The 55,056-nt window shown below is 67.3% G+C and carries 52 protein-coding genes and 2 pseudogenes (1 of these 54 only partly in view); 32 read left to right on the plus strand and 22 right to left on the minus strand.

Going from position 1 to position 55,056, the window contains the following annotated elements; genetic code table 11:
• Positions 1-372 precede the first annotated feature (372 nt).
• From eutC to eat, 3 genes are all read right to left on the minus strand, one after another.
• On the minus strand, positions 373-1,128 hold the full coding sequence (gene eutC, locus DMX10_RS12650) for an ethanolamine ammonia-lyase subunit EutC (protein ID WP_111261386.1): 756 nt from the start codon (positions 1,126-1,128) through the stop codon (positions 373-375).
• Positions 1,128-2,519 carry an ethanolamine ammonia-lyase subunit EutB gene (locus DMX10_RS12655; RefSeq protein WP_111261387.1) on the minus strand — a complete coding sequence of 464 codons (1,392 nt, stop codon included), beginning with the start codon at positions 2,517-2,519 and terminating at the stop codon, positions 1,128-1,130. The genes eutC and DMX10_RS12655 overlap by 1 nt, the downstream gene beginning before the upstream one ends.
• 81 nt (positions 2,520-2,600) lie before the next feature.
• The gene (eat, locus tag DMX10_RS12660) at positions 2,601-3,971 is read right to left on the minus strand and encodes an ethanolamine permease (protein WP_111261388.1); all 1,371 of its coding nucleotides are present in this window, start codon (positions 3,969-3,971) and stop codon (positions 2,601-2,603) included.
• A 1,027-nt stretch (positions 3,972-4,998) separates the two neighbouring features.
• On the opposite strand from eat, the gene DMX10_RS12665 reads away from it, so the two are divergent.
• The 7 genes from DMX10_RS12665 (at position 4,999) to glsB (ending at position 14,230) form a co-directional block, all read left to right on the plus strand.
• Positions 4,999-5,088, plus strand: coding sequence for a K(+)-transporting ATPase subunit F (locus DMX10_RS12665; protein WP_021220384.1), 90 nt, complete (start codon positions 4,999-5,001; stop codon positions 5,086-5,088).
• Positions 5,089-5,096: 8 nt separating this feature from the next.
• A complete protein-coding gene (kdpA, locus tag DMX10_RS12670) occupies positions 5,097-6,794 on the plus strand; it encodes a potassium-transporting ATPase subunit KdpA (protein WP_111261389.1) in 1,698 nt (565 codons plus the stop codon).
• 11 nt (positions 6,795-6,805) lie between these two features.
• Positions 6,806-8,863: a potassium-transporting ATPase subunit KdpB gene (gene kdpB, locus DMX10_RS12675; protein WP_021220382.1), complete on the plus strand. Its 2,058-nt coding sequence runs from the start codon at positions 6,806-6,808 to the stop codon at positions 8,861-8,863.
• 48 nt (positions 8,864-8,911) lie between these two features.
• On the plus strand, positions 8,912-9,463 hold the full coding sequence (gene kdpC / locus DMX10_RS12680; RefSeq protein ID WP_021220381.1) for a potassium-transporting ATPase subunit KdpC: 552 nt from the start codon (positions 8,912-8,914) through the stop codon (positions 9,461-9,463).
• Positions 9,460-12,126 (plus strand): sensor histidine kinase KdpD, encoded by a 2,667-nt coding sequence (locus tag DMX10_RS12685; protein ID WP_111261390.1) that lies wholly within the window; start codon positions 9,460-9,462, stop codon positions 12,124-12,126. The genes kdpC and DMX10_RS12685 overlap by 4 nt, the downstream gene beginning before the upstream one ends.
• Before the next feature lie 123 nt (positions 12,127-12,249).
• Positions 12,250-12,942 (plus strand): response regulator, encoded by a 693-nt coding sequence (locus tag DMX10_RS12690; protein ID WP_111261457.1) that lies wholly within the window; start codon positions 12,250-12,252, stop codon positions 12,940-12,942.
• Positions 12,943-13,321: 379 nt separating this feature from the next.
• Positions 13,322-14,230, plus strand: a complete 909-nt coding sequence (gene glsB / locus DMX10_RS12695) for a glutaminase B (protein ID WP_111261391.1) — start codon at positions 13,322-13,324, stop codon at positions 14,228-14,230.
• A gap of 1 nt (position 14,231) precedes the next feature.
• Here the strand turns inward: glsB and DMX10_RS12700 are convergent, their stop codons facing one another.
• The gene (locus tag DMX10_RS12700; protein ID WP_111261392.1) at positions 14,232-15,254 is read right to left on the minus strand and encodes a patatin-like phospholipase family protein; all 1,023 of its coding nucleotides are present in this window, start codon (positions 15,252-15,254) and stop codon (positions 14,232-14,234) included.
• 202 nt (positions 15,255-15,456) lie between these two features.
• On the opposite strand from DMX10_RS12700, the gene DMX10_RS12705 reads away from it, so the two are divergent.
• From DMX10_RS12705 to DMX10_RS12745, 10 genes and pseudogenes are all read left to right on the plus strand, one after another.
• Positions 15,457-15,735 carry a hypothetical protein gene (locus DMX10_RS12705; RefSeq protein ID WP_111261393.1) on the plus strand — a complete coding sequence of 93 codons (279 nt, stop codon included), beginning with the start codon at positions 15,457-15,459 and terminating at the stop codon, positions 15,733-15,735.
• Positions 15,736-15,956: 221 nt separating this feature from the next.
• Positions 15,957-17,390, plus strand: a complete 1,434-nt coding sequence (locus tag DMX10_RS12710; protein WP_111261394.1) for an MFS transporter — start codon at positions 15,957-15,959, stop codon at positions 17,388-17,390.
• A gap of 115 nt (positions 17,391-17,505) precedes the next feature.
• Positions 17,506-18,114 carry a flavin reductase family protein gene (locus DMX10_RS12715; protein WP_111261395.1) on the plus strand — a complete coding sequence of 203 codons (609 nt, stop codon included), beginning with the start codon at positions 17,506-17,508 and terminating at the stop codon, positions 18,112-18,114.
• Between the two features lie 1,090 nt (positions 18,115-19,204).
• Positions 19,205-19,435 (plus strand): annotated as a pseudogene (locus DMX10_RS33605) (HAMP domain-containing protein); the annotation flags it as partial.
• Positions 19,436-19,774: 339 nt separating this feature from the next.
• Positions 19,775-20,290, plus strand: a pseudogene (locus DMX10_RS33610) (methyl-accepting chemotaxis protein); the annotation flags it as partial.
• A gap of 374 nt (positions 20,291-20,664) precedes the next feature.
• Entirely contained in the window at positions 20,665-21,582 is a 918-nt protein-coding gene (locus tag DMX10_RS12725) for a MoxR family ATPase (RefSeq protein WP_111261397.1), read from the plus strand.
• Complete coding sequence (locus DMX10_RS12730; protein WP_178082947.1) at positions 21,552-22,541, plus strand: DUF58 domain-containing protein; 990 nt, start codon at positions 21,552-21,554, stop codon at positions 22,539-22,541. The genes DMX10_RS12725 and DMX10_RS12730 overlap by 31 nt, the downstream gene beginning before the upstream one ends.
• Positions 22,538-24,532 carry a DUF3488 and DUF4129 domain-containing transglutaminase family protein gene (locus DMX10_RS12735; protein WP_111261399.1) on the plus strand — a complete coding sequence of 665 codons (1,995 nt, stop codon included), beginning with the start codon at positions 22,538-22,540 and terminating at the stop codon, positions 24,530-24,532. Before DMX10_RS12730 ends, DMX10_RS12735 begins: the two co-directional genes overlap by 4 nt.
• A gap of 35 nt (positions 24,533-24,567) precedes the next feature.
• Positions 24,568-25,329, plus strand: a complete 762-nt coding sequence (locus tag DMX10_RS12740; protein ID WP_111261400.1) for a CHAD domain-containing protein — start codon at positions 24,568-24,570, stop codon at positions 25,327-25,329.
• A 298-nt stretch (positions 25,330-25,627) separates the two neighbouring features.
• Positions 25,628-26,425 (plus strand): acyl-CoA thioesterase II, encoded by a 798-nt coding sequence (locus DMX10_RS12745; RefSeq protein WP_111261401.1) that lies wholly within the window; start codon positions 25,628-25,630, stop codon positions 26,423-26,425.
• A gap of 4 nt (positions 26,426-26,429) precedes the next feature.
• Here the strand turns inward: DMX10_RS12745 and DMX10_RS12750 are convergent, their stop codons facing one another.
• The 5 genes from DMX10_RS12750 to DMX10_RS12770 form a co-directional block, all read right to left on the minus strand.
• On the minus strand, positions 26,430-28,004 hold the full coding sequence (locus DMX10_RS12750; RefSeq protein ID WP_111261402.1) for a GGDEF domain-containing protein: 1,575 nt from the start codon (positions 28,002-28,004) through the stop codon (positions 26,430-26,432).
• A gap of 5 nt (positions 28,005-28,009) precedes the next feature.
• Positions 28,010-28,510 (minus strand): oxidoreductase, encoded by a 501-nt coding sequence (locus tag DMX10_RS12755; RefSeq protein WP_111261403.1) that lies wholly within the window; start codon positions 28,508-28,510, stop codon positions 28,010-28,012.
• A 101-nt stretch (positions 28,511-28,611) separates the two neighbouring features.
• Positions 28,612-28,968, minus strand: a complete 357-nt coding sequence (locus DMX10_RS12760; protein ID WP_111261404.1) for an Mpo1-like protein — start codon at positions 28,966-28,968, stop codon at positions 28,612-28,614.
• A gap of 90 nt (positions 28,969-29,058) precedes the next feature.
• Entirely contained in the window at positions 29,059-30,540 is a 1,482-nt protein-coding gene (locus DMX10_RS12765) for a methyl-accepting chemotaxis protein (RefSeq protein ID WP_111261405.1), read from the minus strand.
• A gap of 104 nt (positions 30,541-30,644) precedes the next feature.
• Positions 30,645-31,451, minus strand: coding sequence for a TatD family hydrolase (locus DMX10_RS12770; RefSeq protein WP_111261406.1), 807 nt, complete (start codon positions 31,449-31,451; stop codon positions 30,645-30,647).
• Positions 31,452-31,681: 230 nt separating this feature from the next.
• On the opposite strand from DMX10_RS12770, the gene DMX10_RS12775 reads away from it, so the two are divergent.
• Positions 31,682-33,103: a transglycosylase SLT domain-containing protein gene (locus tag DMX10_RS12775; protein ID WP_111261407.1), complete on the plus strand. Its 1,422-nt coding sequence runs from the start codon at positions 31,682-31,684 to the stop codon at positions 33,101-33,103.
• 110 nt (positions 33,104-33,213) lie between these two features.
• A complete protein-coding gene (locus DMX10_RS12780) occupies positions 33,214-33,648 on the plus strand; it encodes a DoxX family protein (RefSeq protein ID WP_111261408.1) in 435 nt (144 codons plus the stop codon).
• Positions 33,649-33,695: 47 nt separating this feature from the next.
• Here DMX10_RS12780 and DMX10_RS12785 read toward each other — a convergent pair whose 3' ends face one another.
• The 3 genes from DMX10_RS12785 to thpR form a co-directional block, all read right to left on the minus strand.
• A complete protein-coding gene (locus tag DMX10_RS12785; protein WP_111261409.1) occupies positions 33,696-34,727 on the minus strand; it encodes a lipase secretion chaperone in 1,032 nt (343 codons plus the stop codon).
• A 48-nt stretch (positions 34,728-34,775) separates the two neighbouring features.
• Positions 34,776-35,708 carry a triacylglycerol lipase gene (locus tag DMX10_RS12790; RefSeq protein WP_111261410.1) on the minus strand — a complete coding sequence of 311 codons (933 nt, stop codon included), beginning with the start codon at positions 35,706-35,708 and terminating at the stop codon, positions 34,776-34,778.
• Between the two features lie 197 nt (positions 35,709-35,905).
• Entirely contained in the window at positions 35,906-36,451 is a 546-nt protein-coding gene (gene thpR / locus DMX10_RS12795) for an RNA 2',3'-cyclic phosphodiesterase (RefSeq protein WP_111261411.1), read from the minus strand.
• A gap of 203 nt (positions 36,452-36,654) precedes the next feature.
• On the opposite strand from thpR, the gene DMX10_RS12800 reads away from it, so the two are divergent.
• Positions 36,655-36,963, plus strand: a complete 309-nt coding sequence (locus DMX10_RS12800) for a class I SAM-dependent methyltransferase (RefSeq protein WP_111261412.1) — start codon at positions 36,655-36,657, stop codon at positions 36,961-36,963.
• Positions 36,964-36,969: 6 nt separating this feature from the next.
• On the opposite strand, the gene greB is transcribed toward DMX10_RS12800, so the two are convergent.
• The 3 genes from greB to DMX10_RS12815 form a co-directional block, all read right to left on the minus strand.
• Positions 36,970-37,467, minus strand: coding sequence for a transcription elongation factor GreB (gene greB / locus DMX10_RS12805; protein ID WP_111261413.1), 498 nt, complete (start codon positions 37,465-37,467; stop codon positions 36,970-36,972).
• Positions 37,468-37,551: 84 nt separating this feature from the next.
• The gene (locus DMX10_RS12810; RefSeq protein ID WP_111261414.1) at positions 37,552-40,056 is read right to left on the minus strand and encodes an ABC transporter permease; all 2,505 of its coding nucleotides are present in this window, start codon (positions 40,054-40,056) and stop codon (positions 37,552-37,554) included.
• Positions 40,053-40,736 carry an ABC transporter ATP-binding protein gene (locus DMX10_RS12815; RefSeq protein ID WP_111261415.1) on the minus strand — a complete coding sequence of 228 codons (684 nt, stop codon included), beginning with the start codon at positions 40,734-40,736 and terminating at the stop codon, positions 40,053-40,055. The genes DMX10_RS12810 and DMX10_RS12815 overlap by 4 nt, the downstream gene beginning before the upstream one ends.
• A 10-nt stretch (positions 40,737-40,746) precedes the next feature.
• Between DMX10_RS12815 and DMX10_RS12820 the strand changes: the two genes are divergently transcribed.
• The 3 genes from DMX10_RS12820 to DMX10_RS12830 all read left to right on the plus strand — a co-directional run bounded on the left by DMX10_RS12820 (position 40,747) and on the right by DMX10_RS12830 (position 42,739).
• Positions 40,747-41,352: an arylesterase gene (locus DMX10_RS12820; RefSeq protein WP_111261416.1), complete on the plus strand. Its 606-nt coding sequence runs from the start codon at positions 40,747-40,749 to the stop codon at positions 41,350-41,352.
• 68 nt (positions 41,353-41,420) lie between these two features.
• Complete coding sequence (locus DMX10_RS12825; RefSeq protein WP_111261417.1) at positions 41,421-41,702, plus strand: hypothetical protein; 282 nt, start codon at positions 41,421-41,423, stop codon at positions 41,700-41,702.
• Between the two features lie 74 nt (positions 41,703-41,776).
• Entirely contained in the window at positions 41,777-42,739 is a 963-nt protein-coding gene (locus DMX10_RS12830; RefSeq protein WP_111261418.1) for a L,D-transpeptidase family protein, read from the plus strand.
• Between the two features lie 149 nt (positions 42,740-42,888).
• Here the strand turns inward: DMX10_RS12830 and oprI are convergent, their stop codons facing one another.
• Positions 42,889-43,140, minus strand: coding sequence for an outer membrane lipoprotei OprI (oprI, locus tag DMX10_RS12835; RefSeq protein WP_003448337.1), 252 nt, complete (start codon positions 43,138-43,140; stop codon positions 42,889-42,891).
• Positions 43,141-43,351: 211 nt separating this feature from the next.
• Positions 43,352-43,696 (minus strand): hypothetical protein, encoded by a 345-nt coding sequence (locus DMX10_RS32950; RefSeq protein ID WP_178082946.1) that lies wholly within the window; start codon positions 43,694-43,696, stop codon positions 43,352-43,354.
• Here DMX10_RS32950 and DMX10_RS12840 point away from each other — a divergent pair.
• On the plus strand, positions 43,605-44,876 hold the full coding sequence (locus tag DMX10_RS12840; protein ID WP_111261419.1) for a hypothetical protein: 1,272 nt from the start codon (positions 43,605-43,607) through the stop codon (positions 44,874-44,876). The genes DMX10_RS32950 and DMX10_RS12840 overlap by 92 nt on opposite strands.
• Before the next feature lie 19 nt (positions 44,877-44,895).
• Positions 44,896-45,177, plus strand: coding sequence for a GNAT family N-acetyltransferase (locus tag DMX10_RS12845; RefSeq protein WP_021220347.1), 282 nt, complete (start codon positions 44,896-44,898; stop codon positions 45,175-45,177).
• Between the two features lie 58 nt (positions 45,178-45,235).
• Here the strand turns inward: DMX10_RS12845 and DMX10_RS12850 are convergent, their stop codons facing one another.
• The gene (locus DMX10_RS12850; protein ID WP_111261420.1) at positions 45,236-46,312 is read right to left on the minus strand and encodes a 3-deoxy-7-phosphoheptulonate synthase; all 1,077 of its coding nucleotides are present in this window, start codon (positions 46,310-46,312) and stop codon (positions 45,236-45,238) included.
• 161 nt (positions 46,313-46,473) lie between these two features.
• A complete protein-coding gene (locus tag DMX10_RS12855) occupies positions 46,474-46,893 on the minus strand; it encodes a PilZ domain-containing protein (protein WP_111261421.1) in 420 nt (139 codons plus the stop codon).
• 5 nt (positions 46,894-46,898) lie between these two features.
• Between DMX10_RS12855 and DMX10_RS12860 the strand changes: the two genes are divergently transcribed.
• From DMX10_RS12860 to cysB, 5 genes are all read left to right on the plus strand, one after another.
• Positions 46,899-47,279, plus strand: a complete 381-nt coding sequence (locus DMX10_RS12860) for a thioredoxin (protein WP_111261422.1) — start codon at positions 46,899-46,901, stop codon at positions 47,277-47,279.
• Positions 47,279-48,235, plus strand: coding sequence for a putative 2-dehydropantoate 2-reductase (locus tag DMX10_RS12865; protein ID WP_111261423.1), 957 nt, complete (start codon positions 47,279-47,281; stop codon positions 48,233-48,235). Before DMX10_RS12860 ends, DMX10_RS12865 begins: the two co-directional genes overlap by 1 nt.
• Positions 48,236-48,245: 10 nt before the next feature.
• Positions 48,246-49,157 carry a 5'-nucleotidase gene (locus DMX10_RS12870; protein WP_111261424.1) on the plus strand — a complete coding sequence of 304 codons (912 nt, stop codon included), beginning with the start codon at positions 48,246-48,248 and terminating at the stop codon, positions 49,155-49,157.
• Between the two features lie 39 nt (positions 49,158-49,196).
• Entirely contained in the window at positions 49,197-49,697 is a 501-nt protein-coding gene (locus tag DMX10_RS12875; RefSeq protein WP_111261425.1) for a universal stress protein, read from the plus strand.
• A gap of 121 nt (positions 49,698-49,818) precedes the next feature.
• Positions 49,819-50,793, plus strand: a complete 975-nt coding sequence (cysB, locus tag DMX10_RS12880; RefSeq protein WP_111261426.1) for an HTH-type transcriptional regulator CysB — start codon at positions 49,819-49,821, stop codon at positions 50,791-50,793.
• Positions 50,794-50,836: 43 nt separating this feature from the next.
• On the opposite strand, the gene DMX10_RS12885 is transcribed toward cysB, so the two are convergent.
• Complete coding sequence (locus DMX10_RS12885) at positions 50,837-51,112, minus strand: hypothetical protein (protein ID WP_111261427.1); 276 nt, start codon at positions 51,110-51,112, stop codon at positions 50,837-50,839.
• 4 nt (positions 51,113-51,116) lie between these two features.
• Positions 51,117-51,851 (minus strand): phosphoadenylyl-sulfate reductase, encoded by a 735-nt coding sequence (locus DMX10_RS12890; RefSeq protein ID WP_111261428.1) that lies wholly within the window; start codon positions 51,849-51,851, stop codon positions 51,117-51,119.
• Between the two features lie 189 nt (positions 51,852-52,040).
• On the opposite strand from DMX10_RS12890, the gene thrH reads away from it, so the two are divergent.
• Positions 52,041-52,658 carry a bifunctional phosphoserine phosphatase/homoserine phosphotransferase ThrH gene (gene thrH, locus DMX10_RS12895; RefSeq protein ID WP_111261429.1) on the plus strand — a complete coding sequence of 206 codons (618 nt, stop codon included), beginning with the start codon at positions 52,041-52,043 and terminating at the stop codon, positions 52,656-52,658.
• 75 nt (positions 52,659-52,733) lie between these two features.
• On the opposite strand, the gene pabB is transcribed toward thrH, so the two are convergent.
• Entirely contained in the window at positions 52,734-54,080 is a 1,347-nt protein-coding gene (gene pabB / locus DMX10_RS12900) for an aminodeoxychorismate synthase component I (RefSeq protein WP_111261430.1), read from the minus strand.
• A 163-nt stretch (positions 54,081-54,243) separates the two neighbouring features.
• On the opposite strand from pabB, the gene DMX10_RS12905 reads away from it, so the two are divergent.
• Positions 54,244-55,056: the start of a LuxR C-terminal-related transcriptional regulator gene (locus DMX10_RS12905; protein ID WP_256604797.1), read on the plus strand. Its footprint extends 1,902 nt past the window's final position; 813 of the gene's 2,715 nt are visible here — the first part of the coding sequence; its start codon is at positions 54,244-54,246; its stop codon lies off the right edge, out of view.

Consider the following 55,056-nt stretch of genomic DNA (forward strand, 5'->3'; position numbering starts at 1 on the left):
TTTTTCGTCCATAGGTTTCAGCTCTCGCCAAGGCATGGGGCACCCTCCGGAGGGAACCCCGCTAGGTTAAAAACTGTTACCCATGTGGTTGAACCGATTTGTCACCTATGTGGGTGAGTCATACCGGGGCGAGCGCTTTTGGTTCCTTTTAGGGCGATTGTTAAAAGGGACTCGCCCGGCAAGGCGAAACAGAAACCATCAGCAAGACTCCGCAATCAACCGGGCTCCAAATCCTCTAGCAACACTTAACGCAGACAGAGCCAATGAATTTGCCCCTACGGAAAGCCGCCAGGACTGCGCGCATATGGAAAGGTGATGCACACCCCGTTCTCCAGATCGAGCGACGTGGGCCGGGCAGGTGGGTGGCCCGCCTCAATCCAGCTGCACAACAGGCTGCAGGTTGCTGTCGTCCTTCAGGCTCACCCCGGACAGCTGCAGGCGCAGCGCCTCGCGGGCCAGGTAGTCGAGCTTGATCGCCGCCAGGGCATAGGGCAGCCCCTCGGGGCGCACGTTGGAGATGCAGTTGCGTTCGCTGTCCATGCGCCCGACGCGGGGCTGGTAGGTGAGGTACAGGCCCAGGCTGTCCGGCGAGGTGAGGCCCGGGCGCTCGCCGATCAGCACCGCCACCAGTTGCGCCCGCAGCGCTTCGCCGATGCCATCACCGATGGCCACCCGACCCTGTTCGGCCAGCACCACCGGGGTATTGGCCCAATCGGTGGAAAAGCGTTCGCGGAAGGCTTCCAGCAGGGGCAGGGCATGGCGCTGCACGGCGATGGAGGAAAGCCCGTCGGCGATCACCACCGCCAGCTCCGGTGCCGGAGCCTCGGCCTGCAGGCGGGCCTGGCAGTCGTCGTGCAGGCGGCGGCCGCGGTCCGGGCGCAGCAGGTAGGCCTGGCGGTCCTCGGCGTCGCTGCGCACCTGCAGGGTGCGGAAGCCGGCGGCCTTGAGCTGCGTGTCGAGGGCGGCGAAATCCAGCGGGTGGTGCACCGCGTCGCGGGCCTGGGCGTGGGCCAGGCCGAAGCGCAGCACCTCGGCGGTGGGCAGGCTGGAGCCGACGCGGCCGAGGGCGATGCGTGCGGAGGTGTGGGCACGGAGTTCGTCCCAGGGGTTGTGCTGCACCAGTTTCATCAGGCGGCTCCCAGTCGTGGCAGGTCCTTGAGCAGGGCGTGGCCCTTGCCGATCTCGCGCAGGCGCCCGGAGGGCTCGGTGATGGCCATGCGCAGCAGCCAGTCCTCGTACTCCGGCGCGCGCTTCAGGCCCAGCACGGAGCGCAGGTAGAGGGCGTCGTGGAAGGAGGTGCTCTGGTAGTTGAGCATGATGTCGTCGGCACCGGGGATGCCCATGATGAAGGTGATGCCCGCTGCGCCCAGCAGGGTCAGCAGGGTGTCCATGTCGTCCTGGTCGGCTTCGGCGTGGTTGGTGTAGCAGACATCGCAGCCCATGGGCACGCCGAGGAGCTTGGCGCAGAAATGGTCCTCCAGCCCGGCACGGATGATCTGCTTGCCGTCGTAGAGGTACTCCGGGCCGATGAAGCCGACCACGGTGTTGGTCAGCAGCGGACGGAACTCCCGGGCCACCGCATAGGCGCGCACTTCGCAGGTCTGCTGGTCGACGCCGTGGTGGCCGCCGGCGGAGAGGGCGCTGCCCTGGCCGGTCTCGAAGTACATGACGTTGTCGCCCAGGCTGCCGCGCCCCAGCGAAAGCGCCGCTTCGTGGGCTTCCTTGAGGATGGCCAGGGAGACGCCGAAGCTCGAATTGGTCTTCTCGGTGCCGGCGATGGACTGGAACACCAGGTCGATGGGCGCGCCGGCCTCGATGGCCTGGATCTGCGTGGTGACGTGGGTGAGCACGCAGCTCTGCATGGGAATGGCGAAGTGCTCGCGCACCTCGTCCATCATCTGCCACAGGCGCATCAGGGTCGGCAGCGAGTCGCTGGCCGGGTTGATGCCCACCACCGCGTCGCCCGAGCCGTAGAGCAGGCCGTCGAGCATGCTGGCGGCGATGCCGCGCACGTCGTCCGTGGGGTGGTTGGGCTGCAGGCGCACCGAGAGGTGGCCCGGCAGGCCGATGGTGTTGCGGAAGCGGGTGACCACGCGGCATTTCTTCGCCACCAGGATCAGGTCCTGGTTGCGCATCAGCTTGCTCACCGCGGCGACCATCTCCGGGGTCAGGCCCCAGCGCACGGCCTCCAGGGCGGCGGAATCGGTGCTGTCGAGCAGCAGCCAGTCGCGCAGGTCGCCCACGGTCAGGTGGCTGATGGGGGCGAAGGCGGCGGTGTCGTGGCGGTCGATGATCAGCCGGGTGACCTCGTCCTCCTCGTAGGGGATCAGCGCCTCGTCGAGAAAGCGCTTGAGCGGCACCTCGGCCAGGGCCAGCTTGGCGGCCATGCGTTCTTCATAGGTGGCGGCGGCGACCCCGGCTAGGTAGTCGCCCGAGCGGGCGGGGCTGGCCTTGGCCAGCAGGGTCTTGAGGTCGGCGAAGCGGTAGACCTGGGCGCCGACTGTGGTCTGGTAAGGCATCACGGCCTCCGGCGGTTGCAACGGGGCAGAAAAGACGAGGCCCGGCGGACCGGGCCTCGCGGGTTCAGCATAGAGGCTTTGTCAGGCGGCATCACCTGTCAGCAATGCATCGGCCGGCGCGTTGGCGCGGTGGTGGGCGGTGAACTGGAACCAGACGAAACCGACCGCCATGAAGCCGAGGAAGATCAGGCCGATGGTGGTGTTGAACCAGGCCATGGCGATCAGGCACACCACCGCCAGCACCAGGGCGATGCCCGGGACGATCGGGTAGCCCGGCGCGCGGAAGGTGCGCTCCAGGTTCGGCTCGCTCTTACGCAGCTTGAACAGGCTGAGCATGCTCATGATGTACATCACGATGGCGCCGAACACGCTCATGGTGATCATCGCGGCGGTCAGGCTCATGCCCTGCAGGTTGATCAGGCCGTCGCTGTAGATCGCGGCGATGCCCACCAGGCCACCGGCGATGATGGCGCGGTGCGGGGTCTGGAAGCGCGACAGCTTGGCCAGGCCACGGGGCAGGTAGCCGGCGCGGGCCAGGGCGAAGAACTGCCGCGAGTAGCCGAGGATGATGCCGTGGAAGCTGGCCACCAGGCCGAACAGGCCGATCCACACCAGCATGTGCAGCCAGCCGGAGTTCTCGCCCACCACGGCCTTCATGGCCTGGGGCAGCGGGTCGTTGATGTTCGACAGTTGGGTCCAGTCGCCCACGCCGCCGGCGAAGATCATCACGCCCATGGCCAGGCTCACCAGGGTGAGGATGCCGGCGATATAGGCCTTGGGAATCGTGCGTTTCGGGTCCTTGGCTTCCTCGGCGGCCATGGCCGCGCCCTCGATGGCGAGGAAGAACCAGATGGCGAAGGGGATGGCGGCGAAGATGCCGGAGATGGCCGCGCCGCCGAACTCGTTGCTGCCGGCCCAGCCATTGAGCACGAAGTTGCTGAAGCTGAAGCCCGGCGCCACCACGCCCATGAACACCAGCAGCTCCGCTACGGCGAGCACGGTGACCACCAGTTCGAAGGTGGCGGCGATGCTGACGCCGAGGATGTTCAGGGTCATGAACACGAAGTAGGCACCGACCGCCGCGTGCTTGGGATCGAGCCCGGGGAACTGCACGTTGAGGTAGGCGCCGATGGCCATGGCGATGGCCGGCGGGGCGAAGACGAACTCGATCAGGGTGGCGAGGCCGGCCACCAGCCCGCCTTTCTCGCCGAAGGCGCGACGGCTGTAGGCGAAGGGTCCGCCGGCGTGGGGGATGGCGGTGGTCAGCTCGGTGAAGCTGAAGATGAAGCAGGTGTACATGGCCGCGACGATCAGCGCGGTCACCAGGAACCCGAGGGTCCCCGCCACGCCCCAGCCGTAGCTCCAGCCGAAGTATTCGCCGGAAATCACCAGGCCGACGGCGATGCCCCAGAGGTGCAGGGTGCCGAGGGTCGGCTTGAGTTGCAGGGTCATAAAGCCTCCATGGATGGAATGAACGCAGACGAGGCTGTGTTTGCAGTGCCCATGCCAGGTCCCCGAACGGCGTCGCAAAGTCCCGTGAAACGTCGTTTGCGGGATGCTTCGCGACCTGATCGCCGCCGTTCGTGACTCGCAATGGTGCGCGCAAGGGATGTAACCAATCGTTTCGGTGCACTGGTCTAGGCCAGTGTGACGGTTGTGTGACTGCTACATGGCGGCTACCCGGTAACCCTGTAGGGACGAATTCATTGGCTCTGTCTGCGTTAGCTGTTGTGGTTTTAATGCAAGCGCTCAAGCACGGTGCTTTCCGGGCACCAAAGTATTTCTGCCACCGCCACCGCATGGGTTTCGCTTCGCTCTACGCCATCCTACGAAAGCCGCCGCTACGTGCACGTTGGGTTGGTGCGCACATCAATGTGTGGATTCGAGCGAAGAAAGTTGGAGCAGCCGCCAACGCCCCTCCAGGAGGCCGAACGCAGTCGTTGCGCCGGGGGACGAGCGGCATGGATGCCGCGAGAGGCGCGCCAGGCCATGGATGGCCCATCGCGCCGGCCCCCGATAGCGACGATGGAGTGAGGGAACCCCGGCGAAGCCGGGGCCGGATGATGGGGCAAGTTTTTTGGTTCCTTTTCACCGGGCTGGCGTTCCAGCGATTGGAAAAGGGACTCGCCCGGGAGGGCGAAACCAGAAACATCACCAGAGCTCGGCAATCAGCTGGACTCAAATCCTCTAGCAACATTCGCCCGAGGGTACGGAGCGATCCTCCGGCTGGGAGGTGTTTGCAGGGGCAGCATGGGTTTCGCTTCGCTCTACCCATCCTACGGACTCGCCATCATTCGTAGGATGGGTAGAGCTCCGCGAAACCCATCGATGCAGGCATGCCAGGTCCCCGGGAGACCAGGAAAATCGCGTTCTTTACGCTTTCTTTATGCCCCGTCCCGGGTCCCCGTCTCGTCCCTTTACGCCCCTGATGCCGAGAATTCCTCCAAAGCGGCGCAGTCCGCATACCGGAGCAACAGTCATGAGCATTCTCGACGGGTTGTCCCTGGCAATGGCCACGGGGCTTTTCATCTACTTGCTGGTCGCGCTGCTGCGCGCCGAACGCAGCTAGGGGGCGTCATGCAAGTACAGGACTATGGGCTGATTCTGGCCTTCTTCGTGCTGGTGCTGGTGCCAGCGCCTTTCATCGGCCGCTTCATCCACCGCGCGATGGAGGGGCAGCGCACCTTCCTCACGCCGCTCTTCGCTCCCGTCGAGCGTTTCTGCTACCGCATCGCCGGGGTCGATCCCCATAGCGAGCAGGACTGGAAGACCTACACCGTCGCGCTGCTGCTGTTCAACGCAGCCGGCCTGGCGCTGCTGTTCGCCATCCTCATGCTGCAGGGCATGCTGCCGCTCAACCCGCAGAAGCTGCCGGGCCTGGAATGGACCCTGGCGTTCAACACCGCCGTGAGCTTCGTCACCAACACCAACTGGCAGGCCTACAGCGGCGAGGCGAGCCTGAGCTATTTCAGCCAGATGGTCGGCCTGGGTGTGCAGAACTTCGTCAGCGCCGCCGTCGGCCTCTGCGTGCTGGTGGCCCTGGCGCGTGGCATCAGCCGTCGCAGCACCGACAAGCTCGGCAACTTCTGGGTCGACCTGACCCGCGGCACGCTCTACGCGCTGCTGCCGCTGTGCCTGCTGCTGGCGCTGTTCCTGGTCTGGCAGGGCGTGCCGCAGACCTTCCTCGACTACGTCAGCGTCCACACCCTGGCCGGCACCGACCAGGTGGTCCCGCTCGGCCCGGCGGCCAGCCAGATCGCCATCAAGCAACTGGGCACCAACGGGGGTGGTTTCTTCGGCGTCAACTCCGCGCACCCGTTCGAGAACCCCAGCGCCTGGAGCAACCTGCTGGAAATGGCGTCGATCATCCTGATCCCCGCCGCCCTGGTGTTCACCTTCGGCCACTACGTCAAGGATCTGCGCCAGAGCCGCGCGCTGCTGGCGACCATGCTGATCCTGTTCGTCATCGGCCTGGGCGTGACCCTGTACAGCGAGTTCCAGCCCAACCCGGCCCTGGCCGCTCTGCCCATCGAGCAGTCCGGTTCCCTGGAGGGCAAGGAGAGCCGCCTCGGCATCACCGCCTCGGCACTCTGGGCGGTGACCACCACGGCTGCGTCCAACGGCTCGGTGAACTCGATGCACGACAGCTTCAGCGCCATCGGCGGGATGATCCCGATGTTCAACATGATGCTCGGCGAGGTGATCTTCGGCGGCGTCGGCGCGGGCCTCTACGGCATGCTGCTGTTCGTGCTGATCGCCGTGTTCCTCGCCGGCCTGATGATCGGCCGCACCCCTGAATACCTCGGCAAGAAGCTGGAGGCCCGCGAGGTGCGCCTGCTGGTGGCGACCCTGCTGGTGATGCCGATCGGCGTGCTGGTGTTCTGCTCCCTGGCGGTTAGCCTGCCAGGCCCGGCGGCCTCCATCACCAACCCCGGCGCCCACGGTTTCAGCCAGGCGCTGTACGCCTACACCTCGGGCTCCGCCAACAACGGCTCGGCCTTCGCCGGCTTCGGCGCCAACACGCCGTTCCACAACCTCATGATCGGCCTGGCGATGCTCCTCGGCCGCTTCGGCTACATCCTCCCGGTACTGGCCATCGCCGGCAGCCTGGCGGCCAAGCAGCGCGCGCCGGTGGGCGGCAACAGCTTCCCCACCCACGGCCCGCTGTTCGTCACCCTGCTGACCCTGACCATCCTCCTGGTCGGTGGCCTGACCTTCCTCCCGGCATTGGCCCTGGGGCCGATTGCCGAACACCTCGCGCTGATCGGCCTTTAAGGGAGACCCGCATGAACGCCCCTATCCAGGCGCCGAAGAATGGCGCCAAGCAGCAACAACCCCGTACCGCCATCGCCGCGCTGTGGAAGCCGGCGCTGGTGCAGGCCTTCGCCAAGCTCGACCCGCGCCAGCTCAAGCGCTCGCCGGTGATGCTGGTGGTGGAACTGACCGCCGTGGTCACCACGGTGCTGTGCTTCATCCCCAACCCGGCGGTGTCCACCGGCCTGGCGGTGCAGATCGCCCTGTGGCTGTGGTTCACCGTGCTCTTCGCCAACTTCGCCGAGGCCCTCGCCGAAGGCCGTGGCAAGGCCCGCGCCGACAGCCTCAAGGCCGGCAGCCAGGGCCTCAGCGCCCGCCGTCGCGCTGCCTCCGGGCAGTTCGAGACGGTGGCCGCCAGCAGCCTGCGTCGTGGTGACGTGGTGCGCGTCGAGGCCGGCGAGCTGATCCCCGGCGACGGCGAGGTGGTCGAAGGCATCGCCGCGGTCAACGAGGCCGCCATCACCGGCGAATCCGCGCCGGTGATCCGCGAGTCCGGCGGCGACCGCTCGGCGGTCACCGGCAACACCCGCGTGGTCTCCGACTGGCTGCTGGTGAAGATCACCGCCAACCCGGGCGAGTCGACCCTGGACCGGATGATCGCCCTGGTGGAGGGCGCCAAGCGCCAGAAGACCCCCAACGAGGTGGCGCTGGACATCCTGCTGATCGGCCTGACGCTGATCTTCCTGCTGGTGGTCGCCACCCTGCAGCCCTTCGCCCGCTTCGCCGGTGGCGACCTGCCGCTGGTGTACCTGGTGGCGCTGCTGGTGACCCTGATCCCCACCACCATCGGCGGCCTGCTTTCGGCCATCGGCATCGCCGGCATGGACCGCCTGGTGCGCCTCAACGTCATCGCCAAGTCCGGCCGTGCCGTGGAGGCGGCGGGCGACGTGCACGTGCTGCTGCTGGACAAGACCGGCACCATCACCTTCGGCAACCGCCGTTGCAGTGCGCTGGTCAAGGCACCGGGCGTGAGCGGCAAGGAACTGTCCGACGCTGCGCTGCTGGCATCGCTGGCCGACGACACGCCGGAAGGCAAATCCATCGTCGAGTACCTGCGCGCCCTCAGCGCCATGGTCGAGCCGGCTCGCGATGAGGTCACCGCCATCGCCTTCAGTGCCGAGACCCGCCTCTCCGGGGTGGACTGGAACGGCCGCAGCTACCGCAAGGGTGCGGTGGACGCGGTGCTGGCCTGGGTCGGCATGAGCCGTGCCGAGATGCCCGAGCAGCTGTCCCGCGAGATCGACCGGATCGCCCAGAGCGGCGGTACCCCGCTGCTGGTGGCGGCCGATGGCAAGCTGCTGGGCGGCATCCACCTCAAGGACGTGGTCAAGCCCGGCATCCGCGAGCGCTTCGCCGAGCTGCGGCAGATGGGCATCCGCACCGTGATGGTCACCGGCGACAACCCGCTGACCGCCGCCGCCATCGCCGCCGAGGCAGGTGTGGACGACGTGATCGCCGAGGCCACGCCGGAGAAGAAGCTGGCGCGCATCCGCCAGGAACAGGGCGAGGGCAAGATGGTCGCCATGTGCGGTGACGGCGCCAACGACGCCCCGGCGCTGGCCCAGGCCGACGTCGGCCTGGCGATGAACGACGGCACCCAGGCCGCCCGCGAGGCCGCCAACCTGGTGGACCTGGATTCCGACCCGACCAAGCTGCTGGACGTGGTGCAGGTGGGCAAGGAGCTGCTGGTGACCCGTGGGGCGCTGACGACCTTCTCGGTGGCCAACGACGTGGCCAAGTACTTCGCCATCCTCCCGGCCCTGTTCGCCGGCATCTACCCGCAGCTGGGCGTGCTCAACCTGATGCAACTGCACAGCCCGCAGAGCGCCATCCTCTCGGCCATCGTGTTCAACGCGCTGATCATCATCGCGCTGATCCCCCTGGCCCTGCGCGGGGTGCGCGTGCAAGCCGCCGACGCCGCCAGCCTGCTGCGCCGCAACCTGCTGATCTACGGCCTGGGCGGGCTGGTGGCGCCCTTCATCGGCATCAAGCTGATCGACATCCTGCTCACCGCCCTGCACCTGGTCTGACGCCTTTCCCCTCTCCACGGAGAGGGGACTTAATCCGAGGAACTGAATATGCTTACGCAACTCCGTCCCGCCCTGAGCCTGCTGGCCCTGATGACCCTGATAACCGGCGTTGCCTACCCGCTGTCCGTCACCGCTGTCGCGCAACTGGCCTTCCCGGCGCAGGCCAACGGCAGCCTGGTGCGCGACGCCAAGGGCGATGCACGCGGCAGCCTGCTGCTGGCGCAGCAGGTGGAGGGGGCCCAGTGGTTCCAGCCACGCCCCTCGGCCGGTGGCTATGCCACGGTCGCCAGCGGTGCCAGCAACCTGGCCCCGAGCAACCCGGCGCTGGCCGAGCGCATCGCCAAGGACGCCGCCGAGCTGGGCGCGCTGGGGCAGGGCCCGGTGCCCATGGCCCTGGTCACCACTTCCGGCAGCGGCCTCGATCCGCACCTGCCGCTGGCCGCTGCGCGCTACCAGATCCCGCGCATCGCCGAGGCGCGGGGCATTCCTGCCGCGACCCTGGAGCGCCTGGTGGAACAGCAGGCCGAGCGCCCGCTGATCGGGCCTGCGGTGGTCAACGTGTTCGCTCTCAACCTGCGACTGAACGAGATGCCTGAATGAGTGATGCCGGCCGTGCCGATGCGTTGTTGGCCGAACTGCCGCGCGAGGGGCGCGGCCGGCTGAAGGTCTTCCTCGGCGCCGCACCGGGCGTGGGCAAGACCTTCGCCATGTTGCAAGCCGCCCAGGCGCAGTTGCGCCAGGGCGTCGACCTGCGTGTCGGCGTGGTCGAGACACACGGCCGCGCCGAGACCGAGGCGATGCTCACCGGGCTGCCCCAGCAGCCGCTGCGGCGCCTGGAATATCGGGGCGTGCCGCTGACCGAGATGGACCTGGACGGCATCCTCGCCGCGCCGCCGAAGCTGGTGCTGGTGGACGAGCTGGCCCACAGCAACGCCCCCGGCAGCCGCCACGCCAAGCGCTGGCAGGACGTGCAGGAGCTGCTCGCGGCCGGCATCGACGTCTACACCACCGTCAACGTCCAGCACCTGGAAGCCCTCAACGACCAGGTGTTCGACATCACCGGCGTGCAGGTGCGCGAGACCCTGCCGGACTGGGTGCTGCAGGAGTCCGACGAGATCCTCCTCGTCGACCTGCCGCCCCGCGAGCTGCTGGAGCGCCTGCGCGAGGGCAAGGTCTACGTGCCCGAGCAGGCCCGCGCGGCCATCGACGCCTTCTTCTCCCAGACCAACCTCACCGCCCTGCGCGAGCTGGCCATGCAGACCGCTGCCGCGCGGGTCGATGCCGATCTCAACCGCCGCTACCGCCAGCAGGGCCAGGAGGCGCCGACGGTGCGTGGCCGCCTGCTGGTGGGCGTGGACGGCAGCGAGCAGGCCGAGCGCCTGGTGCGCCACGCCTGCCGCGTGGCCGAGCGCCGCCACCTGCCCTGGAGCCTGGTGCACGTGGACACCGGCGGCACCCAGAGCGAGGAGGCCCGTACGCGCCTGCAGGCGGCCCAGCAACTGGCCGAGCGCCTGGGTGGCGAAGTGGTGACCCTGCGCGCCGAGGGCGTGGCCAGCACCCTGATCGAACACGCCAACGAGCGCCGCGCCAGCCTGCTGCTGGTGGGCCGCAGCCGCCAGCGCCTGCGCCGTCGCTGGCTCGGGCGTGGGGTGGCGGAGCGCCTGCTGCGCCAGGCCGAGGGGCTGGAGATCAGCGTGCTGGACACGGACGCCGACGCGAGCGCCCCCAGCGCCCGGTCGCGTCACCCGGTGCCCCTGGCCGACTACGGCATGGCCCTGGGCGCCGCGCTGGCGGCCACTGCCCTGGCCTGGGGCGCCTACCAGGTGCTGGCGCTGCCGAACATCTCCCTGGTGTTCCTCGCCGCCGTATTGCTGGTGGCGGTGCGCAGCAGCCTGGGCCCGGCACTGCTCTGTGCCGGTGTATCGTTCCTGGCCTACGACTTCCTGTTCATCCCACCGACCTTCTCCCTGACCATCGCCCGCCAGGAAGACGTGCTGACCCTGCTGTTCTTCCTGCTGATGGCCGGGCTCACCGGCAACCTGGCCTCGCGCCAGCGCCGCCAGTTGCAGGCCCTGCGTGCCACCCAGACGGAAACCACCGCGCTGCTCGACCTCTCGCGCAAGCTCACCGCCGCCACCGACCGCCAGGCCGTGCTCAGCGTCGCGGCACAGCAGTTCATCCCCTGGACCGACGTCGAGGTGTGCCTGCTGGCGCGCAGCCGTGACGGCGTGTGGAAGGTCGAGGCCGGCGTGCAGCGCCTGCTGGCCGACCAGGAGCGTGCGGCGGCGGAGTGGTCCTGGCAGCACGATCAGGTAGCCGGGCTCGGCACCGGCACCCTGCCCAGCGGGCGCTGGTGGTGGCTGCCGCTTTCCGGCGAGGAGGGCCCGCTGGCGTTGCTCGGGGTCAGCCCGCGCGACGGTGCACCGTTGCCCGCCGAACGCCGCCGTTTGCTGTCCGCCCTTGGCCAACCCCTGGCCCAGGCGCTGGCACGCGCGCAGCTCGCCGAGGACCTGGAGGCTGCGCGCCTGCATGGCGAGACCGAACAGCTGCGCAGCGCGCTGCTGGCCTCCGTGTCCCACGACCTGCGCACGCCGCTGACCGCCATGCGCGGCTCCATCGACAGCCTGTTGGCCCTGGGCGAGGCGATCCCCCTGGAGGACCGCCGCGAGCTGCTGGAAGGCACACGGGATGAGGCCGAGCGCCTCGACCGCTACATTCAGAACCTGCTGGACATGACCCGCCTCGGCCACGGCGGCCTGAAGCTGGCCCGCGACTGGGTCGCCCCGGTGGACATCGTCGCCAGCGCGCTGCAGCGCCTGCGTCCGGTGCTGGCGCCGCTGAAGGTGGAAACCGAACTGCCCACCGAGTTGCCCCTGCTCTACGTCCACGCCGCACTGATCGAGCAGGCGCTGGTCAACGTGCTGGAGAACGCCGCGCGCTTCTCGCCGACCCAGGGCCGCCTGCGCGTGGCGGTGACGGCCGACACCGAGGAGCTGCGCTTCGCCGTCAGCGACCAGGGGCCCGGCATCCCGGCCGCGGAGCGGGAGAAGATCTTCGACATGTTCTACACCGCCGCCCGTGGCGACCGGGGCGGGCAGGGCACCGGCCTGGGCCTGGCCATCTGCCAGGGGATGGTCGGCGCCCACGGTGGCCGGGTGACGGTGGGCGAGGGGCTGGACGGCAAGGGCACCACGCTCACCCTGCACCTGCCGCTGCACCCGCAGCCGGTGCTGGAGGAGGAGGCGAGTGATGGCCCGCTGTAGGGGCGAATCCATTCGCCGTGCGGGCCCCAGGACCGCCGCGTGCGACCCGGTGCGGCGTTGCCGCCCTGGGCGAATGAGTTCGCCCCAACACGATGCGGTAGCCAACGGATGTCGAAGGACAAGATGACGACCAACCAACCGACCCTACTGGTCATCGACGACGAAACCCAGATCCGCAAGTTCCTGCGCATCAGCCTCGCGGCCCAGGGCTACAAGGTGCTGGAGGCCGCCAACGGCACCGAAGGCCTGGCCCAGGCGGCCCTGGCGCGGCCGGACCTGGTGGTGCTCGACCTGGGCCTGCCGGACATGGACGGCAAGACGGTGCTGGCCGAGCTGCGCGAGTGGTCGACGGTGCCGGTGCTGGTGCTTTCCGTGCGCGCCAGCGAAGGCGAGAAGGTGCTGGCCCTGGACGGCGGCGCCAATGACTACGTGACCAAGCCCTTCAGCGTGCAGGAGTTCCTCGCCCGCGTACGCGTGCTGCTGCGCCAGGCCGGTGGCGGCGAGCAGCAGGAGGCCGTGGTCGAAAGCGGCCCGCTGAGCGTCGACTTCGCCTACCGCCGGGTGACCCTGGACGGCGCCGAGGTGGCGCTGACCCGCAAGGAATACGCGGTACTCGCCCAACTGGCGCGGCACCTGGGACGGGTGGTGACCCAGCAGCAACTGCTCAAGGACATCTGGGGCCCGACCCATGTCGAGGACACCCACTACCTGCGGGTGGTGGTCGGCCACCTGCGGCAGAAGCTCGGCGACGACCCGACCGAGCCGCGCTTCATCGTCACCGAGGCTGGGGTCGGCTATCGCCTGCGCGAGGGCTAGCAGGATTCACTTCATAGGTTGGCGCCGAGCCTGCAAGGCCCAGCGCCGCGAGGCAGTGCCCCCACCGATGAGGCCCCACTTGCGTGGGAGCGAGCTCTGCTCGCGAAGCTTCACGACGGGCACGATGACGGACGCTGCGTAGGGTGGATGGCGCTTCTTGCATCCACCAATCGGCGCTTCACCTCACGCATTCCCTGAGGGCGAACGCCTTGTCGAGCCCGCTTCAGCCCACTGCTCTGCTTCGACGGTGCCTTTGCCGCCTGGCCCACCTTCACCCCCCATTGCGAGCTGCACCTCATCTGCCTGTGTTGCGCGGCGCGAATCCGTCGTCTAGCGCTTAATCCAGGCGCCTGGCGCCATTCGTTGCCGGAAGGAAGACATGCAACAACTGCTCGACGAGATCCTCGATGAAGTCCGCCCGCTGATCGGGCAGGGCAAGGTGGCCAGCTACATCCCGGCACTGGCCGGGGTGCCGGCGAACCAGCTGGGCATTGCGGTGTACAGCAATGAGGGCCAGCTCTATTGCGCCGGTGACGGGCGCACGCCGTTTTCCATCCAGAGTATTTCCAAGGTCTTCAGCCTGGTGCAGGCGATCCAGCATTCGGGCGAGGACATCTGGCAGCGCCTGGGCCACGAGCCGTCGGGGCAGCCGTTCAATTCCCTGGTGCAGCTGGAGTTCGAGCGCGGTGTGCCGCGCAACCCCTTCATCAACGCCGGGGCCTTGGTGATCTGCGACATCAACCAGTCGCGTTTCGCCGCGCCGGCGCTGTCGATGCGCGATTTCGTGCGGCGCCTGAGTGCCAACCGCGACGTGGTGGCGGACGAGGTGGTGGCGCGCTCGGAGTACCAGCACCGCGCGCGCAACGCCGCGGCGGCCTACCTGATGCAGTCCTTCGGCAACTTCCACAACGATGTCGAGGCCGTGCTGCGCAGCTACTTCCACCACTGCGCGTTGCGCATGAGCTGCGCGGACCTGGCCCTGGCCTTCAGCTTCCTGGCCAACGAGGGGGTGAGCCCGCACAGCGGCGAGGCGGTGCTGAGCGGGCGGCAGACCAAGCAGGTCAACGCGCTGATGGCCACCAGCGGCCTGTACGACGAGGCCGGCAACTTCGCCTACCGGGTCGGGCTGCCCGGCAAGAGCGGGGTGGGGGGCGGCATAGTCGCCGTGGTGCCGGGGCGCTTCACCGTCTGCGTGTGGTCGCCGGAGCTCAATGCGTCCGGCAATTCGGTGGCGGGCATGGCGGCGCTGGAGAAGCTCTCCGAGCGCATCGACTGGTCGATCTTCTGACTCAGTCCTGCTCGTACTTCTCCAGGGTGTCGCGGGCGATCTGGCGGCCCAGCTGGATCAGCTCCGGCGCCTTGTAGAACTCGAAGAAGCGGCATACGCGCTTGGGCACGTTGATCAGCACGTCCGGCGGGTAGCCGGCGATCTTGTACTGCGCGAGCGAAGTCTGCATCACCTCGAAGCTCTGGTTCACCAGGTCCAGCAGCGAGGCCGGGCCGACGCTGGCGACCACCTGCGAGCCGCTGGCCGAACTCGGCGCGCCTTCCTTCTGCGGCGCTGCGGCCGGCTGCTGGGCGCCGGGTGCCGCAGCGTCCTCGACCCAGGGATTGGCGATGGGCGCGGTGGCGCCTTCGAGCAGCAATTCCTCTTCGATGCCGCGCTTGCGGAAGGGCAGGCGCTCGCCGAGGGAGCTCATCATCTGGTCGATGCGGCCCTTGAAGGCCGGTGGCCGTTCGATCACCGGCAGCTGGTACTGCTTCTGGTTGGTGGAGTTGAGGTTGACGGCGATGATCAGGTCGCAATGGCTGGAAACCACCGGCACGATCGGCAGCGGGTTGAGCAGGCCGCCGTCCACCAGCATGCGCGAGCCCTGCATCACCGGGGTGAACAGGCTGGGAATGGCCGCCGAGGCGCGCATGGCCTGGTGCAGGCAGCCTTCCTGGAACCAGATTTCCTGCTGGTTGGTGAGGTCGGTGGCGACGGCGGTGTAGGGGATGGCCAGGTCTTCGATATCGATCTCGCCGACGATCTCGCGGATGCGCCCGAACACCTTTTCGCCCCGGATGGCGCCAAGGCGGAAGCTGACGTCGAGCAGGCGCAGCACATCGAGGTAGTCGAGGCTCTCGGTCCATTCGCGGTATTCATCCAGCTTGCCGGCGGCGTAGATGCCCCCGACCACCGCGCCCATGGAGCAACCGGCGATGCAGGCGATCTCGTAGCCCCGCGCCTCGATTTCCTGGATCACGCCGATATGGGCATAGCCCCGGGCCCCGCCGGAGCCGAGGACCAGTGCGACACGCTTGCTCATGACTTCACCTTTTCCTACACAAGGGGCAGACGATACCTGTGGGAAAGGGCGAGGCCAAGTGAATGGACGTCTCTGTGTCGCGCGCGTGCGACGACGGCCTGGAAAGCGTCGGAGGAAGGGCACTGCGCGGAATTTTTCCTGTTCCGTACCGTCTTAACCCCCATTAGACTCATGGCCATTTCACATCCCGAGGAGAACCCCCATGAAAGCCTGGATCAGCCTGCCCTTGATCGTGCTGGTGCTCGCCGGTTGCGCTGGCAAGACGGCCTACCGCGACAGCTGCGGTTCCCAGCTCGACGCTGCCTGGAGAGAGCTCGACCTGGCCAAGGCCGAAGGCTTCGCCGGCACCGTCAGCTACTCCAAGGCGCTGGGCCTGCTCACCGCAGCCAAGACCGAACAGCAGTTCGAGCGCTTCGAGGGCTGCACTGCCAAGGCCGACAAGGCGCGCTTCTACATCCGCGAGTCCCGCGCCGGGCGCTGAGGCGCCGGGGTGGCAAGAGCCGGGGCATGCCCCGGCTTTTTTGTGGGCGCCTGCCGGCCTGAGAACGCGGGGACGCAGTGGAACTTGCCTCGCCTCAGTGCCCGCCGGCATCGCGCATAGCCCTTTCCTATCCTTATTATCAAAGAAATATCTTGTTTAATTAAACGCTCCGCCCCTAATATCCAAGTCATTACTTGTGTAAATGCCTGGAGAGACGCCTGATGGACACCACTGCCTCCCTCGATTCCCAGCCCACCGCCAGTTGGGGCGAACTGCTCAGCGGGCGCAACGGCCTGATGGCGGTGGCGCTCACCGGCGGTGTCGCGCTGCACGCGATCAACGTGCACATCGTCACCACGGTGCTGCCCTCGGTGGTGCGCGAGATCGGCGGGCTGGACTGGTATGCGTGGAATACCACCCTGTTCGTGGTGGCCTCCATCGTCGGTGCCGCGCTGGCATCACGCCTGCTCGCCGTCGGTGGGCCGCGTGGCGCGTGCCTGGCGGCGCTGGTGGTGTTCGCCCTGGGCTCGGTGGGCTGCGCGACGGCGCAGACGATGCCCTGGATGCTCGCTGCGCGGGCGGTGCAGGGGTTGGGCGGTGGCTTGCTGGCGGCCCTGAGCTATGCGCTGATCCGCGTGGTGTTCGCACCGCCGCTGTGGCCGCGCGCGGTGGCGCTGGTGTCCGGCATGTGGGGCGTGGCGACGCTCTGTGGCCCGGCCGTGGGTGGCTTGTTCGCCGAGGCCGGGCACTGGCGCTGGGCCTTCTGGTCGCTGCTGCCGGTGGCCCTGTTCCAGGCCCTGCTGGTAATGGCCCAGTTGCGCCCGCGCGCCGATGACGCCGAGGCGGACGCGCTGCCGGGCATCCCGGTGCTGCAGATCGGCCTGCTGGCCGCCTCGGTCCTGGCGGTGGCGGCGGGCAGCCTGTCGCCGCAGTTGCCCCTGCAAGCCCTCGGCGTGGCCGTGGGGCTGGCCCTCGGGGCGCTGGCGCTGGGCTGGGATCGTCGCGCGACCGTGCGCCTGCTGCCGTCCGGTGGCGCTTCGCTGGGCAGCGCGCTGGGCGCCGTCTATGCCTGCGTGGCCTTGCTGCTGGCGGGCACCACCACCGAGATCTTCGTGCCCTATTTCCTCCAGGTGCTGCACGGCCAGACACCGCTGCTGGCGGGCTACCTGACGGCGGCCATGGCCGGGGGCTGGAGCCTGGGGTCGCTGCTGTCGTCCGGACGCCACGGCGCCGGGGCGGCGCGCCTGCTGCGCGGCGGGCCGCTGCTCTGCGTGGCCGGGCTGCTGGCCCTGGCCTTGCTGATTCCGCTGGCGGGGGAGCTGGCCCATGCGCTGCGTACCCTGCTGGTGGGCGTTGCACTGGCGGCGGTGGGTGCGGGCGTGGGCATCGGCTGGCCGCACCTGCTGACCCGGGTGCTGGAGCTGGCGCCGCGTGGCGAGGAGAGTGCGGCATCCACCGCGATCACCACGGTGCAGCTCTACGGCATGGCCATCGGCGCGGCGCTCGCCGGCCTGGTGGCCAACGCCTCCGGGCTCAGCGTGCCGGGGGGCGTGGCCGGCGCCCAGTCGGCGGCGGTCTGGCTGTTCACAGGCTTCGCCCTGGCACCGTTGCTGGCCGCAGTGCTGGTCCGGCGCGTGGTCGGGCGGGCGCACTAGCAGGCTGCGTCGTCGGCATGCTTCAGCGGCCTGTTAGACGATCGCCGACTTTCCACGCGGGGGAGGGCGCGGGGCATAATCCACCCATCCCCCTCTCGCTTCCCCGGAGCCCCCAATGCAGCTCGACTTCACCACCCTCAGCCCGCTGGACGCCTATCGCTGGCTGGCGTCCACCGTCACTCCGCGCCCCATCGCCTGGGTTTCCAGCCAGGCCGCCGATGGCACCCTGAACCTCGCCCCCTTCAGTTTCTTCCAGGTGATCAGCGACGCGCCGCCGACATTGATGGTGAACGTCAACAACCGCGCCGACGGCAGCCTCAAGGACACCCTGCGCAACGTGCAGGAGACCGGTGAGCTGGTGATCCAGCTGGTGTCCCATGCGCTCGCCGATGCGATGAACGCCAGCTCCGCGCAGTTGCCGAGCGAGGTCAGCGAGTTCGAGGCCTGCGGCATCGCCAGCGAGCCTTCCGTGCGCGTGGCCCCGCCCCGGGTCAAGGGCGCGCCGGTGGCCTTCGAGTGCCGGCTGGTGGACGTGCAGCCCTACCCGCGCGAGAACCCCAACTGCCACCTGATCTTCGCCGAGGTGCTCCTGGCCCATGTCGACGAGTCGGTGCTCAACGAGCAGGGACGTGCCGACCCGCACAAGCTGGACCTGGTGGGCCGTCTGGGCGGCAGCGCCTATGTACGCACCCAGGACACCTTCAACCTGGTGCGTCCGAGCTGAACGGGCACCGTCTTCGGGCGCCGGGGTGATGATTCTGGCGCCGATTCCCTGGCGTTCGCTCTGAAAGCGACCTCGACTTAGCTAAAACCTCCAATCGACCGGCCCCTGGCAGGGTTATGGCTTGTCGCCAGCATGGTCTCGCTCCTAAGTTCACGCTGTTGTCCCGGCAGCCTGTGAGGCGAGGCCGGCCATCCGGCGAGGAGGAGTCTCCATGGCATCGGTTCTGCAACGTGGTATCGCCAGCCTCGGTACGGCGAAGAAGCTGACCCTGGGGTTCGGCGTGGTGCTGCTGCTCACGGCGGTGGTGGCTGCCACGGGCTTCTCCGCGCTGCGCAGCGTGGCCGACGGCGCCGCCCTGCTGGAGCGCACCAACGCACTGGGTGGCGAGGTGCTGCGCATCCGCCTGATCGAGAAGGACTACGCCCTGACCGGCGATGCCAAGCAGGCCGAGGCGCTGCGCCAGGCGACCCAGGCGTTGCAGGAGCACGGCCAGGCCTTGGGGGCTGACCTCGGTGGCGCCAGCCAGCAGACGCTTGGGCAGGTGGAGCAGGCGGTGACCACCTACCGCGCGGCCTTCGACCGCTATGTGGAGCTCACCGACAACATGCGCCTGTCCCTGGAGGCGGCCAACTGGCTGGTGGTCAGTGCCTCCAACAGCCTCGACGTGCTGCAGTCGGGTCTCAACGAGGATGGGGTCGACCTGCTGAAGAGTTCCCAGGGCGCGGAAGGCGCCGAGATGGTCGCCCAGGGCGGCGAGATCAGCCGTGTCTACCAGTCCCTGCTGCTGGCGTTGAACCAGGCCCGCGTGCGCCTGGAGCAGAGCCGCAGCAGCGGCGATATCGACGAGAGCGCCATCCAGGAGGCGCTGGACGCACAGAAGCTCGCAGGCGAGCTGCGCGAGAGCATGAAGGACCCGGGCTACGCCGCGGTGCTCACCGAGGTGATCGGCAATATCGATTCGTTCAACGACCGACTCAAGGAATACACCGGCCACCTGCGCCAGCAGAAGGTGGAGTACCAGGCCCTGGTCGGCGCCGCAGAGCTGATAGTCGGCGCCGTCGACCAGGCCTATGGGCAGCAGAAGGAGGCGATGCTCGCCCAGCAGCGCGCGAGTTCCCTGCTGATCCTCTCGGCTAGCGCCCTGGCCCTGCTCATCGGCCTGGCGGCCACGGTGCTGATCGCGCTGCTGATCGTGCGGCCGTTGCAGCGGGTGATCGCGGTGGCGCGGCAGATTTCCGCCGGCGATCTGAGCGTCGAGATCGAGGTCGATCGCAGCGACGAGGTGGGCCAGTTGCTGGAGGCCATGCGCGGCATGTCGGCCAATCTGCGCGACATGGTCGGGCGCTTGCAGGGCGGGGTGGCGCAGATTTCCTCCTCGGCCCAGGCATTGTCCTCGGTCACCGAGCAGACCCGCGTCGGCGTCAACGGCCAGAAGCTGGAGACCGACCAGGTGGCCACCGCCATGAGCCAGATGACCGCCACGGTGCATGAGGTGGCGCGCAATGCCGAAGCGGCCGCCGCCTCGACGCAGAGCGCGGACAGCAAGGTCAGCAGCGGCAGCGAGGTGGTGCGCCAGACCCTGGGGCGGATCAACCAGCTGGCGGCGGCCATGCAGGCGGCGACCCAGAGCATCGAGCACCTGAGCCATGAAACCCAGAGCATCGGTTCGGTGCTGGACGTGATCAAGAGCGTGGCCGAGCAGACCAACCTGCTGGCCCTCAACGCCGCCATCGAGGCGGCACGTGCCGGCGAGCAGGGGCGCGGCTTCGCCGTGGTGGCCGACGAGGTGCGCGCGCTGGCCAAGCGCACCCAGCAGTCCACTGCCGAGATCGAGCGCCTGGTCGTCACCCTGCGCGATGGCGTGCGGCGCTCGGTCGAGCGCATGCAGGAAAGCGGGACGCTGGTGGAGATGACGGTGCAGGACGCCAACCACACCGAACTGGCCTTGAGCGGCATCGCCGAGGCGGTGTCGGTGATCCACCAGATGAACCAGCAGATCGCCGCCGCCGCCGAGCAGCAGAGCGCCGTGGCCGAAGAGATCAACCGCAGTGTCACCAGCATCCGTGACATCGCCGACCAGTCCGCGCTGGCCATGGAGGAAACCGCCAATTCCAGCACCCAGCTCGCCTCCCTGGGTCGGGACCTGCAGGCGATGGCGGGGCACTTCCGCCTCTGATACCCGGGCTGAAGCCCGGGCTACGGGCTGCCTGGTGGGAGCGGTTTCAACCGCGAATGGCAGGGTGGCTGGACCCTCGCGAATGCATTCGCGCTCTCTGCGTCAGCTGTTGTGGCTGTGAAGAAAGCGCTCAAGCGCGGTGTTTTCCGGGCATCCAGGAGTCTCAGCCACCTCTACCGCCCGGGTTTGCTTCGCTCTACACCACCCCAAGGAAGCCGCCAGCCTCGGCGCACGCAAGCGGTGATGCGCATATCAACGCAAAGCATGAGCATCCGTGACGGACCTGGCGCACGGTTTCGTCAGCAAAAATTGCAGGGCGCTTTGCCATCCCCGTGCCCACCGGTAGCATCGGCCCATTGTTTCGGGAGCCTGCGATGCGAACCAGACTGGATGCCTGCCTCAACGCCGTGAACCAGGTCGTGCTGGGCAAGGAGCCCCAGGTACGCCTGGCGCTGACCTGCCTGCTGGCCCGCGGTCACCTGTTGATCGAAGACCTGCCCGGCATGGGCAAGACCACCCTCAGCCATGCCTTGGCACGGGTGCTGGGGCTGAGCTTCCAGCGTATCCAGTTCACCTCGGACCTCTTGCCCGGCGACATCCTCGGTACTTCGGTGTTCGACAAGGACACCGGCCAGTTCGTCTTCCACCCCGGCCCGGTGTTCGCCGAGCTGGTGCTGGCCGACGAGATCAACCGCGCCACCCCCAAGAGCCAGAGTGCGCTGCTCGAAGCCATGGAGGAGGGCCAGGTGACCATCGAGGGGGCGACCCGGCCGCTGCCCGAGCCCTTCTTCGTCATCGCCACGCAGAACCCGGTGAGCCAGGGCGGCACCTTCGCCCTGCCGGAGTCGCAGCTGGACCGTTTCCTCATGCGCCTGTCGCTGGGCTACCCGGCCCGCGCGGCGGAAAAGGCGTTGCTGCTGGGCGAGGCGCGCCGCGAGATCCTGCCACGCCTGGACCCGGTGCTGGATCACGCCGAGCTGGCGCTCCTCCAGGCCGAGGTGCCGAAGATCCGCGTCAGCGACGCCCTGGTGGACTATGTGCTGCGCCTGGTGGAGGCGACCCGTTCCCACACCCGGTTCGCCTGGGGCCTGTCGCCACGGGCCAGCCTCGCACTGCTGGCCGCTGCCCGGGCCTGGGCGCTGCTGGCGGGGCGCGACTACGTGATCCCGGAGGACGTGCAGGCCGTGCTGCCCTCGGTGGTCGGCCACCGCCTGCGTGAACAGGCCGACCCGGCCGGCCACGGCGGCGGCGCCCTGGTGCAGTGGCTTCTGCGCGAAGTCCCGGCGCTCTGATGCTCAAGCAGCGCGTGCGGCCGCGCTGGAACCGCTGGCTGGCGAAGCGGATCCCGCCTGCGGCCGAGGTGCGCCTCAACCAGCGGCGCATCTTCATCATCCCCACGCGCACCGGGCTGGCCTTCGGCATCGCCCTGGTGCTGATGCTGCTGGCGGCGATCAACTACCAGAACAGCCTGGCCTACGGCCTGACCTTCCTGCTGCTGTCGGTGTTCATCCTGACCATCCTCCACACCTTCCGTAACCTCGCCGGCATGACCCTGCGCGCGGCAGGAGCCCCGGCGGTGTTCGTGGGCGAGCGTGCGCGCTTCCAGGTGCGCCTGGAGAGCGAGCGCCAGCCGCACCAGGCGATCGCCCTGGGCTGGCCCCCGGCCGAGCTGCAGGCGCAGGATGTGCCCGCCGCCGGTTCCTGCGACTGCGAGGTCGACCTGCCGGCCGAGCGCCGTGGCTGGCTGCGGCCCGGGCGCCTGCGAGTGGAAAGCCGTTTCCCCCTCGGCCTGCTGGTGGCCTGGAGCTGGGTGGACCTCGACCAGGCGGCGCTGGTCTATCCGCGCCCGTTGCCCGGCGACCTGCCCATGGGCACCGGTGGCCGCCGGGATGACGAAGAGGACGGCGTGCGGGTGCTCGGTCGCGGCGCAGACGACTACCAGGGGCTCAAGCCCTATCAGCCCGGCGACTCGCGGCGGCGCCTGCACTGGAAGGCCTATTCCCGGGGCCAGGGCCTGTTCATCAAGGATTTCGCCGTCCTCGCCGGGGCCGATCTGTGGCTCGACCTGGACGGCCTGGAGGGCGAGCTGGAAAGCCGCCTCTCGCTGCTCTGCCACTGGGTGCTGACCTTCACCGAACGCGGCCAGCCCTTCGGCCTGCGCCTCGGCGGCGAGGAGTTGCGCCCGGCCACCGGCGAGCCGCACCGCGATGCCTGCCTGCGCGCGCTGGCGCTCTACGGGGTGGCGCGATGAGCACGGTGCAGCCGATCCCGCGCATCGCCCTGACCTGGTTGCTGGTGGCCCAGGTGCTGGTGATCCTGCCGCACCTGTTCCACCTGCCGTTGTGGATCATCGGGCTTTGGCTGGTCTGCGCCGGCTGGCGGATACAGGTGTTCCGCATGCGCGCGCGCTACCCCAGCGGCCTGGCCAAGGTGCTGATGATGCTCGGTGCCGGCGCGGGGGTGCTGCTGTCCCGGGGCAGCCTGATCGGCCTCGATGCCGGCGTGGTGCTGCTGGTGGCGGCCTTCATTCTCAAGCTGGTGGAGATGCGTACGCGGCGCGATGCGCTGGTGTTGATCTTCCTCGGCTTCTTCACCGTGGTGACGGCCTACCTCTTCGACGACGGCATGCTCGCCGCCCTCTACAGCCTGCTGCCGGTGATTGCGTTGCTGGCCGCGTTGATCGGCCTGCAGCAGAGCGCCTTCGCCGCCCGCCCGCTGGCCACCCTGCGCCTGGCGGCGACGCTGCTGGCCCAGGCACTGCCGCTGATGCTGCTCTTGTTCCTGTTCTTCCCGCGCATGGGGCCGCTGTGGTCCCTGCCGCTGCCCAGCGACAAGGGCGTCACCGGGCTGTCCGACAGCATGGCGCCGGCCGATATCGCCGAGCTCAGCCAGTCCGCCGAGCTGGCTTTCCGCGCCAGCTTCGAGGGCGCGCCGCCGCCGCGCCGCGAGCTGTACTGGCGTGCGCTGACCCTGGAGCGTTTCGACGGCCGTCGCTGGTCGCAGTCCGAAGCCAGCCAGTTCAACTCCCCCGCGCAGTGGGTAAAACGCGGCGAGCCGCTGGACTACAGCGTGGTGATGCAGCCCAGCGCACGGCCCTGGTTGTTCACCCTGGACGTGGGCGAGACCCGCCTCGAAGACACCCGCCAGATGATCGACTACCACCTGCAACGGCGGCTCCCGGTGGACCGCTCGCTGTTGTACCGGGTGACCTCCTGGCCCGAGGCGGTGCGTGACCCGGAGCTCGACGAGCGCGTGCGCCGGCGCACCCTGCAGTTGCCGGAACAGGGGGACCCGCGCAGCCGCGCCTGGGCCGCCGAGCTCAAGGCCCGGCACCCGGCGACGGAGGACCTGGTGCAGGCGCTGCTGCAGCATTTCAATCGCGAGCCCTTCGTCTACACGCTGAAGCCACCGCCGGGCGGGGCGAACAGCGTGGACGAATTCCTCTTCGACAGCCGCCGCGGCTTCTGCGCCCACTACGCCGGCGCGATGACCTTCGTGCTGCGTTCCGCCGGTGTGCCCGCGCGGATCGTGGCCGGCTACCAGGGCGGCGAGATCAACCCGACGGGCAACTATGTGGCGGTGCGCCAGTTCGATGCCCACGCCTGGGTCGAGTACTGGACCCCGGAGAAGGGCTGGAGCAGCGTCGACCCGACCTTCCAGGTGGCGCCCAACCGCATCGAGCAGGGGCTGGAGGAGGCGGTGGCCGGGGAGCAGAGCTTCCTCGAGAACTCGCCCTTCTCGCCGCTGCGCTATCGCCAGGTGAGCTGGGTGAACCAGCTGCGCCTGACCTGGGACCAGCTCAACTACGGTTGGCAGCGCTGGGTCCTGGGCTACCAGGGCGAGGTGCAGATGCAGGTGCTGCAGCGCTGGTTCGGTGCCCTCGACGGCCGCACCTTCGCGCTCTTGCTGGTGGGCGGTGGAGGCGTGCTGGTGGGCCTGGTGGCGCTGTTCATGTTCAAGCCCTGGCGCCGCGAGCGCGACCCGCAGCTGCGCCTGTTCCAGGGATTCGAGCGTGCGCTTGGCCGCCAGGGGGTGCGTCGGGGCAAGGGCGAGGGCCCGCGTGACTACGCCGCACGTGCGGCGCGGGCGCTGCCGGCACAGGCCGGGCTGATCGAGGAATTCGCGCGCCGCTACGAGGCTCTGCGCTATGCTGGCGAGCCATTGCCACCGGCAGAGCTCGCGCAGGCGCTGAAGGCCTTGCGCAGGGCGCTGCCCTGGCGCCTTACCCGCGTGGAGCGCTGATCGGAAGCGCGCCCGCCTGCCCGGATGACCCTTCCATGCCTGCCATGCTCGACGACCTGATCGCCCAGGTGCTGACCCTCGAAATCAAGCTGCTGTCGTGCCGTGCGCGCCTCGAAGCCGGCACCGATGGCGAGGCCCTGCACGACCTGCGCATCAACACCCGGCGCCTGCGCAGCCTGCTGCGCCCCCTGCGGGACCTGCCCGCTGCCCAGGTGCTGAACGAGGCGGCCCGCGAGGTCGGGGCACTGAGCACGCCGCTGCGTGACCTGGAAGTGCTGATCGTCGAACTGGAAAGCCAGGGGCTCGCCGCTCTGGCCGAGCCGCGCCGCCAGCGGTTGCGCGAAGGCCATGCCGTGCTGCTGGCGAGCCCGGCCCTGGTGCAGTTGTTCCGCGTGCTGGATGCCTGGCCGCAACTGCTGCGCATCTCCCATCGCGAAGGGTTGCTGGTGAAGCCGCGCAAGACCGTGCGCAAGCACCTGGCCCGGGACTGGAAGCGCCTGGAGCGGGCGCTGGCCGACCCGGCCCACGACCGCCATCGCCTGCGCCTGCTGATCAAGCGCGTGCGCTACGGTGGCGATGCCTACCCGCAGTGGGTGGAGGCTTCCGCCAAGGCCCAGCGCCTGCTCAAGGGCGCGCAGGCCGCTCTCGGCAAATGGCATGACCGCCTGCAATGGCTGCTCATCGCCGAGCAGGAGCCTGACCTCGCCCCGCGGGTGAAGGCCTGGCGCGTCGCCATGCACGCCGCCGAGGTGCGTTCGGACCGGGTGCTGGACAAGCTGCAGGCGAGCCTGGGCTGATCCCTTCCTCGCCGTTGATTCCTTTGTAGGTCGGGTGCAACCCGACTGCTCCCTGCAGGGTTGCTTCGTGGGTTCACCCGCCCGGCGGTGGGTGTTCCGGGAGGCCCCGCATCGATGGGATTCGCTTCGCTCTTCCCATCCTGCGTCGCGGGTGCGATCCCGAAGGCGCCATCAGCGCGCCTGATGCCCTGGCATTTTTCCCCTCCCCGTTGTCGCTACCCGCTTGAAGGTCGGCTTTCTAGCGCCTGGGCAATCCCCTAACATCCCTCCACTTTCGAATTCAGCGGGTGAGTGGACCATGAAGTTTTCCCAGTTGATCCAGGCCGTTCGCAACAATCCTGGCGAGGTCCTGGTGCCCAGCGCCTGGGCTCAGGGCCGTGCCAGTTTCGGTGGCCTAGTGGCCGCGCTGGCCTATGAGGCGATGAGCGCCAAGGTGGGTGAAGGACGCCCGGTGCGGTCGCTGGCGATCACCTTCGTCGGCCCGCTGGAAGCCGAGGTGCCGGCGAGCTTCGAGGCCGAGGTGCTGCGCGAGGGGCGGGCGGTGAGCCAGATGTTCTGCCGCGCGGTGCAGAACGGCCAGACGGTGGTGGTGGTGCAGGGCAGTTTTGGCGCCTCGCGTGAGTCGGCCATCGATGTACAGGCCGACCCGGCACCGGTGATCAAGCCGGCGGAGGAGTGCCAGGAGCTGCCCTTCCTGCGTGGCGTGACCCCCGATTTCACCCGTTTCCTGGCCATGCGCTGGGGCATCGGCAGCATGCCGTTCACCAACAATCCGGCTCGCGAGATGGGCGGCTGGGTGCGCTTCCGGGGCGAGCTCGAGGATGAGCCGGCCGGAATCGCCCACCTGCTGGCGCTGGTGGACGCCTGGCCGCCGGCGGTACTGCCGCACCTGCGCAGCCCGGCACCGGGCAGTTCGCTGACCTGGACCATCGAGTTCGTGCAGCCGTTGCCGACGGTGGGCACCCTGGACTGGTGCCTGTACCGCGCCGAGATCGACCACGCCCGTGACGGCTATGGCCATGTCTCGGCGCGCCTCTGGTCGCCTTCCGGCGAGCTGGTGGCGCTGAGCCGGCAGACGGTCACCGTCTTCGGTTGAGGCGTCAGAGGGACGCCACCTCCACCCGGTTGCGTCCGGCCTGCTTGGCGGCATAGAGCGCCGCATCGGCGCGGCCGAGCAGGGATTCCAGGGTTTCTCCGGGGCGCTTCCCGGCGATCCCCAGGCTGAGCGTCAGGCGCAGGACATCACCCCCGGCGAGGTCCACGCGCAGGGCCTCGACTCCGGCGCGAAGGCGCTCGGCCACCAGCGCGGCCTTGCCGTCCCCGGTCTCCGGCAGGATGGCCGCGAACTCCTCGCCACCCAGGCGCCCGAGGACATCGACGCCGCGCAGGCATTCACGCATCACCCGTGCGACGGCGCGCAGGGCTTCGTCGCCGATGGCGTGGCCATGGCCGTCGTTGACCGACTTGAAGTGGTCGATGTCCATCATCAGCACCGAGCACGGATGGCCGAAGCGTTCGGCCTGGCGCAGCATGTCTTCGGCGCGCTGCATGAAGGCGCGGCGGTTGTCGAGGCCGGTGAGGCCGTCGGTGGTGGCCAGGGTCAGCAGCTCGTGCTCCATGCGCTTGCGCAGGCTGATGTCGTAGCTCCAGACCAGGTGCGCAGGCTCGCCCTCGAGCTCGACGATACGGCCGAACACCACGCCCCAGTAAGGGGCGGTCTTGCCCAGCAGCGCCTCCCAGTCATCGATCTGGCGACGTGCCTCCAGGGCGGCGCGGAAGCGATGGGCTTCGGATTCGGCGGCGAACAGCCGGTCCAGGGAGAACTGCGAGCCACGCTGCAGGCCCTGGCGGACGATCAGGCGCTGGTTGACGAAATGCACCCGGCCGGATTCCGCGCCGATCAGGGCGACGTCGCTGGGGCTGGCCTCGAGGATGTGCTTGAGCAGTTCGCGGCCTTCGCTGAGGGCGAGGGTGCGCGCCTCGACGCGGCTTTCCAGGGTGTGTGCGAGTTCGCCAAGGCTCTCGCTCAGGCGCCGGGCCTCGCGGAAGCTGTAGATCAGGTGGGTGACCAGCAGGGCGCCGCCCACCAGCAGGCCGAGCAAGGCCCAGGCGAGCTTGCTGAAGTAGCCGTAGAGACGCTGGCGTTCTTCGTCCAGTTCGTTGGCCAGGGAGATGTTGGCGGCCACCATGACCTCGTGCATGGCGCGTTGCAGCGGCGGCAGCTCGCTGAGGATTTCGGCGCTGGTGGCGCGGGCCGAGGCCTGGTCGTTCCAGTCGACGCGCTTCAGCCAGCGCTGGCTGAGTTCGGAGACGCGTTGCAGGGTGCGGGTTGTTTCCGGGCGCGCCGTGGGCAGGAAGTCGAACAGGTGATGGCCTTCGACGGGGCGCGACAGGCTGCGCAGCACACCGAGGCGGACCACCAGTTGCGTGGCGCCGCTGTGGCCCTGTTCGATGTGCTGCGCTTCCTCCAGCAGGCGGTCCATGCCGTTGCGGATCTGGTAGACCTGCCACAGCTCGCCATGGGAGCCGGGGCGGCCGAGCTGCCGTGCCTCGTTCACCACCAGCCACAGCGAGCCCCCGGCGGTGATCGCCATGACCAGCATGAGAACCAGGAGGACCGCCATCACCAGCCGCTTGCGCGGCAGGGAAATACTGTCGGCAAAACTGTCGGGCATGGTCGCTACTCGATGTAGATATCGCTCAGTTGCCAGATGGCACGGTTGTAGTACTTCTGCACGCGCAGTTCGGCGTGGGTATCGAAGGGGTACATGAGGAAGAGCGGCCCATAGGCTTCCACCGCCATGGGTCGGCCATCGCGGGAGTAGGCGATCACCGGCTGGTAGCGCTCGATGTCGCTGGCGGGGATCACCACCGAATAGTCGTTGAGGGCCCGCAGGTGCAGTTCGGCGGTGTGCCGCGCACCCGGCAGCCGCTCGAGGAGTTGGCCCAGGGGCACGCCGTGCCAGTCAGACACCCGGTCATCACTGGGGCCGCGGGCGCGCAGGGTGACGCTGGGCATGGCCTGGAGATCGCGCAGGGTGAACACCTGGGGAGCGGTGCCGGGCAGGTGAAGACGCAGGGCGGGTATATCCAGGGGGTAGGCGGACTGCTCCCCCCGGGCGAGGGCGCTCAGGGTGACTGCCAGGAAAATGGTGCCAAATATCTGTCGCTTTGACGGCATGCGACGACCCTCATACAGCGTGGTGCCAGCATATCGTCATTCCTTTGGCGAGCTTGAATATTTTCCGACGAAAGTAATGGCTCTTTGCTGGCAGGTGGAGGTCAGTGGCGGTTCCGCCAGTTGCGCCACCAGGCGCCGCTGAGGAAAAAGCGTGGGAAGGTGACGAACTGTTCGGTGAGCAGGCGGCCCACGGCGTCCTTGCGATCGGCGAACGGCTCCGGTGCCTCGGCTTCGAGTCGGTGCCCGTGGGATTGCAGGCCGAGGGAGGCGGCCAGGCCGATGACGCCGAGGGCGATGTTCAGGACGCTCAGGGTGAACAGGCCGTCGAGCAAGACCAGGGTGGCGACGATGAACAGCGGCACGGCCAGCAGGTGCAGCACCAGGTTGGTGGGGTGGCGGTGGTTCCTGGCGTAGGTCTTCCACTGCCAGGCGCGGAGGTTGGGATGACGTTTGCCCATGGTGCGGATTCCTCTGAGGATTGCGGGCAAGTCTAGGCCGGCCCTGGAGGGGCCGGCGAATGGGTTGTGTCTATGGGCGGGATAGCCAGCTCAGAGCTTGAGCTGGCGAATGGCGCGGGAGAGTTCGCTGGCGAGGCTGGCCAGTTCGGCGCTGGTGGAGGCGGAGCCGAGGGTCTGGCTGACGGTGAGTTCGGTGACGTCGCGGATGCCGACCACGGCGCGGGTCATCTCCTCGGCGACCTGGCTCTGCTGTTCCGCTGCCACGGCGATCTGCGTGTTGCTCTGGCGCATCTGCGCCACGGCGCCGGTGATGGCGGCCAGTGCTTCGCCGGCTTCGTGGGCCTGTTGCACGCAGCTGTCGGCCTTGAACGAGCTTTCCTGCATGAACTCCACGGCGTCGCGGGTGCCGGACTGCAGGGCGAGGATCATGCTGGTGATCTCGTCGGTGGAATCCTGGACGCGCTTGGCCAGGTTGCGCACCTCGTCGGCCACCACGGCGAAGCCACGGCCCATCTCGCCGGCGCGGGCGGCCTCGATGGCGGCATTGAGGGCGAGGAGGTTGGTCTGCTCGGCGATGCCATGGATGACGCTGACCACGCTGCTGATCTTCTGGCTGTCCTCGGCGAGCTTCTCGATCATCTCGGCGGTCTGCTGCACGCCGCTGGAGAGCCCGGCGATGGACTCGCCCACGCGGCTGACCACGCTCTGGCCGGCTCCGGCGAGCTGGTCGGCGGTCTGCGACTGGTCGCGGGTGTCGGCGGCGTGCTGGGCGATGTGATGCACGGTGGCGGACATCTCGTTGATGGCGGTGGCGGCCTGGTCGGTCTCGCTCTGCTGGCCGAGCATGCCCTGGCGCACCTCGCCCATGCTCGAGGCCAGTCGCGCGGCGCCTTCGTCGAGGCGCTCGGTGACCTGGGCGACGGTGCCCACCACGCGCTGGAAGCCCGCCTGCATGGCGTTGAATGCGCTCGCCATCTGGCCCACCTCGTCGCGGCTGTCCAGCGGCACGCGGGCAGACAGGTCGCCGCTCTTCTCCACGTGCAGCATCACGTCCTTGAGGGTGTTGAGGTGGCTGAGGAGGAAGCGGATCAACAACTGCGAGGACGCCAGCAGCGCCATCATCAGCAGGAAAACGGTGACCGCGTAGTTGAGCATGCGCGAGGTGAACACCTCGGTGAAGCTCGGCGCATGGGCGAGTACGGCGATGCGCTGGCCGTCGGCGGTGTCCTGCACCTGGGCACCCACCACCGGATCGCTGCCGAACAGGGCGTCGTGGTCCAGGTCGACCCAGCCGGTGGCGCGGCTCAGCGCGCTGGTGTCGATCCCCTGCAGCTGCGGGGCGCTGCCGGCCGCGAAGCGCACGATCTCCTTGCTGGCAGGCAGCGCCTGCCCGGCGGGCCAGGCACGCAGCAATGCGGCCTGCGCCACGGCCGCATCGCGGGCCGCCTCGACGCGGGCATCGCGCTCGAGGCTGATGGCGTGCAGCACCAGCAGCAGCGTGGTGACGAAGGCGACGGCGTTGACCGCCCAGAACTTGTACTTCAGGGAAAGATCGCGCATCCAGTTACCCATGTTCTGTTCTTTTTTCTCTGAGGCTTGGCAAGGTGCCAGCATTGTTTCGCAGCACTGTGACCGGATCGTTGATCCGTATCAATCAGCCTCTTTACTGGAACAGGTTAGGCGATGTTCGGCAGCCCGAAAAACGCGCGTGCGCAGGCGGTGGTGTGCTGGGCCAGGTGCTCGGGTGTTTCGCCCCGGTGGCGAGCGACTTCATGGAGCACCTCGGGCAGGAAGGCCGGCTCGTTGCGACCGCTCTTGGGCTTCGGTCGCAGGCTGCGGGGCAGCAGGTAGGGGGCGTCGCTTTCCAGCATCAGCCGGCCCGCCGGGATTTCACGCACCAGCGGGTGCAGGTGGGTGCCCCTGCGTTCGTCGCAGATCCAGCCGGTGATGCCGATGTGCAGGTCCAGATCGAGGTAGGCGAAGAGGGCGCGCTTCTCGCCGGTGAAGCAGTGCACCACGGCGGCCGGCAGGCGATCGCGGAATGGCCGCAGGATGGCCAGCAGGCGCTCGTCGGCGTCGCGTTCGTGGAGGAACACCGGCAGGCCCAGCTCGACGGCCAGGGCCAGTTGTTCCTCCAGGGCCTTCTCCTGCTGCGGGCGCGGGGAGAAGTCGCGATTGAAGTCCAGGCCGCATTCGCCCACGGCGCGTACCTCCGGCTCGGCCAGCTGTGCCTGCAGGTGGCGGGCGCTGTCGGCATTCCACTGGCTGGCTTCGTGGGGGTGCAGGCCGGCCGTGCTGAACAGGCGGCCGCCTTCGGGGTCGAGCTGGCGGACCAGGGCCAGTGCTTCTTCGGCATCGGCGATGCTGGTGCCGGTGAGTACCAGTTGCGCCACGCCTGCGGCGAAGGCGCGTTCGAGCAGTGCTTCACGCTCTGCCGCAAAGCTTGAATGGGTCAGATTGACGCCAATGTCGATGAGTTGCATGGTGCTACCTCGGACGCGAGCGGAGCAGCATAGCAAAGCTCGATTCATTAAAGAAAACTCAATAAATACAGTTAGTTATGGTTGTTTGTTGAAGTTGTTACAGCGTTTTGGCTGGTGTCGACGGCCGAGCTGTGACACTCTCCGCGCCCCTCGCACCGCCCGGAACTCCGTCCGGGGGCTGCGTTCTCAGACGGTCGGCTCGCTTCCTGCGGCCTGATCCCGGAGATTCGATGACCCGAACGCTGCTGCTTCTGTTGTGCCTGCTCGCCCTGTCGCCGTTCCCGGCTGCAGCGCGCCTGGCCGGCCCGCCGGAAGCCTGGCAGCAGCCGAGCGAGGCGCGTGACCTGGCGCAGATCCGCCGCAGTGGCGTGCTGCGGGTGCTGGTCAACCAGAGCCGCAACAGCTCCGGCGAGGTCAAGGGCGAGGCCATCGGCATCGAATACCACCGCATCCGCGCCTTCGAGCAGTACCTCAACCGCAACGCCCGCGACGGCCGCGAGCTGGACGTGAAGATCATCCCCAGGGCCAAGGACCAGTTGCTCGCCGCCCTGCAGCGCGGCGAGGGCGACCTGGTGGCCCCCGGCGAGCTGGTGGACCCGCGCAGCGGCGGTGAGGTCAGCGCCAGCGCCCCCATTCGCCGTCATGTGCCGCTGCTGCTGGTCAGCCGCAGTGGCGATCGCCGCTACCAGCGCCTGGAGCAGCTCGCCGGGCGCAGCATCGCGTTGCCGGCCGGCAGCGCGGCGGCCGAGGCGCTGCGCCGGGTCAACCAGCAGTTGGCGCAACGCAAGCTGGCGCCGATCGTCATCGAGTGGGTCGACCCGACCCTGGCGGTGGAGGATGTGCTGGAGATGGTCCAGGCCGGCATCTTCCCGCTGACCGCTGTCGAGCAGCCCATCGCCGAGCGTTGGGCCAAGGTCATGCCCAAGCTGCGTATCGAGAAGCACCTGGTGCTGGACAACCAGCGCGACATGACCTGGTTCGTCCGCCGCGACGCGCCGATGCTGCGCGCCAGCATCGACCGCTTCCTGGCCGGCTACAACGCGCCTTCCGACCAGGACGCCACCTTCCAGCGCGTGTACCGCCGCCTGTACAAGGTGCACAGCCCCCTGGCCCGGGCCGATCGGCAGCGCCTGGAGAAGGTGCGCCCGGTGCTGCAGCGCTTCGCCGACCAGCATGCCTTCGACTGGCTGAACCTGGCCGCCGTGGCCTTCAAGGAATCCAGCCTCAACCCGGCCGCCCGCGGCGCCAGCGGTGCCACCGGGCTGATGCAGATCACCCCCGGCGCGGCGCGTACCGTCGGGGTCGGCAACATCCATGCGCTGGAGAACAACGTGCAGGCCTCGGCCAAGTACCTGGCCATGCTGCGCAAGGGCTTCTTCAACAGTTCGCAGCTCAATGAGCGCGAGCGCATGGCCTTCACCCTGGCCGCCTACAACGTGGGGCCGCAGCGGGTGCAAAGCCTGCGGGCGGAGGCGCGGCGCCGCGGGCTCAATCCCAACCAGTGGTTCTTCCAGGTCGAGCGTATCGCCGCCGAGCAACTGGGCATGGGTGTGGTCAGCTATGTCAGCGCAGTGAACAAGTACTACCTGGCCTATGACCGGGAGCGTTATCTGCTGGAACCGCAGAGAAAAGTCGCAAGCAGGGGTAAATAATCGATTTTATCGATTTCAATTCTGCATTTTTTGCGGTTTTCATATCGAAAAAATCAACTAAGATTGCTCCCGTCTGAACCAACACCTCCTCACTCGAAAGGAAACGCGACATGAGCAACCCGATCAAACGCCTTCTCTCCACCAACGCCGGCATCGGCATCACCCTGCTGCGCGTGGTGACCGGCCTGACCTTCGCCGCCCACGGCTCGCAGAAGCTCTTCGGTCTCTTCGGCGGCTATGGCCTGGAAGGCACCGGCCAGTGGATGGAAAGCATCGGCCTGGCGCCCGGCTACCTGCTGGCCCTGATGGCGGGCAGCGCCGAGTTCTTCGGTGGCCTGGCCCTGGTGATCGGCCTGCTGGTACGTCCCGCCGCCGCGTCGCTGATCGTCGCCATGGTGGTCGCCATCTTCAGCGTGCACTGGGCCAGCGGGTTCTTCATCACCAACGGTGGCTACGAGTACGCGCTGATCCTCGCCCTGATCTCCGGCACCTTGCTGATCGAGGGCGCGGGCCGCTTCTCCCTGGACCGCTCTTTTAGCCAGTAACCACTGCGAACCCGAAGAAGGCCCGCCATGAGCGGGCCTTCTGCGTTTCAGGGCTGCTGCGCGCGCGCTGCGGCCAGTTCCAGGGCGGCGTCCAGGCGTTGGCGCTCGTGCTCGTCGAACTTCTCCTCGGCCAGGCGCTGGATCGCGGCACGGCGATCGCCATCGCTGAGCCCGGGGTTGGACTCGATGCGCGCCTTCTCCGCCTGGAAGGCGCCGATCCGCTGCTTCCAGCCCTGGCGACGCTGGTCCAGGGCCTCCAGGCGTTCGGTGGCTTGTGCACCTACCAACTGCTGGCGCAGGCGGCGGATCTCGGCGGGCGTGGCGCCCTGTGCCTGCAATTGAGCGGTCTGGGTGCGGAGTTCGGCCTGCAGCTGCGGCAGCACGCTGTCCTGCAGGGCCTCGGGCAGGCCCTGGCGCAGGCGGTCGACGGCGGCAGCCTTGGCGGCATCGTCGAGGGAGGCGTCGTGGGCGATGGCCAGGCGCTCCAGGGTGAAGCGGTTGTAGGTTTCCTCGCCAGCGAAGAACACCTGGTGCACCTCGGCGCTGAACAGGCGCGCGCGCAGGGCGCTCACCGCGGCTTCGCGCTGGCGCATGGCGTCCAGGTCGGCCATCTGTGGCAGGTCCTTCTCTAGCTGCACCAGCTGTCGCTTGTAGTCCAGGTACTGTTCCAGCAGCGCCAGGGCCTGGCCTTCGGCCGGCTCCTGCAGCTGGGCGGTGATGTAGCCGCGCAGGCGCTGGATGGAGATGCCGATGGGCTCCTCGCCGATGGCGCTGAGGAAGTAGTCGAAGATGCGGCGGATGTCCTCGGTGATCAGCAGGTTGCCCGCTGCGTCCAGCTGGAAGCGGCCGTCGACCTGGGTGCCGGCGAAGGAGGCGGGCAGGGCAGGCAGTTGCGCCGGCAGGGCGGGTGCGACGCCGGGGCCTTGTATCGGGTCGTCGGCAGCGGCGGCATCGGGGAGCGGCTGTCGGGGGCTGTCGGGAGCCTGCGGCGCCGGGCTGTCGGTGGCGGATTGCAGGTAGAGGATCGCGGCCAGGCAGCCGGCGAACACCAGGGGCAGGGACAGCAGGAATTTCTTCACGGTGGCCTCTCGTCAGGGGGCGGGGCCCGCAGGCCCCGCCGGGGCGGCTTACAGGCCGTCGTTCTTCAGGCGGTTGGCGTGCTGGCGGTAGACGGTCACCGGGTCGGTCTCGAACAGGCTGGTGAGGCCGAAGGTCTGGTTGACCTCGTCGAGGTGGTTCATCCGGTAGTTGTCACGCACCACCTTGCCCAGGTGGGAGCTGCAGCGGCCGACCAGGCCGTCGGTTGCTTCGCCCTTGAAGGTGAGGGAGGTGGCGCCGAGCAGTGCATCGCTGACGTCGAGCACATTGGTCAGCGGGCTGGTGCCGCTCCAGGAGTAGTAGCGCACGCCATTGACCTGGTAGGCGCCCTCGCCGCAGGCGCTGGTGGGGATGCCCTGGGGGAACTTGGCGTTGAACCGGGCCGCGCCCTGGCTGTTGAGCGATTCCAGCGAGCCGAGGCCGTTCTGCGGCAGGGTGCTCCTGCTGCCGGAGAGGAAGTTGATCAGCGAGCCGAGGCCGTTGACGATGCCGGCGACGATCGTCTCGCCTGCCGAGCCGGGCGGGATCTGCCGCAGGAAGTCGGCGGTGGCCGAACCCTTGTGCGGGCCGCCGACGCTGGTGGCGGAGGCGACCAGGTCCGGACGCACGCCGGCGACGTAGCGGATGGTCGGGCCGCCGTGGCTGTGGCCGATCAGGTTGACCTTGGGTTTGCCGCTGATGGCGACGATTTCCTCGACCTGCTCCAGCAGCTCTTCGCCGCGGGCTTCGGAGGTATTCAACTGGCTCACCTCGGTGACGTAGACCGAGGCGCCGTCGCGGCGCAGGGCCGAGGGGATGCCGTACCAGTAGTCGATGCCGAGGATGCTGTCGAAGCCGAGCATGCCGTGGGCGAGGACCACGGGGTACTTGGTCTGGGTGTAGCCGGTGGCGGCGAGGGCTTCGCCGGAGGCGGCGAGGCCGACTCCAAGGGCGAGGGCGAGCAGGATCTTGTTGTTGTTCATTGGTTGCTCTCGGTGATGGTGGAACAGGCAGTGGGTGCCTCCCTGCGAAGCCGCCGCGCCCATCCTGGGCGCGTACATCAGCGGATGGGCAGGGGCAGGAACCATGCCAGCGTCGCGATTGGCACGAAATGGCGTCTGCGCCGCAGGTTTCACCGTTGTTTACAGCCGTTCACCGAATGTTCGCGGGCGTTTCCCTGTTACTGAGTGAAACGCTCGTTTGAGGCCCGAGGCAGCAGTGGCCAGTGCGCGAGGGCGCGGTAGTGCGCGCCGGACGCGGTATTTTCCGAGGCGAAGAGGGTGAACTGGTTCACAGGCCAATCGAAGGTTGGGGCGGCTGCGGCCGGCAGGTGGGCGCAGTGGCGCGCGAGCGTCAGGTGTGGGTGGAAGGGCCTTCGCTCCAGCGCGAAGCCTGCGCCCCGCAATCTGTCCTGGAGGCTGGCGGCGAGGCTCATCAGGGCCAGCGGTGGATGGGCGGGGGCGAGGTGCAACAGGCCGTTCTGCCAGCAACGGAGGTGGTCGAGGCGCAGTTCGAAGGCTTCGCCGACGAGGCTCGCGGCCAGGTTTTCGAGTTCGCCGACGCAGCCCCGAGGCTGTTCGCCGAGGAAGGCGAGGGTCAGGTGCAGGTTGCGCCTCGCCACGGCTTTGCCACCGCAGGAGGCGGCTTCGCGCCACAGGGCTATGCTCGTTGCCAGCGGCTCGCTGCAAGGCAGGGCGAAGAACAGGCGCAAGGGAGGTGTGGACATGGTCGCGGAGGCTCCAGGACGACGTCTTGGTCGTATTGACAGTATTGCGGGCGCTTCTCTAGGATGCCGCCCCATGCGCCGATTTAAGACAGCTACTTGCGGGGCGCGGAGATGGAGTCCATCTCGAAATACCGCTAAAGCGCTGGTTCGGTGTCGCCTCTCACCGCTGCCCAGCGGGATCAACGAGGCGGAGACATGACACCATGACCTGTCCCCAACCGCTCATTCGCCTGGCGCCCATCACTTCGGGCCCGGTATTGCGCAACCCCAGGGTTCTTCTCAGCGGCCCCCACCAGCCGACCATGCTGCGTTATCTCGACGGCTGGCCGAAGCGCTGGGCCGGCCCGCGCAACCTGCTCATCCAGTTCGCCGTCGATGCCGGGTCCTTGCAGCGCTATGCCGCCGACAGCTTCGACATGGCCGTGGTGCAGGCGCCCGCCCGGGAGGACGTTGCGCTGATGGTGCGCGAGCTGGTGCGCGTTTCGCGCCAGGGCCTGATCACCCTGCGCTGAGGCGCATCAGGGGTATTCGATCTCCACCACGTACCAGCTCTTCTCGCCGGTCGGCGTGTGCACCAGCACCTCGGCGTCCAGCGCCTTGCCCACCAGGGCACGGGCCAGCGGCGAGTCGATGCTGATGTGGTTCTGCTTCAGGTCGAGCTCGTCCGGGCCGACGATGCGGTAGCGCGATTGCTCCCCGTCGTCGTCCTCGAGGGTCACCCAGGCGCCGAAGTAGACCTTGTTCGGGTCGGACGGGCGTTCGCTGACCACCTTGAGGCTTTCCAGGCGCTTGGTGAGGAAGCGCACGCGGCTGTCGATCTCCCGCAGCATCTTCTTGCCGTAGGTGTATTCGGCGTTCTCGGAACGATCGCCCTGGGCGGCGGCCTCGCTCACCGACTGGGTGACCTTGGGCCGCTTCACGTGCCATAGCTCGTGCAGTTCGGCGCGCAGGCGGGCTTCGCCTTCGGGGGTGATCAGTGGGGTGCCGGCGGTACGTGGGGGGCGATAGCGACTCATGTTCGGGGCAGCGGCTCTGTGCGCGACGGGAGGGGCCGGAGTCTAGCAAGAGGCCGGCCCGCCTTGTACAGGCGGGCCGGGCGATCAGGCTTCGCGCAGTACCTGCAGCGGGCTGGCGTTGAGCGCGCGGCGGGTGCCGATCACACCGGCGCCACCCACCAGCAGCGCGCCCAGGGGCGGCAACAGCAGCAACCAGGGATGAGGGTGCCATTGCAGGTCGAAGGCCAGGGTGTAGAGCAGGGCGCTGACCAGCTCGCAGCCCAGGGCGGCGAGCAGGCCGGCAGCGGCGCCGAGCAGGGCGAACTCGGCGCGGCGAGCCCGCTGCAGCAGGCTGCGTTCGGCGCCCAGGGCCCGTAGCAGCGCGCCCTGGCGGATGCGCTCGTCGAGGGTCGATTGCAGGCCGGCGAAGAGCACGGCGAGGCCGGCGGCGAGCACGAACAGCAGGACGAACTCCACCGCCACCGTGACCTGGGCGAGGATGCTGCGCAGCTGCGCGAGGATGGCTTCCACCTCCAGCAATGTCACTGCCGGGAAGGCGCGGGCCAGTTCCACCAGCTCGCGGTCGTGCTGCGGTGGCAGGTAGAAGCTGGTGAGGTAGGTGGCGGGCAGGTCGGCGAGGGAGCCGGGGGCGAAGATCATGAAGAAGTTCGGCTGGAAGTTGTCCCAGTCGACTTCGCGCAGGCTGGTGATGCGCACGTCACGGCTGATGCCGCCGACGCTGAAGCTCAGACGGTCGCCCAGTTGCAGGCCGAGGTTGCCGGCGAGCTTGGCCTCCACCGAGACGCCGGGCAGGTCGCTGGCCGGGGCCTGGTCCCACCATTGCCCGGCCACCAGGCGGTTGCCATTGGGCAGGTCGGCAGCCCAGGTGAGGCTGAGGTCACGCTGCAGCGCGCGTTCGCCCTGGGACTCCTTGCTCGCATGTTCCTTCGCCGGTTCGCCATTGATGGCGGTGAGGCGGCCGGGCACCACGGGGAACAGCGGTGCCGGGTGGGGCGAGAGCTGGGCGAGGCGTTCGGCGAAGGCGTCCTTCTCGCCGGGCAGGACGTTGAGCACGAAGTAGTTCGGTGCGTCGGCGGGCAGCTGGTCCTGCCAGGTGTCGAGCAGTTCGCCACGTAGCAGGGCGATCAGCGCCATCGCCAGGAGGATCAGACCGAAGGCCAGGGATTGCCCGGCGGCGGCCAGGGGGTGGCGCAGCAACTGCCCGAGGCCGAGACGCCAGGGCAGGGCGGCACGGGCCAGCAGGCGACGCAGGGCATTGAGGCCCAGGAGCATCAGGCCGCCAAGGATCAGGGTGGCGAGCAGGCCGCCGCCGAGCAGGGCGAGGGTGAGCTTCAGGTCCAGGCTCAGGCGCCACATGATCAGCCCGAGGGCGAGCAGGGCTGCGCCGTACACCAGCCAGGAGCTGGGCGGTACGGGCAGCAGGTCGCGCCGCAGCACGCGCAGCGGCGGTACGCGGCCGAGGGCGGCCAGCGGCGGCAGGGCGAAGCCGGCGAGGGCCACCAGGCCGGTGGCGATGCCGGCGAGTGCGGGCAGTACGCCGCCGGACGGCACTTCCGCCGGCAACAGTTCGCGCAGCAGGTGGAACAGGCCGAGCTGGGCGAGCCAGCCGATCAGCGCGCCGAGGAAGGCGGCGGCGATGCCGAGCAGGCCCAATTGCAGGGTATAGAGGAGCAGCGCTTCGCGACGCGACAGGCCCAGGCAGCGCAGCAGGGCGCTGGCGTCGAAGCGGCGTGCGGCGAAGCGGGCCGCCGACAGGGCCACGGCGACCCCGGCCAGGAGTACGGCGGCGAGGCTGGCGAGGTTGAGGTAGCGCTCGGCGCGGCTGAGGGCGCCGCCGACCTGGCGGTTGCCGTCGCGGGCGTCCTCGATGCGCTGGTTGGCAGCCAGGGTGGGCTCCAGGGTTTCGCGGTAGCTCTTCAACGCTTCAGCCGGGCCGCTCCACAGCTCCCGGTAGCGCACCCGGCTGCCGGGCTGTACCACGCCGGTGGCGTCGAGGTCGGCGAGGTTCATCAGGAGGCGCGGGGTGAGGCTGTAGAAGTCCCCGGCGCGATCGGGCTCGTAGGTGAGCACGCGGGTCAGGCGCAGGGTCTTCTGGCCGACGTCGACCGTGTCACCGGGCTTGAGGTCCAGTGCGGTGAACAGGCGCGCCTCGGCCCAGGCTTCGCCGGGGGCTGGGCCGGCGCCTGGTTCTTCGGGCGCATAGGGTGCGGGTGCGCTCTTCAATTCGCCGCGCAGCGGGTAGGGCTCGTCTACCGCCTTGACGCTGGCGAGCTGGATGCCGGCGTCACCGGCGATGACGCTGGAGAATTCGACGGCACGGGCATGACGCAGGCCGAGCTGTTCGCCCGCCGTGATCTGCTCAGGGGTCGCGGGGGAGGAGCCGCCGAGCAGCAGGTCGGCGCCGAGGAATTCGGTGGCCCGCAGGAGCATGGCGCCGTTCAGCCGGGCACCGAAGTAGCCGATGGCGCTGCTGGCGGCCACGGCGACCACCAGGGCGAAGAACAGCACGCGCAGCTCACCCGCGCGGGCATCGCGGAGCAGTTGCCGGGCCGCCATGCCCAGCAGGCGCGTGAGCGGCAGGCGCATCAGGGTTCCACCTGGTCGACCAGGCGCCCGGACTCGAGGCGGATCAGTCGGCGGCAGCGATGGGCGAGGCGCTCGTCGTGGGTGACCAGCACCAGGGTGGTGCCGCGTTCCTGGTTGAGCTGGAACAGCAGGTCGCTGATGCGCTCGCCGGTGTGGCTGTCGAGGTTGCCGGTGGGCTCGTCGGCGAACAGCACGTCGGGTTCGGCGGCGAAGGCGCGGGCGATGGCGACGCGCTGCTGCTCGCCACCGGAGAGCTGGCGCGGGTAGTGCCCCAGGCGCTGGCCGAGGCCGACGCGATCGAGCAGGTGGCGGGCGCGTTCGCGGGCGTCCGCGCGGCCTTCGAGCTCCAGCGGCAGCATGACGTTCTCCAGGGCATTGAGGCTGTCGAGCAACTGGAACGACTGGAAGACGAAGCCGACGTGCTCGGCGCGCACGCGGGCACGCTGGTCCTCGTCGAGGTGGGCGAGGGCGTGGCCGGCCAGGCTGATGTCGCCGGAACTGGGCAAATCGAGCCCGGCGAGCAGGCCGAGGAGGGTGGATTTGCCGGAGCCGGAACTGCCGACGATGGCCAGGCTGTCGCCCTGGGCCAGGTCCAGATCCAGGTCGTGGAGGATGGTCAACTCGCCTTCCGCGCTGGGAACCACTTTGCTAAGGTTCCGCGCATTGAGAATGCTTGCGCTCATGGAGAATCCGATGCGTGCTTGGTTGTTGGGCAGCTGCCTGGCGTTGATGGTGATGGCTCAGGAGGCGGCGGCGGGGACCGTGCTGGTCGTCGGGGATAGTATCAGCGCCGCTTTGGGGCTGGAAACCGGCCAGGGCTGGGTCTCCCTGCTGCAGAAACGCCTTGATGACGAGGGGTTCGAGCACCGTGTGGTGAACGCGTCCATCAGTGGCGACACCAGTGCCGGCGGTGCTTCCCGGCTGCCTGCGCTGCTTGGCGAACACAAGCCTGCGCTGGTGATAATCGAGCTCGGTGGCAACGATGGCCTGCGTGGCCAACCCCCCGCACAATTGCAACAGAATCTTGCCGGTATGGTGGAGCGGTCGCAGCAGGCAGGGGCCAAGGTGCTGCTGCTGGGCATGCGCCTGCCGCCCAATTACGGCAAGCGCTATACCGACGCCTTCGCCCGGGTCTACCAGGATCTGGCGGCCTCCCGGCAGGTGCCGCTGGTGCCGTTCTTCCTCGAAGGCGTGGGGGGCGTCGAGGGGATGATGCAGGCCGATGGCATCCATCCGGCGGCGGGTGCCCAGGGCAAGTTGCTGGATAACGTCTGGCCGAGCCTGAAGCCGCTGCTCTGAGCCCTGTCGGAAGGCTTTTCCAGGCCTGGCCTTTCGGCTAATGTTGCGCACCCGTCCTGGAGTCCTTCATGCCGCGCCCCGCCTGGTCCCTGCATGCCTACAAGCTGATCGAGCCCGATGAGCAGCTCGACCTGTTCGCCTGTCGCGAGGTGCGCCTGCACCTGGTCGCGCGCCAGCTCGAACTGGGTGGTCATGCGGACAGGACCCTGTGCGGCGGCCTTCTGCCGGCCCAGCCGCGCTGGTGCGAACTGGAAAGGCCGCAACTGCAGGATCGGAGGTTGTGCCCTGCCTGCCGGGCCGAGTTGAACGCCCAGCGCGACGGCCAGCGGCCCGAATGGTCCGACGGCTGAGCCCTCCCGGCGCGTTGTGTGCCGGTGTACAATCCCGAGTCTTTTAATCAGCCACTTTTGCCAAGGATTACCGGATGTTGTCGCGCGTTCCCGCCGTCGCCCGTTCCCTGTCTCTGGCCGCGTTCGCGCTGGCCGGTCACGCCGCAGCACTGGAGCTGCCCCTGCCGCCCCCGGGCGAGGATATCGTCGGCCAGGTCCAGGTGATCAAGGCCAAGTACGAAGACACCTTCGCCGACATCGGCGTGGCCAATGACCTGGGCTACCTGGAGATGGTCGCCGCCAACCCGGGCGTCGATCCCTGGCTGCCGGGCACTGGTACCGAGATCCTCCTGCCGACTCGTTTCATCCTGCCGCCGGGCCCGCGCGAGGGCATCGTGATCAACCTGGCCGAGTACCGCATGTACTACTTCCCGAAAGGGGAGAACGTGGTGCACACCTTCCCGCTGGGCATCGGTCGCGAGGGCTGGGGCTCTCCGATCAACACCACCAGGATCACCGCCAAGACGCCCAACCCGGCCTGGTACCCGCCGAAGTCGATCCGCGAAGAGCACGCCGCCGACGGCGACCCGCTGCCCACCGTGGTGCCGCCGGGCCCGGATAACCCGCTGGGGCCGTTCAAGTTCACCCTGGGCCTGCCCGGTTACCTGATCCACGGCTCCAACAAGAAGTTCGGTATCGGCATGCGTGTCAGCCACGGCTGCTTCCGCATGCTCAACAACAACGTGCTGGAGCTGGCGAAGATGGCGCCGGTCGGTACCCCGGTGCGGATCATCAACGAGCCCTACAAGTTCGGTGTGAGCGGCGGCAAGGTCTACATCGAGGCACACACTCCGCTGAACGACCATGGCGATCCGTCGGTGGTGGACAAGCACACCGCGGTGATCAACGCGCTCCTCAAGCGTGAGGACCTGGTCAACAGCATCCGCCTGGACTGGGAAGTGGTGCGTGAAGTCGTGGCGGCCGAGGATGGCCTGCCGGTGGAGATCGCCGAGCCTTCCGCCGCCGTGGCCACCAGCGCCCCCGCGCCCAGCTTCTGATCCCCATCGAGAAGCCCGCCGCGCGCCCTTGGCCCGGCGGGCTTTTTCATGCCTGGCGAAAATCCCGGGAGAGCAGGGCGTTGATTCGCAGGCACAAAAAAACCGACCCAGTGAACTGGGTCGGTTTCGAGTAAAAGCCTTGTGGGCTATTACTTGCGGCTGGCTTTTTCCAGCATACGCAGAGCGCGCTCGTTAGCCTCGTCAGCGGTTTGCTGGGCTTTCTGAGCGGCGGCCAGAGCTTCGTCAGCCTTGCGGTAGGCTTCATCGGCACGGGCTTGAGCGCGAGCGGCTGCATCTTCAGTTGCAGTCAGACGGGCTTCGGTTTCTTTGGAGACGCTGCTGCAACCGGTGGCCAGAACTGCTGCCAGAGCCAGAGCAGAGAATTTCAGAACGTTGTTCATCGTGTTCCCCTTAAGGTGGACATTTCCATAAAAGCAATTCCCCGAGCTTGGGAAATTAGCCGGCGTACATACTACCCATAACTTGTAGTAAGTAAACTGACGCGGTGCAAGGAGGCGAGTTTTTTTTCACCTGATCCGCTATTCCCTTGCGCAAGTCCTGGTGCATCTGTGCAAAAAGCATCCAGTTGGATAGTCCTTGAGCAGGCGAAGTTCAAAGTTTAGCCGCCGGTGGGGAAAGTGCCCTGGCGACCCCGGCCCGGTTGGTGGGGTGGAAGTAGTCGGGATGTGATTGGTGAAGGTCGCTTTTGCATCTTCGCTCGCTTGCGGGATGTAAAGCCCACAACTTCCCAATCGTTACAGTGAACTGGTTCTTCATATTGTAGGAAATGCCGTGGAAGGCCTTCAGGCGCACTGATAAGCTGCGGCGATTTCCTCCCGCATTCCAGGACATCAAGGACGGCGTTATGGCAAGACTACTTAAGTGGGTGGTGCTCGCAGCGCTCGCGCTGGCGTTAATCATCAAACTCTCCCTGTACCTCTCGGTCAGGTCGATCATGAATGATGCGATCCAGCAGCTTTCGCCGATCATGGACATCAGCTACGGCGGGATCACCTCCTCCTTCGACGGCCGTGTCGGCCTCGAGAACCTCAAGCTCCGCGTCCCCGCGCTGAACGACAGCGTGCAGGTGGCCCATGCCGAGCTGAAGTTCAATGGCCTGCGCGAGCTGCTCAGCTTCAAGGAGCGCCTGGACGAGGGCAAGTTCCCGAAGCAGATGGCCGTGCGCCTGAAGGGCGTGATGCTGGAAGTACATGGCCCCTTCATGCAGCAGCTCTACGACGCGCCGACCGAACGCAGCATCTTCACCGCGATGAGCGAAGTGGCGTGTGGCAAGGTCAGCCACATCGGCACCAACGAACTGCTCGACATGGGCTATCGCACCTTCGAGACGGATGCCGAATTCTCCTACCTGTTCGAGCCGGGCGCGCAGAAGCTCACGTTCAATCTCACTTCCGATACCCGTGACATGGGCGAGACGCGCGTCAGCATGGCGCTGTCGAACATGTCCGAGAAGCCGGGTGACTTGCGCGTCAACCCGCCGCGCCTGTCCAGCGTCGTCTTCGAGCTCAACGACAACCAGTATCAGCGCAAGGTGCAGGAGTACTGCGCCGGTAAACTCGGGCAGTCGACGGACGTCTACCTGAAAACGGCAGTGGAGCAACTCGACCGCGTGCTGCGTTCGCAGAAGATCGCCCTCGACCAGTCGCTGCTGGATGCCTATTCGCGCTACCTGAAGGACCCGCAGTCGCTGCGCGTCGAGCTGACACCGACCGAGGGCATGAGTTGGGACGGCCTGCAGTTCTTCGAGCCCAAGGATGTGGTCGGCATGTTGCGCCCGGCGCTGCTGGTCAACCAGCAACCGGTGCAGCCGATCGCCTTCGCCTGGGTCGACCCGGACAAACGCGCCGAAATGGGCGTGAACGAGAAGGTCTCGGTGACGGCGGAAAAAGCCGACGATGCCGGTGCCTCGCCGCAATACGAGTTCGTCAACGTATCCAGCCTGCAGGACTACGCGGGCAAGCGCTTGCAGTTCATCACCTTCGATGGCGCCTATTACCAGGGTGTATTACATAAGGTGGAGAACGGTAAGGCTTTCCTGAGTGTCCAATTTGGCTCCGGCTCCGCCGAAATGTTTCTTCGGCTGGAAAAGATAGATAAGGTACGGGTGTTGTTCTAAAACCCCCTGAGGAGTTGCGATGAGCGAGGCGCTGTCCATCCACCATGACCAGGCAGGTCATCAGTTCGAGACCACCGTGGACGGTCATCGTGCATACCTTGCCTACATGGACCTGGGCAAACAGACATTGGACATCTATCGCACCTTCGTGCCGAACGCGCTGCGTGGCCGGGGCATCGCCGCAGCGCTGACCGAGCGCGCACTGGGCTTCGCCGAAGACCAGGGCTATACGGTGATCCCCTCCTGTTCCTACGTGGAGCGCTACATCGAGCGCCGCCAGCGCCACGCCCCCAAGGGCTGAGCTGGGGCCGAAACGAAAACGCCGGGCAGATGCCCGGCGTTTTTCGTTGTGCGGTCGATCAGCCGCGCTGGCGCTTGGGCAGCACGTCCTTGAGCTTGGCGTGCATGCTGCGCAGGGTCTTCTCGGTGGTTTCCCAGTCGATGCAGGCGTCGGTGATGGAGACGCCGTACTTGAGCTGGTCCAGGTCCTTGGGAATGGACTGGCTGCCCCAGCCGAGGTGGCTCTCGACCATCAGGCCGACGATGGAGCCGTTGCCTTCGAGGATCTGGTTGGCGACGTTGTCCATCACCAGCGGTTGCAGGGCCGGGTCCTTGTTGGAATTGGCGTGGCTGCAGTCGACCATGATGTTCGGCTTGATGCCGGCCTTGGTCAGTTCCTGCTCACAAATGGCAACGCTCACCGAATCGTAGTTGGGCTTGCCGTTGCCGCCGCGCAGCACGACATGGCCGTAGGCGTTGCCCTTGGTGGTGACGATGGAGACGCCGCCTTCCTGGTTGATGCCGAGGAAGCGGTGCGGGCTGGAGACGGACTGCAGCGCGTTGATCGCCACGGTCAGGCTGCCGTCGGTGCCGTTCTTGAAGCCGACTGCCGAGGACAGGCCGGAGGCCATCTCGCGGTGGGTCTGGGATTCGGTGGTGCGGGCGCCGATGGCGGACCAGCTGATCAGGTCCTGCAGGTACTGCGGGGAAATCGGGTCAAGCGCCTCGGTGGCAGTGGGCAGGCCTTTTTCGGCCAGGTCGCGCAGCAGTTGGCGACCGATATGCAGGCCGTCCTGGATCTTGAAGGAGTCGTCCAGGTACGGGTCGTTGATCAGGCCTTTCCAGCCGACGGTGGTGCGCGGCTTCTCGAAGTACACGCGCATGACCAGGAACAGGGTATCGGACACTTCGGCAGCCAGGCCCTTGAGGCGATCGGCGTACTCGTGGGCGGCCTTGATGTCGTGGATCGAGCAGGGGCCGACCACCACGAACAGGCGATGATCCTTGCCATCGAGGATGTTGCGCACCACTTCACGGCCATTGGCCACGGTACGCAGGGCAGCGTCGGTGAGCGGAATCTCGCGTTTCAGTTGCTCCGGCGTGATCAGGGTCTCGTTGGAGGCAACGTTCAGGTCGTCGATCGGTAAATCAGCCATCGTGCTAGTCATCAGGTCAGTCGTCAGGTCACAGGTGCGGGCCGCCAGCCATCCCGGAGCTGCGGGGCACGGCATTTGAGTGCGCGTCGGGGACGCGGAACCTTAACGCGTTACACGCTGGCTCGACAATGGCACCTAGGGGGCAAATAGGCGGAAAATGCTCAGTTCAGGCTGGCTGCGGAGAACTCGGCAGCGTGACGGGCGATCCATTCCTGGGCGATGCGCTCGATCGGCAGCTCCTCGCCGGCCTCGAGTTCGCGTTGCTTGCGGTAGACCTCGATCTGGCAGACCTGCTCGACCATGCGGGCGCGGAACAGGGTTTCCTCGTCGGTGAAGCAGATGCCCACCAGGTAGTCGTCGGGCTGCTTGCGGCACCAGGCGACGATGCCGGCGTAGCGTGCCTCGTCACCCAGCAGGGGGATGCGCAACTCGATCGCGGTGCCCTTGCGAAAGCCTCGGATCGAGTTGCAGGCAACGCCGCCGAGACTGATATTGTGCAGCCGCTGTCGCGGCAGGAAGCTGTGCTTGCGCAGTACCAGCTCTACAGGCATATCGCTGGGGTGACGCAGGAATCGACGCATTTTTCATGGACTCCGGGTGCCATTTTTCCGGCATCGCTAAGGGCAGTATAGTGCGCGAACTCGAACTGACTGATTTCGATGCGGACCAGCAACTGCTGGCTCTGCCGGGTATCTCGCTCATCGTATTCACGAGCATAGGTTGTGCCAGTTGCCGCTGGGCGCGGCGCCACTTGTCGCAGATGCCCCTGGGCGTCGACAGATTGTGTTGGATAGACGCCGGCAATAATGGTGGCCTGGTGCAGCGCTACGAGGTATTCCACCTGCCCGCGCTCTTCGTGGTGCGGGACGGACAATTTCTTGGCGCCCTGCGCAGCACACTGCAGGGCGAGGACCTGAACCGCAACCTGGACGACGCCCTGGCCCGCCAGGCAGAGGAGCTTCCCTGATGACCCAACCCTCGCAGCCACGCATCGGCATCATCGGCACCGGTGCCATCGGCGGCTTCTATGGCCTTTTGTTGGCCCGCGCCGGCTTCGACGTGCATTTCCTCCTGCGCAGCGAGTACGAGGCGGTGCGCGCCAACGGCCTGCACCTCAACAGCGCGGTGCACGGCGCCCTGGCGCTCAAGCCCGTGCAGGCCTATCGCGAGGTGGCCGAGATGCCGCCCTGCGACTGGCTGCTGGTGGGCGCCAAGACCACCAGCAACGCCGATCTGGCGCCGCTGATCGCACGGGCCGCCGCGCCGGGCGCCAAGGTGGTGTTGCTGCAGAACGGGCTGGCGGTCGAGGACGCACTGCGCCCGCTGCTGCCGGATTCGCTGCATCTGCTGGGGGGGCTCTGCTACATCTGCGTCCATCGCCATGCGCCGGGGTTGATCGAACACCAGTCCCTGGGCGCGGTGAACCTTGGTTACCACTCCGGTCCGGCTGGTGATGACGCTGCACGCCAGGCGCTGGTGGAGGAGGGCGCCGGACTGTTCCGTGCGGCAGGACTGGACTCCACCGGGATGCCCGACCTGGAGCAGGCGCGTTGGCAGAAGCTGGTGTGGAACGTGCCTTACAACGGCCTCTCGGTGCTCCTTGACGCGGGCACCACCGCGCTGATGCGCAACGCCGACAGCCGCGAGCTGATCCAGGCGATCATGCAGGAGGTGGTGGAGGGTGCACTGGCCTGCGGTCATAGCCTTCCGGACGGCTTCGCCGGTAAATTGCTGGCGGCCACCGACCGGATGCCCGACTACCTGCCGAGCATGTACCACGACTTCGCCCAGCGCCGCCCGCTGGAGCTCGAAGCCATCTATGCTGCACCCCTGGCAGCGGCCGCTGCGGCGGGCCGGGACCTGCCGCGCATCCGCGCGATGTACCAGGCCCTGCGCTTCATCGACGCGCGCAACCAGGAGTAAGGAGACAGGCATGGCGGGAGGACTGGCGGACAAACTGGTGCTGGCGATTTCCTCGCGGGCGCTGTTCGACCTCAACGAAAGCCATCGGGTCTACGAGTCCGAAGGCATCGAGGCCTACCGCCAGTACCAGATCGACCATGAGGACGAGGTGCTCGACCCAGGCGATGCCTTTCCCCTGGTGCAGAAGCTCCTCGGCCTCAACAGTGCACTGGGCCAGTCGCGCGTCGAGGTGATCCTGGTGTCGCGCAACAGTGCCGATACCGGGCTGCGTGCCTTCAACTCCATCCAGCAGCACGGCCTTGCCATCTCCCGCGCAGCCTTTTCCGGTGGCCGCAGCCCCGGGCCCTATCTCAAGGCTTTCGGTTGCCACCTGTTCCTTTCCACCCATGTGGACGATGTCCGTGCGGCGCTGCAGAGTGGTTTCGCTGCGGCCACCATCCTGTCCGGCGGGCCGCGCCGAGCCGCCAGCAACGAACTGCGTATCGCCTTCGATGGGGATGCGGTGCTGTTCTCGGACGATTCCGAGCGGGTCTACCAGCAGGGCGGGCTCGAGGCCTTCCAGGCCTACGAGCGTCAGGCGGCGTTGACCCCGCTGGACGGCGGCCCCTTCAAGCCATTCCTTTCAGCGCTCAACAGCCTGCAGCAGGAGTTCCCCGCCGACGCCTGCCCGATCCGCACGGCGCTGGTCACCGCACGCTCGGCGCCGGCTCATGAGCGGGTCATTCGCACCCTGCGCGAATGGAACATCCGCCTCGACGAGTCCTTCTTCCTCGGCGGGCTGGAGAAATCCTCCATCCTCGACGCCTTCGGCGCCGACGTGTTCTTCGACGACCAGGCGGGACATTGCGAGAAAGCCCGCGAAGTGGTCGCCACCGGCCACGTTCCCCACGGCGTGAGCAACGAACCGCTGATATCTGACTAAGCTGAGACGAGGCCCGCCACCCAGGCAGTAGGAGGCCTCATGATCCGTTCGATTCTCTACGCCACCGACCTCGGTCTGTACGCCCCCTATGTGCTGCAGCACGCCCTTTCGCTTGCCCGGGTCTACCAGGCCGAGCTCTACGTGGTGCACGCCGTCGAGCCGCTCGGGCTGTTCGCCGAGTCCGTCCTGCAGACCTACCTCGACGAAGAGCGCCTTGCTGAACTCCGGACCAAGGGGCTGGGCACCGTCATGGCCAGCATCGAGTTGCGTGTGCTGGAGGGGTTCCGCGATGAGATGGGGGACGCGCAGAGCGAGCTGGAAATGATCCGCGCGGTGCGTGTGGTGCAGGGGGACCCGCCGCAGGTGATTCTCGAGGAGGCACAGAAACTCGGGGTGGATTTGCTGGTCGTAGGCAGTCACAGCCATGGCGCTGCACTCGATACGCCCCTGGGGCGGACCTCGGCGCGCCTGGTGCAGCTGTCCGACGTGCCCGTGTACCTGGTGCCCATGCTTCAACACCGCGGGCGGGGCGAGCTGTGACGACGACTACGAATGGCGTGCAAAACTGAAAAAAACGTCTAGTTTTATCCATCAAACCATTAATATGGTTATAAACGTCGCTGACCATCCAATGCGTCGTCATTTGCTTTGAGGGATATCTATGAAGCTTCAGCAATTGCGCTACATCTGGGAAGTGGCGCACCACGACCTCAACGTGTCGGCCACCGCGCAAAGCCTTTACACCTCGCAACCGGGTATCAGCAAGCAGATCCGCCTGCTCGAGGATGAACTGGGCGTGGAAGTTTTCGCCCGCAGTGGCAAGCACCTGACCCGGGTCACTCCCGCAGGCGAACGCATCATCACCACTGCCGGGGAGATCCTGCGCAAGGTGGAGAGTATCAAGCAGATCGCCCAGGAGTTCTCCAACGAGAAGAAGGGCACCCTGTCGATCGCCACCACCCACACCCAGGCTCGTTACGCGCTGCCGTCGGTGATCAGCGGCTTCATCCGCCAGTACCCCGACGTAGCGCTGCACATGCACCAGGGCACGCCGATGCAGATCGCCGAGATGGCCGCGGACGGCACCGTCGACTTCGCCATCGCCACCGAGGCGCTGGAGCTGTTCGGCGACCTGGTGATGATGCCCTGCTACCGCTGGAACCGCTGCGTGATCGTGCCCCAGGGACACCCGCTGGCCAAGCTGCCGAAGCTCACCCTGGAAGCCCTCGCCGAGCACCCCATCGTCACCTACGTATTCGGTTTCACCGGCCGCTCCAAGCTGGATGAAGCCTTCAGCCATCGTGGCCTGACGCCGAAGGTGGTGTTCACTGCGGCCGACGCCGACGTGATCAAGACCTATGTACGCCTGGGCCTGGGCGTGGGCATAGTCGCCAAGATGGCGGTCGATCCCAAGCTGGACAGCGACCTCGTGGTGCTGGACGCCAGCGAGCTGTTCGAGTCCAGCGTGACCAAGATCGGCTTCCGCCGCGGCACCTTCCTGCGCGGCTTCATGTGCGACTTCATCGAAAAGTTCGCCCCGCACCTGACCCGCGACATGCTGGCCAAGGCGGTGCAATGCCACAACAAGGCCGAGCTGGACGAGCTGTTCCACGACGTCGAGCTGCCGACCTACTGAGTCGGTCGCGGTAAACGAAAAGCCCGGCATCCGCCGGGCTTTTTCATTGCGCTTCGAGCACCTGGTGCAGGAACTCGTGGAACACGGTGTAGACCTGCTCGCTGCCGTCGTCGTGGCGCACCACGAAGAAGGGCGCGGTGTCGACGCCATAGTGCTGGGCGACCATCCAGCCGGCACTGGCCGGATTGCGTTCGTCGGCCACCATCACCCGGTCGATGCGTTGCAGATGGCCGCCGCGCTCCAGCAGGCGCTGCACGTCCTTGCACTTGTCGCAGTCCTCGCCGTCGGCCAGGACCTTCTTCACCAGGGTGATCTTCATCGGCTCAGTTCTTCGCGATCAGGTTGCCGGCATGCAGCCCGCATTCCTTCTGGGTCGCTTCTTCCCACCACCAACGGCCTTCGCGCTCGTGCTGGTTGGGCAGCACGGGGCGGGTGCAGGGCTCGCAGCCGATGCTGATGAAGCCGCGCTCGTGCAGCGGGTTGTAGGGGATCTCCAGCATACGGATGTAGGCCCAGACTTCGTCGCTTGGCATCTGCGCCAGCGGGTTGAACTTGTACAGCGGGTTGTCGGGCGTGGAGAAGGCGCCGTCCAGCTCCACCACCGCCACATTGCTGCGGGTGCCAGGGCTCTGGTCGCGGCGCTGGCCGGTGGCCCAGGCGCGCACGGTGGACAGCTTGCGGCGCAGCGGCTCGATCTTGCGGATGCCGCAACACTCCTCGTGGCCGTCCTTGTAGAAGCTGAACAGGCCCTTCTCGCGGACGAAGGGTTCCAGCCGGGCTGCGTCGGGGGAAAGCACCTCGATGGCGATGCCGTAGTGCTCACGCACCTTCTCGATGAAGCGGTAGGTTTCCGGGTGCAGGCGACCGGTGTCGAGGCTGAACACCTTCACGTTCCTGTTCAGCTTCCAGGCCATGTCCACCAGCACCACATCCTCGGCGCCGCTGAAGGACAGCCACAGCTCATCGCCGAAGTGTTCGAAGGCGAGCTTGAGGATGTCCTGGGGGGACTTGCTGGCGTAGGCCGCAGCAATCTCGGCGACGTCGAAAGGTTGGCTCATCAGGCGGTTTTCCTAGTTGAAATGGCGCTACGCGCTCTGTGGCGCGGATGGTAGCAAAAGCAACTTATGCGCCTAAATAACCAGAAGGAAGGTGGACTGCCATGTTCGGATATAAGCGCCGCGTTGCGTGGCTGCGGGTGAAAAGCTAGAGTGCCGCCTCCCCAACAAACCAATACCGAGGAATGTCTCGTGGAAATCGCCTGTCTCGACCTGGAAGGTGTGCTGGTTCCGGAAATCTGGATCGCCTTCGCCGAAAAAACTGGAATCGACGCGCTCAAGGCCACCACCCGCGATATTCCCGACTACGACGTGCTGATGAAGCAGCGCCTGCGCATCCTCGACGAGCATGGCCTCAAGCTCTCCGACATCCAGGAAGTGATCGCCACCCTCAAGCCGCTGGAAGGTGCCGTCGAGTTCGTCGATTGGCTGCGCGAGCGTTTCCAGGTGGTGATCCTCTCCGACACCTTCTACGAATTCTCCCAGCCCCTGATGCGCCAGCTCGGTTTCCCGACCCTGCTGTGCCACAAGCTGATCACCGACGAGACCGACCGCGTGGTGGACTACCAACTGCGCCAGAAGGACCCGAAGCGCCAGTCAGTGATCGCCTTCAAGAGCCTCTACTACCGCGTGATCGCCGCCGGCGACTCGTACAACGACACCACCATGCTCTCCGAGGCCCATGCCGGCATCCTCTTCCATGCCCCGGAGAACGTGATCCGCGAGTTTCCGCAGTTCCCGGCCGTGCATACCTACGAAGACCTCAAGCGTGAGTTCCTCAAGGCCTCCAACCGCTCGCTGAGCCTCTGAACCAGCCATGAAAAAGCCCGCGACAGCGGGCTTTTTCATTTCCGTGCCTGCAGGGCACCAGGCGATGATTAAGCCTTACAAACCTTCCAGCGTCCGCAACAGCACCTGCACCTTGGTGATGGATTCGCGGTACTCCGCTTCCCAGTCCGAGTCGGCGACGATGCCGCCGCCGCCCCAGCAACTGGCCACGCCGTCCTTCACCAGCAGGGTGCGGATGGCGATGGAACTGTCCATTTCCCCGCGCACGTCGAGGTAGAGAAGCGAGCCGCAGTAGATGGAGCGACGGGTCGGCTCCAGCTCGTCGATGATCTCCATGGCGCGGATCTTCGGTGCGCCCGTGATGGAGCCGCCGGGGAAGCTGCCCATCAGCAGGTCCAGCGCATCCTTGCCCTCGGCCAGCTCGCCGCGAACGGCGCTGACCAGGTGGTGCACGTTGGGGTAGCTCTCCAGCGCGAACAACTCCGGCACCTTCACGCTGCCGGTGCTGCAGCTGCGGCCCAGGTCGTTGCGCAGCAGGTCGACGATCATCAGGTTCTCCGCCCGGTCCTTCGGGCTCGCCAGCAGTTCCTGCGCCTGCTCGGCGTCTTCCTCGGGCGTGCGTCCGCGTGGGCGGGTGCCCTTGATCGGGCGAGTCTCCACCTGGCCCTTGCTGAGCCTGATGAAGCGCTCCGGCGAGAGGCTGAGGATGGCGCCGCCGTCGGCCAGGGCCTGGTAGGCGGAAAAGGGCGTGGAACAGGCCTCGCGCAAGGCGAGATAGGCGCTCCAGGGGTCGCCCTGGCACTGCGCCTGAAAGCGCTGGGCGAAATTCACCTGGTAGCAATCACCGGCTGCAATGTAGGACTGGATCCGCTCGATCGCGTTTTTGTAAGCCGCTTGAGTCAGATCCGCCTGAAAGGCGCTCTTAAGGCGAAATTCATCGACTTTGTAGGGATTTTCCGAACAGCTGAACAGGTCTACCAGGCGTTGGCGCTCGCTCTGAGCGAGACTCGGATGGAATACCAGTTGGCTGGTGCGCTGCTGGTGGTCACTGACGAGGGCCCAGGCGTAGAGGCCGAGCTGGGCGTCGGGCAACCGGCGGTCATCGCGCGCACGGGCGGGCAGCGCTTCCAGGCGGCGGCCGAAGTCATAGGAAAAATACCCCATCAATCCGCCCGTGAATGGCAGTTCCACGGCATCGGGCGTTTCGGCGAATCCCAACTGCCGCAAGGCCTCGCGAAGGCGGTGGATAAAGTCGTTGGCCGATTCGTCGGGTCCCGGCGCCAGTTCTGCCAATGGCCAGGCGCTGAATAGGTCATAGCGTCCACGACTGGCAATGGGCCTGCCGGCGTCGAGCAGCACCGCTCCGGGTGCATGGCGGACGAGGGCGAAGCGCTGTCCCGGGTGTTCGTGGTAGGGCAGGGGGTGTACGAGGCTATTGGGCATGATGGACGCAAAGAGGGCGCGAGTGAGGATTCTAGACCGCCTAAATTGTCGATCCTAGAGCCGTTTCTTAAGTTTACGCAGGAAATGCATTCTGATAATTATGGATAAATCCCGCGGGGTCATATCCCCGTCCCACAACGATAAAGATACAGGGATACAGGCCGTGGATGCAGTTCTCGACCCCGCAGCCGGCAGCCTACTGCGCTCAAAACTGATGACGCCCCAGGCGTCTGCCGACTATTTGCCACGACCGCAGGTGCAGGCGGTGTTGGCAGCACATCCCCATGCCAGGCTTCTGCTGTTCTCGGCACCCGCCGGCTTTGGCAAGACCACCGCCCTCGCGCTCCTGGCCGAACAGCGCCGCGCGGCGGGCTCCGCCGTTGCCTGGTTCTCCCTTGGCAAGGAGGACGACAATCCCTCGCGTTTCTTCCAGCAACTGATCAAGACCCTGGGCGCCGCCGTGCCCGGCCTCGGTACGCACGCTTCGGGCTTCCTGCAGAACACCATGCAGGTGCCGGTCGCAGCGGTGCTGGAGAGCCTGCTGGTGGAACTGACCGGCCTGGAAGGGCCCCTGCTGCTGGTGCTGGATGATCTGCACCTGCTCAGTGACGCGGAAATCTTCGGCGCCCTCGGCCGCCTGGTGAAGATGGCCCCGGCCCATTTCACCCTCGCCATCGGCAGCCGCTCCCTGCCGCCGATGAACCTTGCGACCCTGCGTGCCAAGGGCTGGTTGCTGGAAATCGGCCTGGACGAGCTGCGCCTGACCGAGGAAGAAACCCGCCACTACCTGGACCGCAGCGGCCTCGCGCTGGACGAGGCGACCCTGGCCGCGCTGCACAGCCAGACCGAAGGCTGGCTGATCGGCGTGCACCTCGCCAGCCTCTGGCTGCGCCACCAGCCCCAGGCTTCCGACCAGGTCCTTGTGATGGGCGGTGACCAGGCCGCAGTGGGCGACTACCTGCTGATCACCGTCTTC

Origin of the sequence: Pseudomonas sp. 57B-090624, assembly GCF_003234055.1 — a bacterium.
GTDB classification, from domain to species: Bacteria; Pseudomonadota; Gammaproteobacteria; order Pseudomonadales; family Pseudomonadaceae; genus Metapseudomonas; species Metapseudomonas tohonis.

Excerpts from the sequence above, each read along its gene's own strand:
- eat (WP_111261388.1), bottom strand. The coding sequence starts at position 3,971 with ATGACCCTGCAACTCAAGCCGACCCTCGGCACCCTGCACCTCTGGGGC.
- kdpA (WP_111261389.1), top strand. The coding sequence starts at position 5,097 with ATGCAAGTACAGGACTATGGGCTGATTCTGGCCTTCTTCGTGCTGGTG.
- DMX10_RS12735 (WP_111261399.1), top strand. The coding sequence starts at position 22,538 with ATGAGCACGGTGCAGCCGATCCCGCGCATCGCCCTGACCTGGTTGCTG.
- DMX10_RS12750 (WP_111261402.1), bottom strand. The coding sequence starts at position 28,004 with ATGCCCGACAGTTTTGCCGACAGTATTTCCCTGCCGCGCAAGCGGCTG.
- DMX10_RS12865 (WP_111261423.1), top strand. The coding sequence starts at position 47,279 with ATGACCCAACCCTCGCAGCCACGCATCGGCATCATCGGCACCGGTGCC.
- DMX10_RS12875 (WP_111261425.1), top strand. The coding sequence starts at position 49,197 with ATGATCCGTTCGATTCTCTACGCCACCGACCTCGGTCTGTACGCCCCC.
- DMX10_RS12780 (WP_111261408.1), top strand. The coding sequence starts at position 33,214 with ATGAGCAACCCGATCAAACGCCTTCTCTCCACCAACGCCGGCATCGGC.
- DMX10_RS12715 (WP_111261395.1), top strand. The coding sequence starts at position 17,506 with ATGCAGCTCGACTTCACCACCCTCAGCCCGCTGGACGCCTATCGCTGG.
- DMX10_RS12845 (WP_021220347.1), top strand. The coding sequence starts at position 44,896 with ATGAGCGAGGCGCTGTCCATCCACCATGACCAGGCAGGTCATCAGTTC.
- DMX10_RS12850 (WP_111261420.1), bottom strand. The coding sequence starts at position 46,312 with ATGGCTGATTTACCGATCGACGACCTGAACGTTGCCTCCAACGAGACC.
- DMX10_RS12775 (WP_111261407.1), top strand. The coding sequence starts at position 31,682 with ATGACCCGAACGCTGCTGCTTCTGTTGTGCCTGCTCGCCCTGTCGCCG.
- DMX10_RS12770 (WP_111261406.1), bottom strand. The coding sequence starts at position 31,451 with ATGCAACTCATCGACATTGGCGTCAATCTGACCCATTCAAGCTTTGCG.
- DMX10_RS12710 (WP_111261394.1), top strand. The coding sequence starts at position 15,957 with ATGGACACCACTGCCTCCCTCGATTCCCAGCCCACCGCCAGTTGGGGC.
- DMX10_RS12725 (WP_111261397.1), top strand. The coding sequence starts at position 20,665 with ATGCGAACCAGACTGGATGCCTGCCTCAACGCCGTGAACCAGGTCGTG.
- DMX10_RS12690 (WP_111261457.1), top strand. The coding sequence starts at position 12,250 with ATGACGACCAACCAACCGACCCTACTGGTCATCGACGACGAAACCCAG.
- thpR (WP_111261411.1), bottom strand. The coding sequence starts at position 36,451 with ATGTCCACACCTCCCTTGCGCCTGTTCTTCGCCCTGCCTTGCAGCGAG.
- DMX10_RS12765 (WP_111261405.1), bottom strand. The coding sequence starts at position 30,540 with ATGGGTAACTGGATGCGCGATCTTTCCCTGAAGTACAAGTTCTGGGCG.
- DMX10_RS12820 (WP_111261416.1), top strand. The coding sequence starts at position 40,747 with ATGCGTGCTTGGTTGTTGGGCAGCTGCCTGGCGTTGATGGTGATGGCT.
- DMX10_RS12815 (WP_111261415.1), bottom strand. The coding sequence starts at position 40,736 with ATGAGCGCAAGCATTCTCAATGCGCGGAACCTTAGCAAAGTGGTTCCC.
- DMX10_RS12740 (WP_111261400.1), top strand. The coding sequence starts at position 24,568 with ATGCCTGCCATGCTCGACGACCTGATCGCCCAGGTGCTGACCCTCGAA.
- DMX10_RS12860 (WP_111261422.1), top strand. The coding sequence starts at position 46,899 with ATGGACTCCGGGTGCCATTTTTCCGGCATCGCTAAGGGCAGTATAGTG.
- kdpC (WP_021220381.1), top strand. The coding sequence starts at position 8,912 with ATGCTTACGCAACTCCGTCCCGCCCTGAGCCTGCTGGCCCTGATGACC.
- cysB (WP_111261426.1), top strand. The coding sequence starts at position 49,819 with ATGAAGCTTCAGCAATTGCGCTACATCTGGGAAGTGGCGCACCACGAC.
- DMX10_RS12705 (WP_111261393.1), top strand. The coding sequence starts at position 15,457 with ATGAAAGCCTGGATCAGCCTGCCCTTGATCGTGCTGGTGCTCGCCGGT.
- glsB (WP_111261391.1), top strand. The coding sequence starts at position 13,322 with ATGCAACAACTGCTCGACGAGATCCTCGATGAAGTCCGCCCGCTGATC.
- greB (WP_111261413.1), bottom strand. The coding sequence starts at position 37,467 with ATGAGTCGCTATCGCCCCCCACGTACCGCCGGCACCCCACTGATCACC.
- DMX10_RS12760 (WP_111261404.1), bottom strand. The coding sequence starts at position 28,968 with ATGGGCAAACGTCATCCCAACCTCCGCGCCTGGCAGTGGAAGACCTAC.
- DMX10_RS12685 (WP_111261390.1), top strand. The coding sequence starts at position 9,460 with ATGAGTGATGCCGGCCGTGCCGATGCGTTGTTGGCCGAACTGCCGCGC.
- DMX10_RS12855 (WP_111261421.1), bottom strand. The coding sequence starts at position 46,893 with ATGCGTCGATTCCTGCGTCACCCCAGCGATATGCCTGTAGAGCTGGTA.
- DMX10_RS12755 (WP_111261403.1), bottom strand. The coding sequence starts at position 28,510 with ATGCCGTCAAAGCGACAGATATTTGGCACCATTTTCCTGGCAGTCACC.
- DMX10_RS12825 (WP_111261417.1), top strand. The coding sequence starts at position 41,421 with ATGCCGCGCCCCGCCTGGTCCCTGCATGCCTACAAGCTGATCGAGCCC.
- DMX10_RS12700 (WP_111261392.1), bottom strand. The coding sequence starts at position 15,254 with ATGAGCAAGCGTGTCGCACTGGTCCTCGGCTCCGGCGGGGCCCGGGGC.
- DMX10_RS12885 (WP_111261427.1), bottom strand. The coding sequence starts at position 51,112 with ATGAAGATCACCCTGGTGAAGAAGGTCCTGGCCGACGGCGAGGACTGC.
- eutC (WP_111261386.1), bottom strand. The coding sequence starts at position 1,128 with ATGAAACTGGTGCAGCACAACCCCTGGGACGAACTCCGTGCCCACACC.
- DMX10_RS12840 (WP_111261419.1), top strand. The coding sequence starts at position 43,605 with ATGGCAAGACTACTTAAGTGGGTGGTGCTCGCAGCGCTCGCGCTGGCG.
- kdpB (WP_021220382.1), top strand. The coding sequence starts at position 6,806 with ATGAACGCCCCTATCCAGGCGCCGAAGAATGGCGCCAAGCAGCAACAA.
- DMX10_RS12890 (WP_111261428.1), bottom strand. The coding sequence starts at position 51,851 with ATGAGCCAACCTTTCGACGTCGCCGAGATTGCTGCGGCCTACGCCAGC.
- DMX10_RS12665 (WP_021220384.1), top strand. The coding sequence starts at position 4,999 with ATGAGCATTCTCGACGGGTTGTCCCTGGCAATGGCCACGGGGCTTTTC.
- DMX10_RS12655 (WP_111261387.1), bottom strand. The coding sequence starts at position 2,519 with ATGCCTTACCAGACCACAGTCGGCGCCCAGGTCTACCGCTTCGCCGAC.
- DMX10_RS12790 (WP_111261410.1), bottom strand. The coding sequence starts at position 35,708 with ATGAACAACAACAAGATCCTGCTCGCCCTCGCCCTTGGAGTCGGCCTC.
- DMX10_RS12830 (WP_111261418.1), top strand. The coding sequence starts at position 41,777 with ATGTTGTCGCGCGTTCCCGCCGTCGCCCGTTCCCTGTCTCTGGCCGCG.
- DMX10_RS12870 (WP_111261424.1), top strand. The coding sequence starts at position 48,246 with ATGGCGGGAGGACTGGCGGACAAACTGGTGCTGGCGATTTCCTCGCGG.
- pabB (WP_111261430.1), bottom strand. The coding sequence starts at position 54,080 with ATGCCCAATAGCCTCGTACACCCCCTGCCCTACCACGAACACCCGGGA.
- DMX10_RS12745 (WP_111261401.1), top strand. The coding sequence starts at position 25,628 with ATGAAGTTTTCCCAGTTGATCCAGGCCGTTCGCAACAATCCTGGCGAG.
- DMX10_RS32950 (WP_178082946.1), bottom strand. The coding sequence starts at position 43,696 with ATGATCGACCTGACCGAGAGGTACAGGGAGAGTTTGATGATTAACGCC.
- DMX10_RS12800 (WP_111261412.1), top strand. The coding sequence starts at position 36,655 with ATGACCTGTCCCCAACCGCTCATTCGCCTGGCGCCCATCACTTCGGGC.
- oprI (WP_003448337.1), bottom strand. The coding sequence starts at position 43,140 with ATGAACAACGTTCTGAAATTCTCTGCTCTGGCTCTGGCAGCAGTTCTG.